42 protein-coding genes and 1 pseudogene (1 of these 43 running past the window's edge) are annotated in these 57,671 nt (G+C 73.3%); 12 read left to right on the top strand and 31 right to left on the bottom strand.

Annotation, left to right across the window (positions count from 1 at the left end; genetic code table 11):
- Positions 1 to 149: 149 nt before the first annotated feature.
- On the bottom strand, positions 150 to 1,895 hold the full coding sequence (locus ACFV4P_RS03955) for an FAD-binding oxidoreductase (protein ID WP_380467081.1): 1,746 nt from the start codon (positions 1,893 to 1,895) through the stop codon (positions 150 to 152).
- 160 nt (positions 1,896 to 2,055) lie between these two features.
- Here ACFV4P_RS03955 and ACFV4P_RS03950 point away from each other — a divergent pair, with 160 nt between their 5' ends.
- The gene (locus tag ACFV4P_RS03950) at positions 2,056 to 2,736 is read left to right on the top strand and encodes a YoaK family protein (protein WP_380467078.1); all 681 of its coding nucleotides are present in this window, start codon (positions 2,056 to 2,058) and stop codon (positions 2,734 to 2,736) included.
- Between the two features lie 306 nt (positions 2,737 to 3,042).
- Here ACFV4P_RS03950 and ACFV4P_RS03945 read toward each other — a convergent pair.
- Positions 3,043 to 3,465, bottom strand: a pseudogene (locus ACFV4P_RS03945) (class I SAM-dependent methyltransferase); the annotation flags it as partial.
- A 35-nt stretch (positions 3,466 to 3,500) separates the two neighbouring features.
- Positions 3,501 to 4,379 carry a class I SAM-dependent methyltransferase gene (locus ACFV4P_RS03940; protein ID WP_380467121.1) on the bottom strand — a complete coding sequence of 293 codons (879 nt, stop codon included), beginning with the start codon at positions 4,377 to 4,379 and terminating at the stop codon, positions 3,501 to 3,503.
- A gap of 175 nt (positions 4,380 to 4,554) precedes the next feature.
- On the opposite strand from ACFV4P_RS03940, the gene ACFV4P_RS03935 reads away from it, so the two are divergent.
- Together ACFV4P_RS03935 and ACFV4P_RS03930 are read left to right on the top strand one after the other, a co-directional pair.
- Positions 4,555 to 4,836: a hypothetical protein gene (locus ACFV4P_RS03935; RefSeq protein WP_073810243.1), complete on the top strand. Its 282-nt coding sequence runs from the start codon at positions 4,555 to 4,557 to the stop codon at positions 4,834 to 4,836.
- A 232-nt stretch (positions 4,837 to 5,068) separates the two neighbouring features.
- On the top strand, positions 5,069 to 5,710 hold the full coding sequence (locus ACFV4P_RS03930) for a carbonic anhydrase (RefSeq protein ID WP_380467076.1): 642 nt from the start codon (positions 5,069 to 5,071) through the stop codon (positions 5,708 to 5,710).
- A 68-nt stretch (positions 5,711 to 5,778) separates the two neighbouring features.
- On the opposite strand, the gene ACFV4P_RS03925 is transcribed toward ACFV4P_RS03930, so the two are convergent.
- Positions 5,779 to 6,132 carry a hypothetical protein gene (locus ACFV4P_RS03925; RefSeq protein WP_380467073.1) on the bottom strand — a complete coding sequence of 118 codons (354 nt, stop codon included), beginning with the start codon at positions 6,130 to 6,132 and terminating at the stop codon, positions 5,779 to 5,781.
- 146 nt (positions 6,133 to 6,278) lie between these two features.
- Between ACFV4P_RS03925 and ACFV4P_RS03920 the strand changes: the two genes are divergently transcribed.
- A complete protein-coding gene (locus tag ACFV4P_RS03920; RefSeq protein ID WP_380467070.1) occupies positions 6,279 to 7,823 on the top strand; it encodes an SMI1/KNR4 family protein in 1,545 nt (514 codons plus the stop codon).
- 260 nt (positions 7,824 to 8,083) lie between these two features.
- On the opposite strand, the gene ACFV4P_RS03915 is transcribed toward ACFV4P_RS03920, so the two are convergent.
- Positions 8,084 to 8,962 carry an alpha/beta fold hydrolase gene (locus ACFV4P_RS03915; protein WP_380467068.1) on the bottom strand — a complete coding sequence of 293 codons (879 nt, stop codon included), beginning with the start codon at positions 8,960 to 8,962 and terminating at the stop codon, positions 8,084 to 8,086.
- Positions 8,963 to 9,073: 111 nt separating this feature from the next.
- Here ACFV4P_RS03915 and ACFV4P_RS03910 point away from each other — a divergent pair, with 111 nt between their 5' ends.
- Complete coding sequence (locus ACFV4P_RS03910; protein ID WP_380467066.1) at positions 9,074 to 11,011, top strand: BTAD domain-containing putative transcriptional regulator; 1,938 nt, start codon at positions 9,074 to 9,076, stop codon at positions 11,009 to 11,011.
- A 599-nt stretch (positions 11,012 to 11,610) separates the two neighbouring features.
- Here ACFV4P_RS03910 and ACFV4P_RS03905 read toward each other — a convergent pair.
- A complete protein-coding gene (locus ACFV4P_RS03905) occupies positions 11,611 to 12,882 on the bottom strand; it encodes an amidohydrolase (RefSeq protein ID WP_380467064.1) in 1,272 nt (423 codons plus the stop codon).
- Between the two features lie 256 nt (positions 12,883 to 13,138).
- On the opposite strand from ACFV4P_RS03905, the gene ACFV4P_RS03900 reads away from it, so the two are divergent.
- Complete coding sequence (locus tag ACFV4P_RS03900) at positions 13,139 to 13,312, top strand: thiazolylpeptide-type bacteriocin (protein WP_073810233.1); 174 nt, start codon at positions 13,139 to 13,141, stop codon at positions 13,310 to 13,312.
- A gap of 149 nt (positions 13,313 to 13,461) precedes the next feature.
- Here ACFV4P_RS03900 and ACFV4P_RS03895 read toward each other — a convergent pair whose 3' ends face one another.
- The 10 genes from ACFV4P_RS03895 to ACFV4P_RS03850 form a co-directional block, all read right to left on the bottom strand.
- Positions 13,462 to 15,378 (bottom strand): TOMM precursor leader peptide-binding protein, encoded by a 1,917-nt coding sequence (locus ACFV4P_RS03895; protein WP_380467061.1) that lies wholly within the window; start codon positions 15,376 to 15,378, stop codon positions 13,462 to 13,464.
- A 106-nt stretch (positions 15,379 to 15,484) separates the two neighbouring features.
- Positions 15,485 to 16,234: an ABC transporter permease gene (locus ACFV4P_RS03890; RefSeq protein ID WP_380467059.1), complete on the bottom strand. Its 750-nt coding sequence runs from the start codon at positions 16,232 to 16,234 to the stop codon at positions 15,485 to 15,487.
- On the bottom strand, positions 16,231 to 17,154 hold the full coding sequence (locus ACFV4P_RS03885) for an ABC transporter ATP-binding protein (protein ID WP_380467057.1): 924 nt from the start codon (positions 17,152 to 17,154) through the stop codon (positions 16,231 to 16,233). Before ACFV4P_RS03885 ends, ACFV4P_RS03890 begins: the two co-directional genes overlap by 4 nt.
- A 69-nt stretch (positions 17,155 to 17,223) precedes the next feature.
- Entirely contained in the window at positions 17,224 to 18,435 is a 1,212-nt protein-coding gene (locus ACFV4P_RS03880) for a peptidase M50 (RefSeq protein WP_380467055.1), read from the bottom strand.
- Positions 18,432 to 19,481, bottom strand: coding sequence for a lantibiotic dehydratase C-terminal domain-containing protein (locus tag ACFV4P_RS03875; protein ID WP_380467052.1), 1,050 nt, complete (start codon positions 19,479 to 19,481; stop codon positions 18,432 to 18,434). Before ACFV4P_RS03875 ends, ACFV4P_RS03880 begins: the two co-directional genes overlap by 4 nt.
- A complete protein-coding gene (locus tag ACFV4P_RS03870; protein ID WP_380467050.1) occupies positions 19,474 to 22,305 on the bottom strand; it encodes a lantibiotic dehydratase in 2,832 nt (943 codons plus the stop codon). The genes ACFV4P_RS03875 and ACFV4P_RS03870 overlap by 8 nt, the downstream gene beginning before the upstream one ends.
- Positions 22,306 to 22,319: 14 nt before the next feature.
- Positions 22,320 to 23,978, bottom strand: coding sequence for a nitroreductase family protein (locus ACFV4P_RS03865; RefSeq protein WP_380467048.1), 1,659 nt, complete (start codon positions 23,976 to 23,978; stop codon positions 22,320 to 22,322).
- Positions 23,979 to 24,040: 62 nt separating this feature from the next.
- Positions 24,041 to 26,044: a TOMM precursor leader peptide-binding protein gene (locus tag ACFV4P_RS03860; RefSeq protein ID WP_380467046.1), complete on the bottom strand. Its 2,004-nt coding sequence runs from the start codon at positions 26,042 to 26,044 to the stop codon at positions 24,041 to 24,043.
- Positions 26,037 to 28,271 carry a TOMM precursor leader peptide-binding protein gene (locus ACFV4P_RS03855; RefSeq protein WP_380467044.1) on the bottom strand — a complete coding sequence of 745 codons (2,235 nt, stop codon included), beginning with the start codon at positions 28,269 to 28,271 and terminating at the stop codon, positions 26,037 to 26,039. The genes ACFV4P_RS03860 and ACFV4P_RS03855 overlap by 8 nt, the downstream gene beginning before the upstream one ends.
- Before the next feature lie 61 nt (positions 28,272 to 28,332).
- Positions 28,333 to 29,376 (bottom strand): BTAD domain-containing putative transcriptional regulator, encoded by a 1,044-nt coding sequence (locus ACFV4P_RS03850; RefSeq protein ID WP_380467042.1) that lies wholly within the window; start codon positions 29,374 to 29,376, stop codon positions 28,333 to 28,335.
- A gap of 818 nt (positions 29,377 to 30,194) precedes the next feature.
- Between ACFV4P_RS03850 and ACFV4P_RS03845 the strand changes: the two genes are divergently transcribed.
- The 3 genes from ACFV4P_RS03845 (at position 30,195) to ACFV4P_RS03835 (ending at position 35,017) form a co-directional block, all read left to right on the top strand.
- Positions 30,195 to 31,367 carry an alpha/beta hydrolase family protein gene (locus ACFV4P_RS03845; RefSeq protein WP_380467039.1) on the top strand — a complete coding sequence of 391 codons (1,173 nt, stop codon included), beginning with the start codon at positions 30,195 to 30,197 and terminating at the stop codon, positions 31,365 to 31,367.
- A 286-nt stretch (positions 31,368 to 31,653) separates the two neighbouring features.
- Positions 31,654 to 33,144, top strand: coding sequence for a Dyp-type peroxidase (locus tag ACFV4P_RS03840; protein ID WP_380467036.1), 1,491 nt, complete (start codon positions 31,654 to 31,656; stop codon positions 33,142 to 33,144).
- Between the two features lie 40 nt (positions 33,145 to 33,184).
- Entirely contained in the window at positions 33,185 to 35,017 is a 1,833-nt protein-coding gene (locus ACFV4P_RS03835; RefSeq protein WP_380467034.1) for an alpha-keto acid decarboxylase family protein, read from the top strand.
- Positions 35,018 to 35,086: 69 nt separating this feature from the next.
- Here ACFV4P_RS03835 and ACFV4P_RS03830 read toward each other — a convergent pair whose 3' ends face one another.
- The 7 genes from ACFV4P_RS03830 to ACFV4P_RS03800 form a co-directional block, all read right to left on the bottom strand.
- Entirely contained in the window at positions 35,087 to 36,316 is a 1,230-nt protein-coding gene (locus tag ACFV4P_RS03830; RefSeq protein ID WP_380467032.1) for a C40 family peptidase, read from the bottom strand.
- Between the two features lie 257 nt (positions 36,317 to 36,573).
- Positions 36,574 to 37,815, bottom strand: coding sequence for a TIGR02679 family protein (locus tag ACFV4P_RS03825; protein ID WP_380467030.1), 1,242 nt, complete (start codon positions 37,813 to 37,815; stop codon positions 36,574 to 36,576).
- A complete protein-coding gene (locus ACFV4P_RS03820) occupies positions 37,812 to 41,885 on the bottom strand; it encodes a TIGR02680 family protein (RefSeq protein ID WP_380467027.1) in 4,074 nt (1,357 codons plus the stop codon). Before ACFV4P_RS03820 ends, ACFV4P_RS03825 begins: the two co-directional genes overlap by 4 nt.
- A 17-nt stretch (positions 41,886 to 41,902) precedes the next feature.
- The gene (locus ACFV4P_RS03815) at positions 41,903 to 43,117 is read right to left on the bottom strand and encodes a TIGR02678 family protein (protein WP_380467025.1); all 1,215 of its coding nucleotides are present in this window, start codon (positions 43,115 to 43,117) and stop codon (positions 41,903 to 41,905) included.
- Positions 43,114 to 44,625, bottom strand: coding sequence for a TIGR02677 family protein (locus tag ACFV4P_RS03810; protein ID WP_380467022.1), 1,512 nt, complete (start codon positions 44,623 to 44,625; stop codon positions 43,114 to 43,116). Before ACFV4P_RS03810 ends, ACFV4P_RS03815 begins: the two co-directional genes overlap by 4 nt.
- Before the next feature lie 121 nt (positions 44,626 to 44,746).
- Positions 44,747 to 46,102, bottom strand: a complete 1,356-nt coding sequence (locus ACFV4P_RS03805; protein ID WP_380467019.1) for a GH1 family beta-glucosidase — start codon at positions 46,100 to 46,102, stop codon at positions 44,747 to 44,749.
- Positions 46,103 to 46,418: 316 nt separating this feature from the next.
- A complete protein-coding gene (locus ACFV4P_RS03800; RefSeq protein WP_380467016.1) occupies positions 46,419 to 46,850 on the bottom strand; it encodes a hypothetical protein in 432 nt (143 codons plus the stop codon).
- 427 nt (positions 46,851 to 47,277) lie between these two features.
- Between ACFV4P_RS03800 and ACFV4P_RS03795 the strand changes: the two genes are divergently transcribed.
- Positions 47,278 to 48,240 (top strand): phosphatidylinositol-specific phospholipase C, encoded by a 963-nt coding sequence (locus ACFV4P_RS03795; protein ID WP_380467014.1) that lies wholly within the window; start codon positions 47,278 to 47,280, stop codon positions 48,238 to 48,240.
- A gap of 67 nt (positions 48,241 to 48,307) precedes the next feature.
- Here the strand turns inward: ACFV4P_RS03795 and ACFV4P_RS03790 are convergent, their stop codons facing one another.
- The 4 genes from ACFV4P_RS03790 to ACFV4P_RS03775 form a co-directional block, all read right to left on the bottom strand.
- Positions 48,308 to 49,396, bottom strand: coding sequence for an arylcarboxylate reductase (locus ACFV4P_RS03790; RefSeq protein WP_380467011.1), 1,089 nt, complete (start codon positions 49,394 to 49,396; stop codon positions 48,308 to 48,310).
- Positions 49,393 to 50,373: an ACP S-malonyltransferase gene (locus ACFV4P_RS03785; RefSeq protein WP_380467008.1), complete on the bottom strand. Its 981-nt coding sequence runs from the start codon at positions 50,371 to 50,373 to the stop codon at positions 49,393 to 49,395. Before ACFV4P_RS03785 ends, ACFV4P_RS03790 begins: the two co-directional genes overlap by 4 nt.
- A 251-nt stretch (positions 50,374 to 50,624) precedes the next feature.
- Entirely contained in the window at positions 50,625 to 50,972 is a 348-nt protein-coding gene (locus ACFV4P_RS03780; protein ID WP_380467006.1) for a helix-turn-helix transcriptional regulator, read from the bottom strand.
- Positions 50,973 to 51,004: 32 nt separating this feature from the next.
- Entirely contained in the window at positions 51,005 to 51,763 is a 759-nt protein-coding gene (locus tag ACFV4P_RS03775; protein WP_380467003.1) for a thioesterase II family protein, read from the bottom strand.
- 438 nt (positions 51,764 to 52,201) lie between these two features.
- Between ACFV4P_RS03775 and ACFV4P_RS03770 the strand changes: the two genes are divergently transcribed.
- Positions 52,202 to 54,082, top strand: a complete 1,881-nt coding sequence (locus ACFV4P_RS03770) for a BTAD domain-containing putative transcriptional regulator (protein ID WP_380467000.1) — start codon at positions 52,202 to 52,204, stop codon at positions 54,080 to 54,082.
- A gap of 83 nt (positions 54,083 to 54,165) precedes the next feature.
- Entirely contained in the window at positions 54,166 to 54,828 is a 663-nt protein-coding gene (locus ACFV4P_RS03765) for a class I SAM-dependent methyltransferase (RefSeq protein ID WP_073810200.1), read from the top strand.
- 41 nt (positions 54,829 to 54,869) lie between these two features.
- Here the strand turns inward: ACFV4P_RS03765 and ACFV4P_RS03760 are convergent, their stop codons facing one another.
- The 4 genes in view from ACFV4P_RS03760 to ACFV4P_RS03745 are tightly spaced (at most 60 nt apart) and all read right to left on the bottom strand, a layout consistent with a single transcriptional unit that may run on beyond the window.
- Positions 54,870 to 55,970, bottom strand: coding sequence for an HAD-IIIC family phosphatase (locus ACFV4P_RS03760; protein WP_380466997.1), 1,101 nt, complete (start codon positions 55,968 to 55,970; stop codon positions 54,870 to 54,872).
- 35 nt (positions 55,971 to 56,005) lie between these two features.
- Positions 56,006 to 57,121 carry an acyl-CoA dehydrogenase family protein gene (locus tag ACFV4P_RS03755; RefSeq protein WP_380466995.1) on the bottom strand — a complete coding sequence of 372 codons (1,116 nt, stop codon included), beginning with the start codon at positions 57,119 to 57,121 and terminating at the stop codon, positions 56,006 to 56,008.
- Positions 57,114 to 57,395, bottom strand: coding sequence for an acyl carrier protein (locus tag ACFV4P_RS03750; RefSeq protein WP_380466992.1), 282 nt, complete (start codon positions 57,393 to 57,395; stop codon positions 57,114 to 57,116). The genes ACFV4P_RS03755 and ACFV4P_RS03750 overlap by 8 nt, the downstream gene beginning before the upstream one ends.
- 60 nt (positions 57,396 to 57,455) lie before the next feature.
- A protein-coding gene (locus tag ACFV4P_RS03745; protein WP_380466990.1) for a 3-hydroxyacyl-CoA dehydrogenase family protein crosses the window boundary here: on the bottom strand, positions 57,456 to 57,671 show its end. 669 nt of this gene lie beyond the right edge of the window; 216 of the gene's 885 nt are visible here — the last part of the coding sequence; its start codon lies beyond the right edge, outside the window; it ends in the stop codon at positions 57,456 to 57,458.

Genomic DNA, 57,671 nt, shown 5'->3' with positions numbered 1-57,671 from the left:
GGCACACCGCACACCGGGCTCCGTCGGCGCTTCAGGCAGGCACTGTTGCTTGCCCATTCCTTCACAGCACACCACACACCCCTTCATTTGCCCCCTTCATCCCGATATGATCCCCCTACCGGATGTTCGACCTGGGCCTGCCCGACAGGTCAGTGCGGCAGTTCGATCGCGAGGGCGTGGCGGAACACGTTGCGCGGGTCCCAGTGGGACTTGACGCGTTGGAGGCGGGGGTAGTTGTCCTTGTAGTAGAGGGTGTGCCAGGGGGTGCCGGAGGTGTTCCAGGCCGGGTCCGCGAGGTCGGTGTCGGGGTAATTGATGTAGGAGCCGTCGCTGACCTCGCCGGGGACGGGGACGCCGCCGGTGTCGCGGTAGACGTCGCGGTACAGCTCGCGGACCCAGGACAGGCGGGCGGCGTCGTCGCTCTCGTCGGCCCAGATGCTGTGGTAGACGGCCTTCATCACGACGTCGCGCTGGGCGACGGCGGTGGCGTCGGGGCGGACGGCGCGGACCCGGCCGCCGTAGCCGACGATCAGCATGCCGCACTCGGCGCTGCCGGTGGCGTTGGTCAAGTGGCGGTGGATGGTGGCGAGTTGGGTGTCGGTGAAGGAGCGCTTCAGGTAGCCGGCCTTGCCCTTGTAGCGGCGGGTGATGATGGTGCCGGACTCGCCGTTGCCCGGCCAGGTCATGACGTACAGCCAGGGGGCGGTGGCGCTGCCGCCGTCGGGGGTGAGGCCGGTGCCGGCGTTGACGTGGGCGACGAACTCGTCGACCAGGTCGGCCGCGTGGGGGACGCCGGCGTCGATCTGCACGACCATGGAGAAGGTTCCGGCGTCCTGGTGGGCGAGTTGGAGGATCGCGTAGAGGGCGTCGTAGGGCGGGCCGGGGTCGCTGTGCTGCTCGTGCCAGGTGCAGAAGTTGCGGATCAGGGTGGTGACGGCCTGCTCGGTGGTCCTCTCCGGGTCCCAGGTCCATTCGATCAGCGCTTCGAGGATCTCGGCCGGGGCGGGCGGCAGCAGGCGGCGGGGGTCGGGCGCGACAGCCGCCCGGGCGGCGGCACCGGCACCGGCATCGGCATCGGCGTCGGCGTCGGCGTCGGGCGAGCGCAGCCAGTAGCGGGTGACCACGCCGAAGTTGCCGCCGCCGCCCCCGGTGTGCGCCCACCACAGGTCCCGGTTCGGGTCGTCGGGTTCGCGGGTGGCGACGACCGCCCGGGCGGTGCCGTCCCGGTCGACGACCACCACCTCGACGCCGTACAGGTGGTCCACCACCGAGCCGTACCGCCGTGAGAGCGGGCCGTAGCCGCCGCCGACCAGGTGCCCGCCCGCGCCGACCTCCGGGCAGCCGCCGGCCGGGATCGTCACGCCCCAGCCCTTGAACAGCGTCCGGTACACCCGGCCCAGGGTGGCGCCCGGCTGCACCTCGAAGGCCCGTCGCGACGGGTCGTAGCCGACGGCGTCCAGCTGCGAGAGGTCCAGCAGCAGCCGGATCTCCGGGTCCGTGGTGAAGTTCTCGAAGCAGTGGCCTCCGCTCCGCACCCCGATCCGCTTCCCGGCGCGGACGGCGTCTTGCACGGCCTGCACGACCTGCGCGGTGCTGCCGACCACCCGCACTTCGTCGGGATGCCCGACGAACCGGTGGTTGTCGCCGCGCAACAGGCTCTCGTACCGCGGGTCGCCCGGCCGCACCTGCGCGGGCCCGAAGGTCTCCGGGTCCCGGCCTCCCGGCGGCGGGCCGGCCACAGCGGCGCTCCCCGGGCCGGCCACAGCGGCGCTCCCCGGGCCCGCCGCGGCGGCGCTCCCCGGGCCGGCCGCTCCTGCGGCCAGGCCGACCGCGGCAGCGGCGGTCAGCAGGCCTCGGCGGTTCAGGTGCGGTCCGGGCGGGTTCTGCCGATGCATCGTCAATCTCCGAACGCCGAAGCCTCGTTGTGCCACCAGGATGCCCGGTCACGCGGGCCTCGGGAGGCGTCCGGCGGAACGTGTCGGCGGGTTCCGCCGCTGCGCAGCCCCGCTCTGGCACGCTACTGACTGTCCGTCACCTCACAGCCCGGGAGGCACCGTGCCCTCGACCGCCGCCGCCGAGCCACCGGCGCGGCCGGTCGGGGCGACGACGGAGGACGGCGATCCGCTGGCGCTCGCACTGTTCGGGCTGACGGCGGTGAGCGGGCTGATCGACGCGGTCAGCTACCTCGGGCTCGCCCACGTGTTCGCCGCCAACATGACCGGCAACGTGGTGGTCATCGGCTTCGCACTGGCGGGCGCGCCCGGGTTCTCCGTCCTCGGCTCGCTCACCTCGCTCGCCGCGTTCCTGCTCGGCGCGGCCCTCGGCGGACGCCACACCACCGGCCGGCTGCGGCCCGCGCTGGCCGCCGAGACCGTGCTGCACCTCGCGGCCGCCGCCGTGGCCTTCGCGTTCGGCACCGGCGGCGCCCTCCAGTACGGCGTGATCGCGCTGCTCGCCGTCGCCATGGGTCTGCGCAACGCCACCGTCCGCAGCCTGGGCGTCCCCGACCTCACCACCACCGTCCTGACCATGACCCTCACCGGCCTCGCCGCCGACACCCGTCTGGCGCGCCGCCGATCGCCCCGTCAGCGCCGCCGCATCCTCGCCGCCCTCACCATGACCGCCGGCACCGTCCCGGGCGCCGTCCTCGTCCTGCACCACCACCTCCCCTGGGCCCTCGTCCTCGCCGCCGCCGTCACCGCCGCGACGGCCGCCCTCTACCGCGACACCGCCTGACCGCCCCCGGCTACGCGCCGCGCCGCGCCGGGCCCGGACGGCCAGGAACGGGGGCAGTGCGGCCCGTTCCGGCCGGGCGGCTGCGAGCCGGGCGGTGGGGGGCGGTTCGGCGACGGCCTCCAGGACGAAGCCGTGCCGCAGCAGGGCGGTCAGGACGGTGGCGAGGGTGCGGTGCTGGTTGCCGACCCGGCGGACGCTCCCGGGGTCGGCGGAGCGCCAGAAGCCCTCGTCGAGGTACTGGCCGACGACGCGGCGGACGGTTCCGTCGGCGTCCGCCGTCCAGGCGGCGTGCGGGGCTTCGAAGCACGGGTGCGGGATCGTCAGGACGAGCGAGCCGTGCGGCACCAGGACCCGTCGCACGGCGGCGAGTGCGGCGTCGAGGTCCGGCACGTTGTTCAGCGACAACCCGGCGGTGACCCGGTCGACGGAGCAGTCGGAGACGGTGCTCAGCACGCAGCCGTCGTCCACCGCGTAGTCCACGCCGCTCCCCTGCGCCCGCGCGTGGGCGATCATGGCGGGCGACGGGTCGATGCCCACCACGGACGCGCCCCGGGCGGCCACCGCGCGGGCGATGATGCCTTCGCCGCAGCCGAGGTCGAGCACCCGTTGCCCGTCGAGGCGTTCGGGGAGGTGGGCGAGCAGGGCGTCGCGGTTGAACTCGTGCAGCGCGGAGCCGTCCCGCAGCCGGGCCGCGTACCCGTCGGCGATGGAGTCCCAGGATTCTGTCATCAACCGACCTACGGTACACGGAGGTTGACGGTGTGTCAGTCGCGCCGCCAGATCACCGCCTCGGTGCTCGGCAGGCGTACGGCGAAGCGGCCCGACGGGGACGCCTCGCGGAGGAGGTGGCGCAGGTCGGTCTCGAAGGCGGGGAGTCGGGGGCCGAACAGGTGCGGGGCGGAGGAGGAGAGCGAGAGAACGGCGGCGACGGCGTCGTCCTCGGTGCGGTGCAGGATCGCGCCGCCGGGGACGATCAGGCGTTCGGGGCCGGCGAAGCCGGCGCGGGCGAAGATCCCGGACTCCCCGCCCGGGGTGCCGTGCGGCAGCAGTCCGCGGCCGGCCCGACGAACGGGGCCCAGGTGGGCGCGGACCAGGGCGTCGATCGCGGCGTGCGGCAGTGGCGGATACGGCAGGGCGGCGGTGGCCGGCGGCTCGGCCTTCCAGTCGGAGAGGTGGACGGCCGCGCCGCCGGGGCGCAGCAGGCCGCGGACGGTGGCGGCGACCTGCTCGCGGTCCATCCAGTGGAAGGAGTTGCCGAACGTGGCGACGGTGAACGTGCCGAGCCCGGGCGGCAGTTGTTCGGCGCGGGCGCGCACCCATCGCACCCTGCCGGCCGGTCCGGCGGCACGGTCGGCGCCAGCAGCGCGGGTAGCACGGGCCGCACGGGCCGCACGGGCTGCCTCGGCGAGCATCTCGGGGTCCGGGTCGACGCCGACCGCCTCGGCGAAGAGTTCGGCGAGGCCGAGGGTGAGCGTTCCGGGGCCGCAGCCGAGGTCCAGCAGCCGTCCGGTGCCGTCGAGTTGCAGTGCCCGGGCGAGCGCGTCCGGCAGGCCGGGGGCGTACGGGAGCCGGCCGCGCGTGTAGTACCGGGCGGTGCCCGCGAACAGCGTCTCGTCCCACTCCCAGCCGTCCGCGCCGTCCACGCCGTCCACCGCGTGCTCCCTCCGTCGCCGTTCCCGTGCGCCGGAACGCTACCGCGCGCCAAGCCGGATTCCGGCCAACCTCCGTCCCGATTGGTCCATACCATTGACGCGCTCAACTCAAACTGGGAAAGATCCTCTCCGCCACCACATCGGCCCACATCCCGAGGAGCCCCACATGGCCGTCCGCCGCACCGCCAAGGTCGTATCCGTCCTCGCCCTCGGCGGCGCCCTGACGCTCGGCCTGGCGGGAACCGCCTCCGCCGCGCCGATCGCCGACCTGACCGGCCTGGGCTGCCCCGACTCGTACACCAACTTCTACGGCAACGGCGGCTTCGTGCAGACCCTGTCGTACACGTACACCGGCGGCAACGGCTACCGCTACGGCCACTACAACGTGGTGTTCCGCAACAATTTCGGCAACACCAACGAGGGCTCCCGCGAGTACCGCTGCTACTGAGCGGCCGCGCCGGGCGTCAATGCCGGCGCGGAAACGGCCGGAGCAGTCGTCGCAGTCGTCTGCATCCGCACCAATGGCGCATCGCCTGCATAATTATCGCGGCCAGCACACCGATATCCGAACGATTCCGGCCGTTCCCGACCGATTTCTCCCGGTTCACGAACGGCTCGGAAGAGTCCAGGAGGTGGCCCGGACGAGCCTCCCGATAGCCGGGGGACGTAGTCTGCGAGGCATGACAGACGCCGCGCACCTCACTCCCACGGAAGCCTTCGAGATGCTGCTGGCGGGCAACGGCAGGTTCGTCGCCGGCAGCCCGGACCACCCCAACCAGGACGCCGCCCGCCGAGCCCAGACCGCACCGGCGCAGACCCCGTTCGCGGTGCTGTTCGGCTGCTCCGACTCCCGACTCGCCGCCGAGATCATCTTCGACCAGGGCCTCGGCGACCTCTTCGTGGTCCGCACCGCCGGCCACGTGCTCGGCCCGGAGGTGCTCGGCAGCATCGAGTACGGCGTGAGCCTGCTGGGCACCCCGCTGGTCATCGTCCTCGGCCACGACTCCTGCGGCGCCGTCGCCGCCACCCGCGAGGCGGTCGCCGCCGGCGCCACCGGCGAGGGCTTCGTCCGCGACGTGATCGAGCGGGTCACCCCGAGCGTGCTCGCCGCGAACGCCGCCGGGCACACCGACAACTCGCACTTCATCGACGAGCACATAAGGCACACCGTGGCCCTGCTGCTCGACCGCTCGCGCATCGTCTCCGACGCGGTCGCCGCCGGACGCACCGCCGTCGTCGGCCTCTCCTACCGCCTGGTGGACGGCACCGCCCACCTGGTCACCACCCGCGGCCTCGACCTCCCGGCCCCCGCCGCCGCCTGACCGCCCCCGTCTCCCCGACCCGCCCCGCCCCGCAGCCCCGGCCCTCCCCCGGCCGGGGCTGCGGCGTGTCAGACCGGCCGCAGCACCGCGCCGACCTGCACCGGCGCGAACAGCAGCAGCGTCGTGGCCGCCTCGATCCATCGGCACGTCGAGCGGATGATCGTACTGGTCCCGATCGGCGAGGCCGGCAACGCCCGCCCCGGATCACGGCCGGAGGCCTCGAACGCGCTGCTCAGCCGCTCGGCGCCGTCCTCCGCGGGAATGTGCTCGAAGTAGCCGGGCGCGCCGACCGCCCCCGACCGCCGCCCGCGCTGCCCGCGCCGTCCCAGCCGCCACAGCCGCCTCTGCCTCCCCTGCCTCCCCTGGCGACGGCGCGGGACGATCGCCGCGACAAAGCAGCCGACGGCCAGCAGCGCGCTCATCGCCGTCGTCCACCACAGCAGCTGCGAGCCGCCGCCCCGGCCGAGCGGCAGGAACGCCCCGAACGCCGCACCCGTGAAGCCCAGCCGGTCGCTCTGTCGCAGCCTGCTGACATGATCACCCGAACAGTGGACAAAAAGGGGCGGAAATGGACCTGACAGTGGAACAGGCGGCGCGGCAGATCACGACGGAGGTCGTCGCACAGGCGCCGGAGGGCTGGACGAAGTGCGTGCTGCGCGGGCACGCGAGCCGAGGGAGCGTCAGCCTGTCCGCCGGCGGGTACGTGGTGCCGAGCCGTCCGGGCTCCTTCTTCCGGACGCCGTTCCCACACCAGGACCTCGCCTCGCTGGCGTCCCGGTTCCGGGACAGCCATGGCTGGGCGGGCATCGCCCTGGAGTTGACCTGCCGCCCGTCGGGTGCCTTCGAACTGGTGGTGTTCCGGAATGAGCTGCTGCCCGGGGGCGGCCCCGAGGACGGCTGGACACTGACTCTCGACTCCGACTTCGAACCGTCCGAACCAGGCGCGGCCGACGGCGCAGAACCGTCCGGGCCGAGCCAGGCCGGGGACCCTGCGGAGGCGGTCGAGCGGCTGCGGGCCGTCCTCCGGAAGCACGCCGAACGCTCCGGCGCGGCCCCGGAGATGCCCGCGCCCGTCACCGAGGAGCAGCTCGCCGCCGCCGAGCGCCACCTCGGCCGGCCGCTGCCTGCGGACCTGCGGGCGCTCTACCTGGAAGCCGACGGAGACGACGCGAGCGAGGCACTGGCCGGGTACGGCTGGCTGCCGCTCGACGCAGCCGTGGCCCAGCGCGACGACTACATCGGCGTCCCGACCTGGTTCGGCTGGGAACTCGGCTGGAACCAGGTGATCTTCGACGCCGACCCACCGAACACCGTGCGCCGCTGCTCCGGGCATCCGGGCTGGCTCCCGTTCGCCACCTGCTTCGACGGCAACTACTTCGCCGTGGACCTCGCACCGGCCGCAGACGGCCGCCCCGGCCAGGTGATCGAAGTCGGCCGCGACTTCAACGACGGCCCCCGCTACGTCGCTTCCTCCGTCACCGCCTGGCTCGGCCAGGCCCTGGACCTGCGAGATCCGCACGCCCCGCAGCAGTCCGCGGACGACCCGCGCCAGCTGGTGGTCTCGGCCCTGGACGAGCGACTCGCGCCGGGCGTCCAGGCGATCCACCTCAACGACGCCCCGTCACCCGTCGACCTCGTCCCGCTCTCCGCCACCCCGAACCTGCGGCGCCTGCACCTCAACCGCTGCGCCACCACCGACCTGTCCCCCCTGGCAGCACTCCCCATCGAGGACCTGGCCATCGACCTCGCCCTTGGGGCCGACCTCATCCCGCTCGCCGGCCACCCGCACCTCGCCGCACTCGCCGTCGGTTCGGAGACCCCGATCGACCTCGCCCCGCTGCGCACTCTCCCCGCGCTGCGCTCCCTCGACCTGTCCCGTTGCCCCACCACGGACTTGGTGGTGCTGGCCGATCTCCCCGGCCTGCGCTACCTTGCCCTCTCCGCCACCCAGTGGGCAGCCCTGAGCGCCGCCGGCCGCCTCCCCGCCGACCTTGCCGCCGCTCGCCTGGCCGGAGCCCCGTCCCTCACCACCGCCCTCGACCTGCTCGCTGCCCTCGGCGTCGACACCTCCACCGCCTACCGCCTCTCCGACACCGTCGTGGACGCCTCCTGACGCTGTACCCGCACAGGTCCACCGGGTTGGCGCCGGCGCGACCTCGCGTTCAGCCGGAGGCCTTCGCGGCCGAGGACGACGAGGACGACGAGGACGAGAACCGACCGCCGGCGCACCCAAGACGTCGGGCCGTTCGTTGTACCCCGGGTAGGCCGGGCGGCACCGCCTGGGGACCCAGCGCAAGAAAAGAAGGCTGATCGCCGAGAACCTGGCGCTCGCCGACCGGCCGTGGCCCGGCCGACGAGTCGAGAGCAGGAGGCTCAGCGGGCCAGCAGGCCCCGGATCACGGCTGCGATCTCGTCGGGTGCCTCTTCAGCCATGAAGTGCCCGGCGCGGGTCAGCCGGTGGTCCAGGTCCGGCGCCCACGCCTTCCACACCCCGGCAGCGTCGTAGCCGAGCTGCGCGCCCCAGTCCTGCTGGACGACCGTCACGGGCATGGCCAGCTGCGACCCGGCGTCCAGGTCCGCTTGGTCGTGCATGACGTCGATGTCCGCCGAGGCCCGGTAGTCCGCGACGATCGACGTCACTGCCGCGGCGCTCGCGCGCAGGTATTCGGCACGTACATCCTCGGGCATGGTGGTCGGGTCGTTGGCCCAGGCGTCGAGGAACGAGCCGAAGAACGCGTCCGCGCTGGCTGCGATCATCGTCTCCGGCAGGCCCGGCGGCTGCGCCATCAGGAAGAGGTGGTAGCCGATCGCCGCCGAGGCGCCATGCAGGACGTTCCACATGTCGAGCGTCGGCACGACGTCGAGGATGCCCAGGTGCGTGATGGTCTCGGGGTGGTCCAACCCCGCCCGGAAGGCGACCAGGGCGCCTCGGTCGTGGCCGACGAGGGCAAAGCGCTCGTGGCCGAGCGCCGCCGCCAGGGTCACGACGTCGGCGGCCATGGTGCGCTTGGCGTACACATCGGGGTCGGTGGCGGTCGGCTTGTCGCTGGCGCCGTAGCCCCGCAGGTCAGGACAGATCACCGTGTGCTCGTCGGCGAGCCGCTCGGCGACGTGTCGCCACATCAGGTGGGTCTGGGGAAAACCGTGCAACAGCACGACCGGGCTACCGCTGCCGCCGACAGCGGCAGCCAGCTCGACACCGTCCGCACCGGGCAGGCGGACGTGATCGAAGCCGGGAATGGTGAGCGCCATGAGGGACCACCCTTTCGGGTCGGGGACTTGACCGGATCAGCCTGCGCGACGGCGATCAGCAGCCGATCAGTACGGTTGGGAGCAGTCGGCCCCTGCACGGAGGATGGGGGCATGCGAATCGACGTGCTCGGTGTGGTGCGGGCCCTCCGCGACGACGGCAGCCCGGTTGACCTGGGCGGACCCCGCCATCGTGAGGTACTCGCCCGGCTCGTCGCCGCCGAGGGACGGATGGTCACCACCGACACCCTCGTCGATGACCTGTGGACCGATCCGCCGGCCCGCGCCGTTGGCGCTTTGCGCACCTTCGTCGCCGCGCTGCGACGCGCCCTCGAACCCGACCGGCCGCCCCGCAATCCGCCGCGCGTCATCGTCACCGAAGGTCCCGGCTACGCGCTGCGCCTGCCGCGCGAGGACGTGGACGTCCACCGGTTCCAGGACACCCTGGCCCGAGCCCGCCGCAACCCCGCCGCGGTGACCGACCTCGGCGCGGCACTCGCGGCCTGGCGAGGACCCGCCTACGCCGATGTGACCGGCTCCGCATGGGCGCAGCGCGAGCGGAACCGGCTGGAGGAATTGAGGTTGGAGGGGGTGGAACTGCGCGCCCGGATCCTTCTCGACTCCGGGGAAGGGGCCGATCTCGTCGCCGAACTGGGTGCCCATGTCGCCGAACACCCGTGGCGCGAGCCGGCCTGGGAGCTGCTTGCCCGCGCGCTGTACCGCGCGGGCCGCCGGGCCGACGCGCTGGCCACGCTCCGCCGTGCCCGCGCGATGCTCGTCGACCAACTCGGACTCGACCCCGGTGGCGACCTTCAGCGTCTGGAGACGGACATCCTCAACGGGTCCGCGCCCCCCGAAGCAGCACGTACCGCGTGGACCGGCCCTGGTGTCCGGCTCGGCCCGCGCACCACCGTGGACCTGGCCCGCACCCTCGCACTGGCGGGTGGCGACGCCCTCGTCCGCTCGCGGCGCGACCGCCTCGCCGCCATCCAGGCGGCGGAACGCACGGGAGACCTCTCCCTGACCGCCCGGATCATCGGCGCCTACGACGTGCCCGCCATCTGGAGCCGGGCCGACGACCCCGAGCAGTCCCGCGCCGTCGTCGCGGCTGCCGAGCGCACGCTCACCGGGCTGGGCCCGGACGGCCCCGCCGACCTGCGCGCCCGCCTCCTGGCCACGGTCGCCGTCGAGAGCCGCAGCGCCGATCTGTCCGGGACCGAGCTGAAGCACGCGCAGCAGGCGGCGCGTCAGGCCGAGGAACTGGCACGGGACTTGGCCGATCCCGCCCTGCTGACCTTCGCCCTCAACGGGGTGTTCCTACAGTCCTTCAGCCGTCCCGGGCTCGCGGCCGCACGGGACAGGACCGGCGCCGAGATCCTCGACCTGGCCACCCGGCACGAGCTGCCGAACTTCGCCGTGCTCGGCCGACTCGTCCGCCTGCAATCCGCCTCGGCCCTCGGCGACCTCGACGCCGCGACCTCGCACGCCGATGCAGCCGACCGGCTCGCCGCCACCACCGAGGCGCCCCTCGTCCCCGTCCTCACCGGGTGGTTCAGGGCCCGGGCCACGGCCGCCCGCAGCGCCGAACCCGGCGGACCGACCGCCGCCACGGCAGCAGCGCACTACCGCGCTGCCGAGGACGCCCTCCGGACGGCCGGGATGCCGGGGCTGCACCGCGGCCTGTTCCCGCTCGCCCTCCTGGGACTGCGTCTGCTGCACGACCGTCCCGCGCCCACCGACCCGCACCTCGACTGGGGCCCGTACCGGCCCTGGGCCCGCCCCCTCGTGCTGCTCGCCCAGGACCGGGGCGAGCAGGCCCGTACCGCCCTCGCTGCGGTGCCCGAACCACCGCGTGACCACATGCAGGAGGCCATGTGGTGCCTGACCGCCCGCGCCGCCGTACGCCTCGGCGAGCGCGGAATCGCCGCGCGCGCTGCGGCTGCCCTGCGTGATGCCTGTGCAGATCACGCCGGCGCCGCCAGCGGAATGCTGACCCTGGGCCCGGTGGCGCGGTACCTGGCAGAGGCGGAGGCATGCGCCGGAGCGGGGTGAGCGACCGCAACCCGCGAACGCCGGGCCCGTCCGCGCTCACCCCACGGCCCCGGCGGAATCAGGTCGCATGACGTTCAACTGCTCGGTGACAAGCGTGACGCTCGGCGATTCGCATGAATGACCAGTTGCGAGAGTTCTGCGAACACCCCGGAGCCCCTCGCGAATCCGCAGGTCGCCGTTGGCAGAACCCCTCTCACTCGGTCCAAGTCGCTGCCCGGCCCGGGAGTTGACCCAGTTGCGGAACCAGCGGTGGCGGACGGTGAAGGCGAACCGGCCGAAGAGCAGGAAGCCGCCACCGGCTCGCCCATCAGCTGACGGAGCGTCCGGCCCTGCGCCTCGTGCGGGAAGGGAACCTCGATCGCGGCACGACCTTACGGCCTGCCGCACACCCGCCGTGGACGTTCAATCACGATCAGTGCCGAGCGGGCGGGCTCAGTCGAGGTCGAAAGCGATGCTCACGGAGCCGCCCCAGTCCGGGGCTTCGCCGAGCGTGAGGGTTCCGTCCTCCGCCGCCTGCGCTCGCGGCTCGGCCGCCCCTGACTGCGGGCGCCGTCGGGTGAGCCCGCCGGTCGCGGCGCCGTCGTCGAACAGGGCCCCAGCTACGGCCGGGCGAGGGCGGTGAGGGCGGCCGTGTGCAGGGCGGCGATGCCGGTGCGCAGGGTGGCGCCGACCTGAGGGCGGAACTCGGGCGAGTGGTTGGCGGGCAGGGCGGCGAGTTTCTGTGCGGCACCGGTGCCCGGGGCGGCCGCCCACTGCTCGGGGCCGACCATGCCGAGCATCCAGTACGCGGTGCGGATGCCAGGAACGCCGTGCAGGCTCTCGCCGGCCGGTCCGAACAGCGGGAAGTCCTCGGTGGCGAGCGCGGGCGGCCACTCGGCGACCCGGGCCGCGCCGAACAACTCCTGGTGCGCGGTGCGCAGTTGTGCGGCGAGTCCCGGGTCGGGGGTGTTGACGCCGGAGCGGGAGAGTTCCTCGAACTCGGGCTCGCGCGGGCAGCCCGACGCCGCGGCCTCGCCTCGGACGATCCGCCGCACCGCGGCACAGGCCCGCTCCAGCGACTCCTCGCCGAAACCCCGCACGGTCACCGTCAGAGCGGCCCGGTCGGGGACGACGTTGCCCTGGCCGCCGGCTTCCAGGGAGCCGACGGTGACCACCAACTGCTCGGCGGGCGACGTCTCCTGGGCCACGATCGACTGGAGCCGCAGCACCACGGCCGCCGCGGCCACCACCGGGTCCAGCGCCAGTTGGGGTGCTCCGGCGTGCCCGCCGCGGCCGTGGATGACCACCCGCAGGGTGCGGCTGCCGGCCGTGATCGGGCCCCGGCCGTGGGCGACCATGCCGGCGGGCAGCGGTGCGGTGTGCTGGGCGAGCACCGCCGACGGCGGCTCGAAGCGCCGGTACAGGCCGTCCTCCAGCATCGCCCGGGCGCCCGACAGGGTCTCCTCGGCGGGCTGGCCGACCATCAGCACGGTGCCGCGCCAGTGCGCGCGCGTCGCGGCGAGGGCGTCGGCGGCCCCGACGGCGCAGGCGAGGTGGACGTCGTGGCCGCAGGCGTGCATCACCGGCACCTCGCGGCCGTCGGGGGTGCGGCCGGTGGCGGTGGAGGCGTACGGCAGGCCGGTGCGTTCGGCGACCGGCAGCGCGTCGAGTTCGGCGCGCAGCAGCACCACCGGCCCGGGGCCGTTGCGCAGCACGCCGGCGACGCCGTGGCCGCCGATGCCGCGCGTCACCCGGTACCCGGCGTCGGCCAGGTGGTCGCCGAAGCGGGCGGCGGTGCGTTCCTCGGCGCCGGAGAGTTCGGGGTGCCGGTGCAGGTCGAGGTAGAGCTCGGCGGCGCGGGCGAGGTCGTCGGCGGAGGGGGCGGTGGCCATCGGGGCGGACTCCTGGTGCGTCGGTGGGCTGCTTCGGCGGGCTTCGTCGGTGGGCTGCTTCGGCGGGCTGCTTCGGCGGGCTGCTTCGGCGGGCGTGTCAGTGACTTGTCAGTAGGGTTCGCCCGGTGCCGCCAGCGGCTGTCGATAGAACTGATGTGTGCACGGCGGTGGTTCGCGAGAACCGCAGCCGGCTCCTTCCGTCCCGGTCCGGCCGTTCTCTGCCGGGCCGCCCCCCTGCACCGAAAGGAGAAGTGCCATGGCTGACACTTCGCTCGCGTCGCTGGCCCAGGAGATCCTGAACCTCGAGTCGGAGACCTTCGAGATCAGCGACTACTCGGACACCTCCGAGGTCATGCTGGGCTCCTCGACCTCCTGCTCCAGCACCAGCACCTGCTCCAGCACCACCAGCACCACCTCCTGCACCGCCTGAGCCTGCGGCGCAGCAGTCCGGTGGCCCTCCGCCCTCACGGGACGGGGGGCCATCGGCCGTTTCCGGGCGACGGGAAGCGACCGGAAGCAACGAGGAGCGACGAGAAGCGACGGACCCCGCCCGCGCGGTGCGGACGGGGCCGGCGCCGGTTACGGGAACGGGTGCGGGACGAGCCGCAGTTCGTCCTCGGCGAGGTCGCTGTCGCGCAGCCCGCCGCGCCTCAACGCGGTGCGCAGGCGCGGCAGTCGGAGGGCGCGCTGGCGGGTCCAGCCGAAGTCGATGGGGAGCAGTCCGGGCACCAGGGTGCAGACGGTGTGCAGGCCGAGGCGGCGCTGTTCGGGCGAGGTCTGGTCGACGACGATGACGTCGTGGCCGGCGTCGGTGAACCGGTCGCGGCAGAACAGCAGGTCGTCGAGGAGGTCGGTGCCGCGCGGGCAGGTCTCGGCCCAGTCGGCGTACAGTTCGGCGGCGGGCCGGGCGGGCCCGGCGGGTTCCAGGTAGCTGCGGGCGTGCTCGGCCATCTGCGGCAGGCCGAACAGGGCGGCGTGGTCGGGCAGGCGGCGCACCAGGTCGAAGTTCTCGGCCATCGCGGCGAGTTCGGCGGGGCGTTCGCGGACCTGGCCGGGCAGGTGCGGGATGTAGGTGAGGATCTCGGAGACGGCGGATTCGACGGTGTCCTCGGGGTCGAAGCCGGCGGAGGCGGCGAAGGCGAGGGTGCCGGGGCCGCCGTCGCGGCGGACGGCGAGCGCGGTGACGACGGGGACGGCGAGGTCGATCCGGTTGTCGAAGGCGTGCACGTCGTAGCCGAGCAGCGCGGCCCGGTCGAGCATGGCGCGCAGCGCGGGGCCGGTGGCGGCGGTGAGGTCGATCTCGGGCAGCGGGGCGTTGCCGTACCAGCCGAGCAGGAAGGCGTCGCGTTCGATCAGTTCGAGCAGGCCGTGGAGGATGGCCTCTTCCAGGCAGCTGCCGATGGCGCAGCCGTTGGAGCATTCGAAGACGAAGTTGTCGGCGGCGATGCCGGCGCTGTAGTAGCAGAGCCGGGCGGGGACGAGGACGGGTTTCTGGTCGCGCAGGGACCAGCCCTGGACCCAGGGGATCGGCCGGTCGGGGTCGAACGGGCCGAGCATCGGGTCGTCGCGGTAGGTCTGTTCGCTGTACAGGCCGACCTCGCGCGGGTCGAGCGCGGCGGCCCCGAGGTTGTGGTAACTGTCGGTCAGCATGGGGGCGTTGCCGCGTCGGTGGGTGCCGGCGTAGCGCTCCAGGCCTTCCAGGAAGGCGAGCGAGCGGCTGGCCCGGAAGGAGTTGGCCTGGCCGCTCCAGGTGACGTCGGTGAGTCCGGCGTAGCCGCGCATGAAGACGGAGCCGGCGACGGGCGCGGTGGTGGGCGAGACGACGTCGGACCAGGTGCCGGCGCCGAGGACGCCGCAGACGGGGTTGGCGAGTGCGGCTTCGGGCAGTTCGTAGCCGTCGACGGGGTGCAGTCGGCGGCGGTCGGGGGCGGGCTTGGTGCGGGAGAGCAGCGGCAGCACGGGCTGTTCGGGGTCCGAGGCGCGGTCGGTGGCGCAGGTCGGGCAGAGCGGTTCGGCGAGCAGCGGGACGGTCTGGACGCGCAGGGTCTCCAGGTCGAGTCGGGAGACCTGCGGCAGTCCCGTGGCGGTGGCGGTGGCGTCGGCGGTGAGGCGGTGCAGGGCCCAGACGGCGTCGACGGCGTGGTCGGGCAGGGCGGGCAGGCCGGGGCCGGCCAGGGTGCTGGTGCGGCCGGTCTCCAGGGCGTCGCGTTCGGTGCGGCTGCGCAGCCGCTGCCAGCGCATGGCGAGGCAGGTGCCGCAGGCCTGCGCCTCGTCGTCGCCGCCCCAGGGCCCGACCAGGACGGTCTGGGCGGTGAGGTGGACGGTGGCGCGGGCGCGTCGGCGGGCGGCGTCGGCGGCCTCGGGGCGGAGCAGGTCGGTGCCGCCGAGCACGGCGACGGCGGGCGCGGGGTGCCCGTCGGCGGCGGCGCGTTCGGCGAGTCGGCGTTCCATCCGGTCCCTGGCGGCTTCGAACGAGGCCTCGGCGGGGGTGGTCATCGGGTGCCTCCGGGAGACCCCGGCCGGGCGGGGCCGGGGTGGGAGCGGACGTGGGGTCGGGGCCGCCGCGCGAACGGGCGTCCCTGAAAGGCGGGTTGACGGTCCGTCAGTTGCGGTTGCTCCAGCGGAAGGTCTTGGCGGCGATCAGCGCGAAGACCAGGGTGAAGCCGGTGAGGGCGGCGCAGTCGAGGAACGGCAGGGCGACGCCGCCGCGGCCGCCGACGGCGTCGGTGACGCCTTCGTCGAAGTAGCGCAGCGGCAGGGCGCGGGAGAGGCCCTGGAGCCAGCCGGGCATCAGGTCGATCGGGTAGAACGCGCCGGACAGGAACGCCATCGGGACCATCACGCAGTTGGCGATCGCGGCGACCGCCTCGGGGGTGTTGGCGAGGGTGCCGACGACCAGGCCGAGCGCGGCGAAGGCGGTGATGCCGAAGACCAGCACGGGCAGGGCGAGCGGCCAGGACCCGGACAGGTGCAGGCCGAACGCGCCGAGGGCGACGGCGGTGAACAGCACGGCCTGGACGAGTCCGGTGCCGAGGGCGACGGCGTAGCGGGCGCCGAGCACGGTGGGCAGCGGGGTGGGGGTGCGCCAGATCAGCCGCAGCAGGTCGTCGCGGCGCCAGTGCATCAGGGTGAAGGCGACGCCGAACAGGGCGGCGTTGCCGATGCCCCAGGAGAGCACGCCGGGCGCGATGTAGTTGATGTAGGACAGGCCGCCGTCCACCGACTGCCCCTGGAAGATCATCCCGAAGACGATCAGGAAGACCAGCGGGAACGCGAAGGTGAAGATCACCGAGGTGCGGTCGCGCAGGTAGGCGAGGTAGCTGGCCCTGGTCACTGCGGTGTAGGCGTTCATGATCGGCGCTCCGTTGCGGTCAGTTCCAGGTAGGCGTCTTCCAGGGTCGCGGTGCGGGTGGTGATCTCCTCCAGGTCGACGAGTTCGCCGAGGGCGAGCAGCAGCTGGTTCGGCGTGCGGGTGGAGATGACCAGGTCGCCGCCTTCGATGCCGACGGTGTCGACGCCGGCGAGGCCCTGGACGTCGTCGACGCCGAGCCGGTAGGCGGGGACGCGCAGCCGGGTGGGCGCGGCAAGGGACTTGATCAGGTGCCGGGGGCTGTCGACGGCGAGTACGGCGCCGCGGGCGACGATCGCGACCCGGTCGCACAGCGCCTCGGCCTCGTCGAGGTGGTGGGTGGTGTAGACGATGGTGCGGCCGTCGCCCTTGAGGGCGCGCAGCACCTCCCACAGGGAGCGCCGGGCGGCCGGGTCGAGGGCGGCGGTCGGCTCGTCGAGGAAGATCAGCTCGGGGTCGTGGATGAGCGCGGTGGCGAGGGCGAGGCGTTGGCGCTGGCCGCCGGAGAGCTGGTCGACGCGGCGGTCGGCCTGTTCGCCGAGGTCGACGAGGTCGAGGGCGCGGATCGCGGCGGGGCGGTCCAGGCGGTAGAGCGCGGCGACGGTCTCCAGGTGTTCCCGGGCGGTGAGCCGGGTGAAGAACGCGGAGCTCTGGGTCTGGATGCCGAGGCGGCGCAGCAGTGGGGTGTTGCGCGGCCAGGGGCTTTCGCCGAGCACGCTGACGGTGCCGGAGTCGGGGGTGCGCAGGCCCTCGACGATCTCCACCAGGGTGGTCTTGCCGGCGCCGTTGGGGCCGAGGATGCCGAAGAACTCGCCGCGTTCCACGGTCAGCGACACTCCGTCGAGTGCCTGGACGGTCCCGTAGCGCTTGCGGACGCCGTCCAGCGCCACGGCCGCGTCCGGGCGCTTGTCACCTGTGCTCATCAGTGCTCTCTCCTTGCCGACATGCCGACATCACGTCACCCACCCTGTTGCGCAGCCCTGTTGGGCCGCTCATCCGGTCCTTGCCTCCCGCAGTGCCCGCAGGGCGCGGCCGGCCGCCCACAGCGCCAGTGCGGCCGCCACCGCGAACGCGGGCAGCCACCCGGCGAGCGGGCCGTACCAGGCCGCCAGCAGGGCGCTCGCGGCGGCGAGCAGGGCGGCGGCCAGGACGGCGCAGCCGAGCGCGTAGCCGCCGTACGCGAGTCGCAGCCGCGCGGGGTAGCGGCGCAGTTCGGCGCCGTCGCGGCGGATCGCGGCGCGGGCCGCGACGGTGGCGAACGTGCGGCTCTCGGTGGCGAGTTGGAGGGTGTCCAGGGCGTAGCCGAGGGCCTTGTAGCCGTCCAGCGGGGGCAGCGGCAGCAGGTTGCCGAGGGCGACGGCGGTGCCGAGCAGCAGCAGTCCGCCGAGGAACGGCCGGGCCTGGGCGTGGGCGGGCAGCAGCGCCCAGGCGGGGTAGAACGGCAGCAGGAACACCAGGTTGGCGATCGCGCCGGCCCCGGCGGTGGCGATCTGTTCGCGGCGACGGGCGAAGAACCGGACGTCCTCGACCTCGCAGTACAGGTACGTCATGGGCAGTCGCCAGCGCAGGCCGATCTCGCCGACGCGTCCGCCGTAGGCGTGGCCGACCAGGCCGTGGGCGAGTTCGTGCAGGGCGAGGCTGGTCCACAGCAGGGTGCCGACGGCGAACAGCGCGACGGGGTTCTCGGCGAGCTGCCGGGTCTCGTCGATCAGCGTGGGCAGCTGGACGGCGACGGCGACCAGCAGCGCCGCGACCAGCGCCAGCAGCGGCGCCAGGACGGCGCGGCGGCGGGCGAAGGCGGTGGCCCGGTGCAGGGTCTCCAGCAGCGCGGGCGCGTCGGAGACCAGCTTGGCCCGGCCGCTCAGGACGCCGGAGCGGGGCGGCGCGGCGGGCTTGGGCGGCACCGGGACGGGGGCGTCGGCGAGCAGCCCGCGGGTGTACAGCAGGCCCATCATCTGCTGCCACTGCGGTTCGCCCAGGCGGGCCCGGAAGTGCTGCGCGTACGCGTCGCCGACCTCGGCGAGGGTCCGGGTGCCGTCGAGCCGGGCGATGATGAAGTGTTCCTTCGGCCCGAGCTCCAACTGCCGTCCGCCGACCGGGTCCTGCACCAGGTGGACGACGGCGGCGCCGCGCCGCAGCGGCCGGGCGGTCCGCAGTTCGGGGCGGATCCTCGGCCGCTGCTCCAGGAGCTGGTGGCGGCTCACGAGACCACCGCGGGTTCGCGCAGGGCGCGGGCCAGGATGTACGACAGGAACGCCTCGTCGCGGACGGTCACCGACAGCCGGTTGTTGGTCATGTGGGCGTACGGGAACAGCAGCATCGGCAGCGCCTCGGCGGGGTCGGTGACGGTCAGGTCGCGTTCGCCGTCCCAGGAGCGGAAGACCAGTTCGCCGCGGCGCGCCGCCGCGGCGGCGCGCTCGCGCAGGTCGAGGCAGTGCTCGGCCCAGCCGCGGAGCACGGCGGGCAGCCGCTCGGGCGCGCCGTCGACGACGGCGGCGCGGATCGCCCGGAACCTGGCCGGCAGGGCGTCGCCCATGCTGGTGTAGGCGCGGTCGTAGCCCTGCTGCGCGGTGTAGTTGGTGCCTTCGAACGAGCGGTTCCAGAAGGCGTGGTAGCGGTCGAGGAAGGTCAGCAGGGCGTCCTCGTCGGGGAGGAAGCACGCCGTCATGGTCATCATCAGCTGCGCGGCCAGGCCCAGCACCACGGTGCGCAGGTGCAGGTTCATGGTGCGGGTGGCTTCGATCACCAGGTCGCTGGAGTGCTGGAAGTGCCACTCGGCGAGGTCGATGCCGGCCGGGCCGCCGTACTTGCCGTACTCGGGCTCGTAGCGTTCGCGGCTGAAGGTGTTGTTCTCCCGCAGCCTCATCCTCCCGTCGGCGTCGACGAGTTCGGCGCGTTCCTCGGGGGTGAACTCCAGCTCGAACATGGTGTTGTAGAGCTCCGCGAAGAAGCTGTCCTCGACCTGGTAGAGCGCGGGGCGGCGGCGCAGGAACTCGGTGACGGCGCTCTCGGCGCGGTCGCGGACCTGCTCGGCCGCCTCGGGGGTGGCGGGCCGCAGGCGCAGGCGCAGGTGCGGGCCCTCCACCCAGTAGTTGATGAAGAAGTGCCCGGCGAGCAGGCCCTCTTCGGTGAGTTCGGCGACCAGTGGGCGCACGCACTGCAGCAGCAGCGGGCGCGGGCTGGCCGCGTAGAAGACGTGCAGCGCGAGCCAGTCGCCGGGGGCGCCCGGGGTGGTCGGCAGGTCAGTCATGGTTCGGCTCTCCTCGCCGGGGCTGGTTCGCGTCACGGTGCTGCGCCGACGGCCGGGACGGGTCCAACGGCAGGACTTCCAGGGCCAGTTCGGCGACGTGGCGGCCGCGCGCGGAGCGCACGTGCAGCGCGTCCTCGCCGGGCAGCATCTCCTCCAGCACCAGCCGTCCGGCGCCGCCGGCGAGCAGGGCGTCCAGCGCGGTCAGGGACAGCGGGCTGGCGAAGTCCACGTACTGGGGTTTGGCGCCCCCGAGGGGGACGCCGGGCCCCTCGGGGTACGCCCGGGCGAACACCCGGACGGGCAGCCGGTGCCGGCGACGCCAGCGCTGCCATTCCAGGTATCGCTCCGACTCGGTTGCTCCCGGCGGGAGTTGCGGCAGCGCCGCGGCGTCGGCGGTCCAGTTGCGGCGGTGCAGCACCAGGCTGCCGTACCGGACCCGGGGGCGGCGGGCGACCCCGTCGGGGGCCGGGCCGGCGGGCACGCCCCGCCACAGCTCGGGTGTCACCCGGGAGGTCGGCGAGAACAGCAGCAGGCTGCGCGGGATCTCCGGCAGCACCATCGGCACCAGGTAGCCGAGGTAGACCGGGACGACCTCGACGCCGAGGCGGCGCGAGCGCAGCACCAGCCGGTCGGCGTCCGCGTCGTGCTCGACGTACAGGTCGTCCAGGTGGATCTGCGCGTCCTCGGGGGCGGTGCTGGTCTCGCCCGGGCACACCAACTCGTAGTCGGTGAGCCGCCCGTGGAGGTTCAGGTTGGTGGTGGCGGCGCCCGCGGTGACCTCGGCGAGCACCGCGCCCGCGGGCGCGACCTCGCGCAGCGTCCCGCGCAGGGCGGCGGGCAGGGCGGCGGGCAGGTCCGCGGGCAGGTCCGCGCCATCGGCGGCGGCGGCGTCCTCGAAGCAGTGCATGAAGCGGGTGAACGGGAAGCACAGGCCGCCGTACGAGTGGTTGAGCACCACCAGCGGCTCGTCGTCCCGGGCGGACAGCTGCACGAAGTGGCTGTGCGGCGCGAACCCGCCCGCGGGCGTGCCGAGTTGCTCCGCCACGGCGTCGAGGTCCGCGCCGTCGAGCGTCAACTCCTCGGCGTCGTCCGGCAGTTGTTCGAGTGATGAGCGCATTCGGCGGGCCAGTTCGGCGCGCGCCCGGTCGAGGGCGGTGATCTGCGGCTGGCCGAGCCAGTTCTCCTCGGCGGGGTAGCCGCCGTGTTCGGCGTCGCCGGACTTGGCGGCGGTGAACTGCAGGTACTGGTTGAAGATGTCCTCGTGGAAGTCGTGCACCAGTTGCAGCAGGTCGTCGCTGCGGCCGCCGCGGCCGTGCCGGGCGAGGAAGAAGCCCTTCAGGGTGAGCCGTTGGGCCAGGCCCAGGTCGAACACCGGGAGGATACGGGTGAGTTCGGCCAGCGGCTCGGCCGCCAGTGCGGCCCACCGCCGGGCGTCGGCCGCCGTCCCGCCCGCGTCCACGTCCTCGTACAGCAGGGTCTGCGGGACGGCCGCCTTCTCGTCGCCCAACTCCCGCTGGATCTCGGCGAGTTCGGCGCGCACCTCGGCGAGCAGCGCCCGTCGGGTGGGGACGTCGCCGGCCGGCCAGCGCTCCAGGGCGGCGATCGGCCCGGCGAGCCGGTCGGCGACGGCGTCCGCCCAGGGCCGTTCCAACGAGCGCAGCGCCTGCCGGAACGCGCGCACCGGGTCGCCGGTGTGCACATCCGTGGCGAGCAGCGGGAGTTGGAGGATGCCGACCTCCAGCAGCGCGTCCAGGTACCGCCGCGCGTCGCCCGCGTCGGCCGGGTCGCCGTCCGCGCCGAGCTGTGCGGCGAGTTCGGCCGCGAGTTCGCCGAAGCGGATCTCCGGGCGCTGCCGGAACACCTCCAGCAGCCGTTCCAGCACGCCGCTCAGCCGCAGGAAGAACAGCCGGTCGCGGGCCGCGTCGAAGCTCACCGCCGCGCCGGAGTCGCCGGCCGTCACCGAGCGCCGCACGTAGCGGACCCGGTCCTCGGTCAGTTCCATGCCGGAGGCGGGGGCCACCGGCAGGTCGGCGCGACGCTGCGGGTCGGCGGCGACCAGTTCGGCGAGCCGGGCCAGCACCACCACGTTCAGCCTGGGGTGGCTGCCGCGCGCCTCGCCGAGCGCCACCTCGAACCCGTCGTGGGAGTCGTCGAAGGCGCCGACGGCGACGGGCGTGAAGGTGCTGAACGGGCTGGTCTTGCACGCCGTCCGGTACAGGTACGACAGCAGCGAGCGTTCCATCTTGCGGGTCCGCTTGTCCGGCGCGACGCTCGGCGCGCCGATGCCGTCGAGCCGGGCCTCCAGCGACGGCGAGGCCAGCAGCAGGCCGAGCCGCAGCTCGTCCAGCCCGGCCAGGCGGCGCAACTCGGCCCGGGTGCGGACGAGTTCACGCTCGAACGCGGGCCCGCCGGCCTCCCGCAGCTGCGTCAGGCGCTGCCGGGCGGGCAGCCACTGGGCGAGCAACTCGGCGGTTTCCCCGTCGAGTTGGCGCACCATGGCGAGCGCCTCGGCGGGATCGGCGGGCATCCGGTTGTTGAACACCCTGCGCCGCAGGTCCAGCACCCGCCGTCGGCCCTCGGCGTCCGGCGCGAGCTTGACGAGCGCCGAGAGCGGGTCGCCGAGCCGGGCCCCGAGGGCGGACAGGCGCTCCTCCTCGGCCGCCAACTCATCGGCCCAGCCGAAGACTTCGTCCGAGCGCAGGCCGTGCACGGCCTCGACCGGCAGGCCGCCGGCGCGCAGCATGAAGCGGGGCCCGAGGCCCAGGGCCCGGCCGGTGGGCCGGCCGTGGCGTCCGGTGCTCCCCGCGGTCACAGTGGTGGTCAACGTTCCTCCGCCGTTCAGGCGATCGCGTGGTCGAAGTCGGCCGGGCTGCGGTGCTCCTGACCGACCATCATGATCAGCAGCGGCAGTTCCTCGCCGTCGACGAGGCCCAGGTGCTCGGTGTAGGAGACGGAGTCGAAGCCGAGCGCCACCCCGCAGGCCAGTCCGGCCGCCGGGGCGACCGTGTACAGCGCCTGCGAGCCGGCGCCGACGGCGGCGTTCACCAGGCGCAGGCCCCGGTCGCCGACGGCGTCCAGCACGGCCGGGGTGGGCGCGCTGACCAGGATCAGCGCCCCGGCCTGCTCCAGGTTGTAGTTGTCGAGGAAGTAGTTGCGCTGCAGGAACCAGCCCTGCGGGCCGGCCTTCACGGGCCGCAGCGTGCGCTCCTCGGCGTCGTACGCGTACGCGCCGGCGGGCACGCCCTCGACGTGGTTGACGAACACGTGCAGCCGCGTCAGCGAGGCCGTCGCGGGCCCCTCCTCGCAGCCCTCCAGCCGTCCGGCGGACGCGGCGGCGGCGAGCGCGGTGGACAGCTGCCCGGCGCTCATCGCGGGCCTGCCGGTGAACCGGCCGAAGCTGCTGCGCCGCGAACGCAGCGCCTCGCGCACGCCCATCGACGGCTGCTGCGGCTCGGGCAGCCGGACCGACTCGCCGACGGGCCCGGCCGGTTCGGCCGCCGCGCGCAGCCGGGCCCAGGCCTCCTCCAGCGCCGCGTCCAGCACCCCGGCGGCGGGCCGCTCGGCCGCGCCCTCCAGGGTGGCCTCGTGGATCCGCCGGACGGTCTCGAACCCGAGGACGATCCGCGACCGCTCCTGCTCCTTGGCCCGCACGACCGCGCCGGTGGGCGTCGCGGGCAGCGCGCCGGCGGGCGTCGTGGTCAGTGCACCGGTGGGCGTCGCGGGCAGCGCGCCGGCCGGCCCGCCGGCCCAGCGCAGCGGGACGACGGCGAACACGCCTTCCTCCTCGGTGCTCAGGCCGAGCAGCCGGCCGAGCCGCTCCTCGTCGAACCAGAGCGCCGCGCCCAGGTGCAGGCCCTGCGCGCCGGCCCAGATCCGCCAGGTCTCCAGCAGCGCGCCGGTGTCCATGGTGACCACGTGGTACGCGAAGCTGTTGTACTTGAAGGCGTTCTGCCAGAACTTGACGGTGAGGACCAGGAATTGGTCGCAGTCCTCGGCGAGGCCGCCGAGCGCCGCCCGCACGTCGGGCGTGACGTCGCCGGTCAGCAGCCGCCGCATCGAGTGGTGCGGCGTGGAGTAGTGGTGCACGCCGGGGGTGAGCGGTCCGCTCGGGCCGCTGACCCAGTGGATGCCGATCGGGTAGAGGCCGCCGCCGGACGCGGTGCCCCGGGAGAAGTTGGCGTGCGGGTAGCGGGGCAGCGTGCCGAGGTCGGAGTTGGCCTGCACGCCGAGCCGGCGGCCCGTCAGGCCGTAGGAGTCGCGGAGCATGCCGCCGAGCAGCGGCAGCGTGAAGCCGTCCTCGCCGCGCGGCCCGAACAGGCCGTGGGCGGCCGAGGCGGCCGGTCCGGGCGGGCAGTCGGGCAGCGGGAAGTGCGGCGCGTCGGGGAAGTACTTGTCCTTGCGCGGGCGGTCGGCCCAGTCGGGCACGAAGTCGGCGGGCTCCATCGGGACCCGGCCGCGCCACAGCACCGCGGACGCGTACGCGCGGGCGTAGCCCATGTTCGTTCCTCTCTCGTGCCGCCCGGCGCCGTGCGAGGGCGCGGCGCCGGGCGTGGCGGGGCTCAGGGGAAGGGGTGCGGTGCGGGGTTGAGCTGGTCCGTCCGCAGGTCGTGCGGGCGCAGTCCGGCCTCACGGGGCGCGGTCCGCAACCGGGGCATGGTGAGGGCCCGTTGGCGCTGCCAGCCGAAGTCGATCGGCAGCAGTCCGGGCACCAGCACCGAGGCGGTGTGCAGGCCGGAGGCCCGCTGTTCGGGCATGGTCTGGTCGACGACCACCACGTCGAACCCGGCCGCGGCGACCGCGTCGACGCAGTGCCGCAGGTCCTCGCGGAGGTCGTCGGACGGGGCGATCGAGCCGTCCCGCAGCGTCGACACCGGCCGCGGCACCTCTTGGCGCTTCAGCAGGAAGTCGGCGTACTTCGCCATCTCGGGCAGGCCGTAGACCAACGGGTGGTCGTGCAGGACCCGCACCTGGTCGAAGTCCTCCGCCATGGCGCGCAGTCGCCGCTCCTCGCGGGCGGTGCGGCTGCGCAGGTTGACGGCGTCGGTGGCGATCTCGCACAGACCGGCCCAGAGCGCCGCCTCCGGGTCGAGGCTCGCGCCCGCGCCGAAGCAGAGCCGTCCGGGACCGCCGTCGACGCGTTCGGCGACGGCGGTCACCACCGAAACCGGGAAGGTGATCCGGGTGTCGAAGAACCGGGCGCGGTAGCCGTACATCTCCAGCCGGTCGACCATCGCCCTGGTCTGCGGGCGGCTGCTGCTGCGGCCGTCGAGCTCGGGCAGGTCGAGTTGCCCGTACCAGGCGAGCAGGAAGGCGTCGCGTTCGACGGCCTCCATCAGCCCGAAATAGATCGCCTCCTCCAGGCTGCCGCCGGACGCGCAGCCGTTCGAACTCTCCTGCACGAAGCGGTTGGTGAGCCCGCCGGGCGCGTGGTAGTACGGCAGGATCTCCGGCACCAGCAGCGGCCGTTCGTCGCGCAGCGACCAGCCCCACACCCACGGGATCGGGGTGCTGGGCGAGAACGGCCGGACGCCGGTGGTCCGGTGGAACTCGTCGGTGTACAGGCCGCAGGTGCGCGGGTCGAGCGCCTGCTCGCCGAGGTCGTCCAGGGCGGCGACGACGTTGGTCCGCCTGCCGCGCGCCCGCATCCCGGCGAACCGCTCCAGCCCTTCCAGCAGGCCGACCTCGGTGCTGGCCCGGTAGCCGGCGGTGTGGCCGCCCCAGAAGCACTCGCGCAGGTAGTCGCCGGAGCGCATGGTGAAGCAGCCCACCGTGGAGGAGGTGGAGGCGGACACCAGGTCCGGCACCACCGACGGCCCGAGCATCCCCGCGACGGGGTTGACGAACGCGGGCAGCGACAGCCCGTAGTCCTCCACCGGCCGTAGCCGGAAGTCGTCGCGGGCCCGCTTGGGGCGGCTCGCCAGGTCGATCCGGGCGGCCTCCGCGCTGTCCTCGACGCGGTGCTCGCAGCGCGGGCACTCGGCGTCCGTGAGCAGCGGGAAACCGCTGACCCGCAGCGTCTCCAAGTCCAGCAGGTGCACCACGGGCAGGCCGTCGAGCTCCCGCGGGCCGCGCTCGGCGCGCGCCGCGAGCAGCGCGGCCAGCGCGTCGGTCAGGAACGGCACCGCGAACGGCGGGCGGCCCGCCGCCCGGGTGCCGGACCCGAGCTCCAGCGCGTCGCGCAGCTGCCCGGAGCGCACCGCCTGCCAGCGCCGCGCGAGGCAGCGCGGGCACGGCGAGGCCTGGCCGCCGGCCGCGGACGAACCGTCCGCACGCTCCCGGCTGTCCGGACGCTCCGGGCTGTCCGGTCCGACGGTGGCGTGGTGGCCGTACAGGTGCACCGGCACCGGCCATCCGCCGCGCCGCTCCGGCGCGCCGACCGTCAGCTCGTCCCGCGCGCCGAGCAGCGCCAGTTCGACCCGGTGGTCCGCCAAGCCGCCCGCCAGGTCGGCGAAGAACTCACCCCACGGCCCGGCGAACGCCACCGTCGCAGCCGCCGCCACCGCCGCCACCGCCGCCTCCGCCGCCTCCGCGCCGGACGGACGGTCGAGGACGTCCTCAGGCATCCGAAGTCCCGTCCGTGAGCAGCACCTTGACCACCTCGATCCGACCGGCCCGCAGGTCGGCCGGGCCGCACGGGACCAGCAGGACGTCGCGGCCGGCGGCGCGCAGCCGCTCCAGCACCTGCGTCCACTCCAGGGTCTCGCCGAGCTGCGCCCCGGCCGTCCCGGCGGGCGTCAGCACGGCCGGGTCGAGTTCGCCGTACAGCGGGTCGCCGGTGTCTGTCCCCCCGTGGGCGGCGGCGGCCGGGTCGCGGTCGAGCTGGACGGCGGCGAGCAGGTCGCGGAGAGCCTCCAGCACGGCGTCGCGCAGGCCGAGGCCGCTGCCGAGCGTCCAGCGGGAGGCGCCGGTGGCGGCGTCGGCGGCGCGGGCCAGCACCACCGGCAGCGGCTCGTCGGGGCCGCCGAGCAGCAGCAACTCCGGTTCCAGGCCGTGGTTGTGCGCCGAGCGGGCCAGGAAGGCGAGCTGCGCGTCCTGCTGGAGGATCTCCGCCGGGAGGGCCAGCGGCGCGAGGCGCCCGCGCAGGGCGCGGCGCAGCGCGTCGTGGCCGAGGGCGGTGCGCAGGCCGCGGGCGGTGGCCTCGGCGAGGGTGCCGCCCGCGCCGGTGCCGGCCGAGGTGGCCTCGAAGGCGCGGTCGCGGTTGTGCGGGCCGAAGGTGTGCAGCGCGGCGACGGGGACGAGTGCCCGCGCGCCGGTGAGCAGCGAGGTGGCCTCGCTCCAGTCGCGGACGGTGCCGGCCGGCAGGCCGCTGGCGGTGCTCAGCAACTCCGGTCGTACTCGGGCGAGTTCGGCGCCTTCGGCGGCCGGGGTGGCGGGCACGGCGTGCTCGACGTAGACCTCGGCGGCGCGGTAGAGGGCGCGCAGGCGGGCTCCGGCGACGTGGTGGATGTCGCCGGCGGAGACGGTGCGGGTGACGCCGGGGGCGAGGTTCAGGGTGACGGTGCCGGCCTTCAGCGGAGTCTGCCGCCAGTCGTCGTCGGCGTACCGGGCGAACACCCCGGCGTGCGGGCCGACCAGCACGGCGCGGTCGTCGATCTCGGCGAGCGCGGCTTCGGAGGCGCCCTCCTCGGCGGAGAAGTCCTCCTCGCGTCCGGCTCCGGCGAGGTCGAGGCCGGCCAGGTCGAGGCCGGCGAGGTCGGCGTCGTGCGGGGCGGCGCAGCGCGGGCAGCGCGGGTGCGGGTGCAGGGGTTCGCCGACGACGTCGAGCGAGTCGAGGTCCTGGACGAGCAGCCGTCCGTCGGTCTCGGCGGGCAGGGCGCCGGTGGTGATCCGGAAGACCTCGTAGCCGAGCAGGTTGCCGAGCATCGCGGCGAGCGGGCCGTGCGGCTGCCGGCTGCCGGTGGTCAGCGGGGCGAGCGGGGAGAGGGCGGCCCACAGTTCGGCGGCGTCGCCGGCCTGCGCGCCGGCGCCGAGGCGCAGTGCGGCGCAGGTCCAGCAGCCGGTGCGGTCGGCGGACATCAGCGGGCCGATGACGGCGTTGCCGCCGATCGTCCAGGCGGGGAGCAGCATCCGGCCGTCGGGGATGCCGGCCTCCAGCAGGTCGGCGGTCTGCCGGTGGCCGGCCGGTCCGGTGACCAACACCAGGTCGTGGCCGTCGAGTTCGGCCCAGCCGAGCCCGCTGCCGGGCCTGTCGCCGGGGGCTGCGGGGGCTGCGAGGGTGGCCAGGTGGACGGGGCAGCCGGCCTTGGCGAGGGCGGCGGCCTCGGACTCGATCTCGGCCCAGCCGGCGAGTTCGGTCAGTGCGGGGAGCACGCCGACGGCGGCGCAGCCGTTGCGGATCAGGCTGAGCACGGCCCAGCGGGCGAGTTCGTCGTCGCCGAGGACGGCGACCCGGGTGTCGCGGAAGCGGTGGAAGCGCTTCTCGGCGTCGCCGGTGTAGTGGTCGATGTACTCGATCTGCGGGCCGAAGCGGGCGGCGGCCTCGGGGGTGAGCGGCGAGGGGCCCTCGGGGGCGGGGCCGGCATCGCGGGCGAAGCCGCGGGTGTAGAGGGTGCGGACCAGTTCGGCGAACATGGTGCGGTGGTGCTCGCCGAAGCCCTGGCTGATCTCGGCGACGGTGTGCTGCCCGTTGAGGTGCGGCACGATCAGCGAGGCGAAGCGGTAGGCGTCCTTGGCGGTGACGCCGAAGCCGCCGTGGGCGTTGTGGAAGAGCACCCCCTCGGGCGTCTGGGTGTACAGCACGTCGCGCCGGATCCGTGGACGGCTGTCGGCGATCTCCTCGAACGGGGGCATGTCCCTCACACCTCAGTGGTACGCAAGCGGAGCGGCTCGGGGCCGCACGGACGGGAAGCGGTCAGGCGCAGGATGCGGGCGGCGCCGGGTCCTGCTCCCCCGGGGCGCGGGCCCAACTGCCCGCCGCGGCAAGGGTGAAGGCCCGCAGCAGCTCGTGCACGTGGTAGTGCCCGCAGGGGCCTTCGGCGAGCAGCCCGGCCTGCACCAGTCCGGCCAGGACGGCTTCGCCGGGGGCGGGGACGGTCGTCCCGTCCGGTTCGCGGGCGGGCTCGGCCGCTGCGCGGAGTCGGACGGCGCCGGGTTCCCGGCCGGCCGGCGGGGTGTCGGGGGTCAGTGATTCGCCGCGCAGGACGGCGAGTTCGAGGCGTTGCAGGGACGGTCCGGGTTCGACGCCGAGTTCCTCGCGCAGGTGGTCGCGGACCCACCGGTACTCGGCAAGCGCGTCGGCGCGCCGGCCGGTGCGGTGCAGGGCCTCGATCAGCTGTTCCCAGAATCGTTCGTGGGAGGGGTGCGATCTGGCGAGCGGCCACAGTTCGGACAGCACGTCGCGACATCGTCCGAGCGCGAGCTCGATGTCGTAGACCCGTTCGACGGTGCGCAGCCACTCCTCGGAGAGCCGCGGCACCTCCTCGCGGTGCAGCACGTCGGAGTGCACGTTGCCCAGCACGGGCGACTGCCACAGGGCCAACGCGGCGCGCAGCAGGGCGAGTTCGGCGGACGGGTCGGCGGTCCGTCCGGCCCGGGCGAGCAGCTCGCGGAACTCCAGCAGGTCCAGGGTGCGGGCGTCGACGGCCATCCGGTAGCCGCCGGGGAGCGCCTCGATGGTGGAGCCGGAGATGCCGTACTTGGCGAACAGCCGTCTCAGCCGCAGCACGCAGGAGTGCAGGGCGGCCTTGGCGGTCGCCGGTATCTCCTCGCCCCAGATCGCCCGTTGCAGCGACTCCACCGGCACGACCGCGTTCGGTCTGGTCAACAGCGCCGCCAACAGCGAGGCGGGCTTGGAGGGTTGGAGGACCGCGGTCTCCCGGCGGTCGGCGATCGCCAACAGGCCGAGCACGGTGAATCTGGCGCCGCTGCCGGCTCCGGCTTCCGCTGCCACGTCCACCCCGCCCTCCTTCCGACTCTCTCTGTGACCGTCCGTAGGCATGCCGAAGACACTCGGCGACCATCGATGGAGCACGACCCACACGGTTTCCACGGCGACTCGGCGCAGCTTTCGGCAGGCCCATTCACTCGGCCACTACCGCCCAGTACGACAAGGCCAGACCGTACGAGCTGACATTGAGTCACGTCAATGGCCAGGAGCGGCCTTTCAGCGAATTTCCGCAAACACTTTCATGACCGTCCGGCAACCTTTCCCCGGACGCCCGACCCTGAGCATGGGCCTAGGTCACGGGGCTGCCCGACCGGGCGATACGTGTACGGATGATGAACGCACGCCTCACCCGTCCCCCACCGCTCCACCGATCACCGCGCACACCCGGACGGCAACGCGAACGAGCAATGCGAAGACAACGGGAGTATCAACTCCGGTAAAGGCCGCCGGAATTTCCGTCGACGGCCCGCGCCCACCCCGGAGGCGCGGCACCCATTCGATCCGGCATACGGCATCGTCCTTCCGCTCGGGGACACGGGCATGACCGACCGTCACCGCATGCCACGGCGCGCGGCAGGGCCGCTCGTCCGATCTATGCGCGTCAACAGGTGACCACCATGATTGCGCACTGTCAACCGTGACGCCAGAGTGGTGCGTCCCCGATCAAGCCTCCTCCCGCCGACGCACCCTCCCCTAGGGGGCCGTCCCTCCGCCCCGGCCCGCCCTCCCCTAGGGGGCTGCCCCTCCGCCCCGGCCCGCCCTCGGTGGAATCCCTTACATCTCTGACGTGACGTCAACTCCCTTACTGGCAACCTACGGTGATCGCCATGACCGCACTCCGTCGCACCGCCGCCGCGGCAGCCCTGCTGCTCGCCCTCCCGCTGTCCGTCGTCGCCGCCGCACCCGCACTGGCCGCGCCCGCCCCGACCACCGCCACCGCCACTGTCACGGAGGGGGTGCACGTCGAACTCCCGCGCCCCACCGGGCCGTACGCGGTCGGACGGCAGATCCTGCACCTGGTGGACCGGAACCGCACCGACCCGTGGGTGCCGTCCGCGGGCCCGCGCCAGCTGATGGTGTCGATGTACTACCCCGCCGAGCGGGGCACCGGCGGGCCGGCCCCGTACATGACGCCCGAGGCGGCCCGGCTGTTGCTCGACCTGAAGCTGCCCGGCAACACCGTCCCCACCGAGACGATCACCGACACCCGGACCTGGTCCCGGACCGACGCGCTCCCGAAGCACGGCCGCTTCCCGCTGGTGGTGCTCTCCCCCGGCTTCACCATGCCGCGCACCGAACTGACCGGTCTGGCAGAGGACTTGACCAGCCGCGGATACGTCGTCGCCCTGGTCGACCACACCTATGAGAACTCCGGCGAGACCTTCCCCGACGGCCACACCACCACCTGCTTCATGTGCGGCAAGCTGACCCCGGACGACTCGGCCCGGCTGGACGAGAGCCGGGCCAAGGACATCTCCTTCCTCGTCGACGAGCTCACCGCCCGCCCGCACCCGGCCTGGCAGTACGCGCACCTGATCGACCGCGACCGGATCGGCACCGGCGGCCACTCGGCGGGCGGCGCGGCAGCCGTGCCCGCCCTGGCCGCCGACCCCCGGATCCGCGCCGGCGTGAACCTCGACGGCAGCATGAACTACCCCGTCCCCGTCACCGGCCTGCACGGCAAGGCGTTCATGATGATCGGCCACCGGCTGGACGGCCCCGAGGACCCCAGCTGGACGGAAGCCTGGGAGCGTCTCGACGGCTGGAAGCGCTGGCTGACGATGGCCGGCTCCAACCACGGCACCTTCACCGACAACCCGCTCTTCTCCGAGGCGGTGGGCCTCCCGCAGCCTCCCGGCACCACCGTCACCGGCGCCCGCGGCCTCCAGCTGACCCGTCAGTACGTGGCGGCGTTCTTCGACCTCCAGCTCAAGGGCAGGCCGCAGCCGCTCCTCGACGGGCCGACCGCCGCCAACCCGGAGATGATCTTCCACCCGTAACCCCGGCCCGTAACCCCCACACCCGACCCCCGCCCGTTCCCGACCCGAGGCCGCCGGCACACCGCCGGCGGCCTCACCCGTTCCCGGCCCGTTCCCGGCCCCGGCCCCTGATCCGCTCGATTCGGTTCGGTGACGCACCATCGGCCCGCCCGAAGGCCCCTGCGGCTCCCGGTGGCGTTCGGAAGGCCGATGTCCGGTTGGCGGCGCGCGCGACCGCCCGGCAACGTGGAGTGTCGAGCCGACCGCGCCATGTGATCAGCCGTGCCTGCGACCGAGGAGCCCGCGCGTGACCACCACCTCCGCCCGTCCCACCGCCGTCCCGTCCGTCGAACAGCTCCCCCGACCGAAGCTCCGCACCGACACCGACATCCAGGGCAACATCCTGGCGGCGTTCAACAAGGACTTCACCGACTTCCGCTACCTGCACTTCCCGGACGCCGCCACGGGCCGCGGCTGGCTCTCCGCGATCCTCAACACCGTCGCGACGACCGCCGAGACCGAGGACTTCAACGAGCAGTTCTCGCTGGCCCGCCGCGCCTTCGGCCGCGACCCGCTGATGACCACCGTCCGCTGCGGCGTGTCCCTCACCTTCGACGGCCTGATCACCGTCGCCGGCAAGCCCGACCAGGTCAGGAAGGACCTCGCCGCCTTCCCCGCGTTCACCGCGGGCGCGGCCGCCCGGGCCGCCGACCTCGGCGACACCGGCGACAGCGACCCGAAGACCTGGCTGTTCGGCGCGGGCACCGGCGAGCAGGTCGTGCACGCCGTCCTGATCGTCGCCGCGGACACCGAGGAACTGCTGACCGAGAAGCTGAAGAACCTCGACGCCGTCGAACACGCCCACCGGATCGGCCGCGTCCACGTCGACCGCGGCCGCACCCTGACCGGCGCGCTCCGCGGACACGAGCACTTCGGCTACAAGGACGGCATCTCGCAGCCCGGCGTCAAGGACTTCCACCGCGAGGCCCCCGACCGCAAGGGCATCCGCGACAACCGCGCCGGCACCGCGATGATCGAACCCGGCGAGTTCGTCTTCGGCCACAGGAGCGAAGCGGGCGACCGCACGGCGCCCGCCTGGATGAGGAACGGCTCGCTCCAGGTGGTGCGCCGCCTGCGCCAGGACGTCGCGGGCTGGAACCGCGCGGTGAGCGACGGCGTCAAGGAGTTCACCGGGACGATGGACGCCACCCGCCTCGGCTCCTGCCTGGTCGGCCGGCTCAAGGACGGCACCCCGCTCGCCCCGGCCCGCGACACCGTCACCGGCCTCGGCTCCGACCGCAACGACTTCGACTACCTCAACGACCCCGCCGGCCGGCACACCCCGTGGGTCGCGCACATCCGCCGCACCCACCCCCGCGCCTTCGCCGGCGTCAACGACCACAAGCCCCGCAGCCACCGCCTGATGCGCCGCGGCATCCCGTACGGCCCCGTGTTCAAGGGCGGCGCGGACGACCGCAAGGACCGCGGGCTGATGTTCGTCTGCTACGGCACCTCGCTGGAGCAGCAGTTCGAGCTGCTCCAACAGCACTGGGCCGGCAACCCCGACTTCACCCCTGGCGACCCGAAGGCCGGGAAGACCACGCCCAACGGCCTCGACAAGGTCGTCGGCCTCGCCGGGCCCGCCTCGATCGGCCTGGAGGACGGCACCCACGGCACCGTCGACATGAAGCGCTTCGTCCGCACCACCGGCGCGCTCTACGCCTTCACCCCGTCGATCAGCACCCTGCGCCTGCTGGCCGAGGGCCGGGACCTGCCCAACAAGCCCGTCGATGCCTGACAGGCCGTCAACTCAACTGTTCCGGAGAGGAATTGATCACATGAGCAGCGAAGGCGAGTGGACGGTCGGCCGCTACCTGGCCACCAGGCTCGAACAACTGGGCATCCGGCACCTGTTCGGCGTGCCGGGCGACTTTCTCGGCCCGTTCCTGTCGATCATGCAGGACACCACCGCGGTGCGCTGGGTCGGCACCCCGACCGAGATCGGCAGCGGCTACGCGGCGGACGCCTACGCCCGGGTGCGCTCCGCGGACTGCCCCCCGGACCGGCCCGACCAGGGCGCGGCGGCCGTCGCGGTGACGTACAGCGTGGGTGCGTTCAGCCTGCTCAACACCGTCGGCGGCGCGTACGTCGAGGACATCCCGCTGATCGCGATCAACGCCGGCCCGACGTACGAGCAGTGGCTCAACTTCCAGGCGGTGGGCCTGCTCACCTCGCACATGAGCCCGCGCCGGGAGAGCAACCTCGACGTGTACCGGCAGGTCACCGTCGACGCGCAGGTCCTCTCCAACCCGGGGCTCGCGCCGTCCCAGATCGACAGTGCGATCACCGCGTGCCTGACCGAGCGCAAGCCGGTCTACCTGGAGGTCATGGAGGACCTCTGGCACGCGCCGTGCGAACCGCCGCAGGGCGAACTCCGGGCGCACACACGGCCGTTCACCACCCGCAACCAGCAGATCCTGGACAAGGCCGTCGCGGCGGCGGTCGAGCTGATCCACTCCTTCGGGACGCCGATCGTCTGGGCCGGCGAGGAACTCGTCCGCCAGCGGCTGGAAGCCGAGCTGCTGCAGTTCGTCGAGTCCACCGAGATCCAGTTCTGCACCACCGTCGGCGCGAAGTCGGTGGTCTCCGAGCGGCACCCGAAGTTCGCCGGCGTCTACAACGGCAAGGCGAGCCTGCCGGAGATCTACCGGACGTTCCAGCACGCGGGCTGCCGGATCGGCCTCGGCACCTGGTCCACCTCCAAGAACCTCAACGGCGAACAGTCCATCGGCGACGACTGGATCGTCGCGGCCCGGGGCGGCGTCAGCGTCGGCGCCATGTACTTCCCCGACGTCCAACTCGGCCGCTTCGTCCCCGCGTTGAGCGCCGCCCTCGCGGGCCGCACGTTCGCCGACGACCATTTCGCGCTCGCCCGCGCGGCCGGCCTGGACGTCCCCGCCACCACCGCCGCGTTCCTCGACTCGCTGACCGGCGGCGACTACCCGACGGAACTCACCTACGACAGCTTCTTCCAGCACATCAACGAGTTCCTCGAACGCCGGGCGACCGGCGGCGACCCCGACGCCCCCTCCCCGTTCACCGTGGTCTCCGACGCGGCGTTCGCCCTGCTCGGCTCGATGAACCTGCGCATCACCGAGCGCTCCGGTTTCCTCGCCCAGAACAGCTGGCTGTCCATCGGCTACTCCGTCGGCGCCGCCACCGGCGTCGCCCTCGGCCGGCAGCAGCCGCTCAAGCGGCCCATGGTCTTCGTCGGCGACGGCTCGTTCCAGGAGATCTGCCAGGAACTCTCCACCCAGGTCCGCCAGCACCTGCGCTCGGTGATCTTCGTCCTCGACAACGAGGGCTTCTACGGCATCGAGCAAATGCTGGTCGCCCCCTGCTACTTCAAGGGTCCGGCCTCCGACGGCGCCGACTTCTACAACGTCCTGCACCCGTGGCGCTACGAGAAGCTCGCCGAGGTCTTCGGCTCCGAGAAGGACCGCATGCACGGCTTCGACGTCAGCACCCACGCCGAACTCGACGCCCTCCTCACCGACCTCGCCGACCCCACCAACGACCTCAACCACGCCCCCGTCCTGGCCCGCATCCGCCTGGGCCGGCACGACTACCCGCGGGCCCTCCAGTACAAGATCGACGAGAACTGCCCGTAGAACTCCCCCTTTGCGCGCGCCTCGGCCCCCGTCCATGACCGAAGGACGGGGGCCGACGCACATCCGGTCCTAGCAGTTCGGGATGGTCGTGCCGTTGTTGTCCTTGGCCACGTCGTTGCCCCAGCGCGACAGGTAGAACGCCGACACCCACTGACCCGACGGGCCGACATCCGGGTCCGTCTTCAACCACCAGTGGTTGTAGCTTCCGCCGCTCGACACCTCACGGCCCCACACCTTGCAGTACACGTAGTTGGTGCCCTGGTACAGCGTCCCCGTGGCGGTGGCACTGCCGGAGGTCGCGGACGCGTACACCGGCACATTGGCGTAAGTGTCCACCCAGTACTTGCCGGTGGGCGCCGGGGTGCTGCTGCCGGAGCAGTCCGGGACGGTCGCGCCGTTGTTGTCCTTGGCCACGTCGTTGCCCCAGCGCGACAGGTAGAACGCCGACACCCACTGACCCGACGGGCCGACGTCCGGGTCGGTCTTGAACCACCAGTGGTTGTAGCTTCCGCCGCTCGACACCTCGCGGCCCCATGCCTTGCAGTACACGTAGTTGGTGCCCTGGTAGAGCGTCCCCGTGCTGCTGGTGGAGGTCGGCGAGGCGTACACCGGCGCGTTGGCGAAGGTGTCCACCCAGTACTGGCCGCCGCCCGCCGGCGGCGGGGTCGGCGTGGGAGCGGTGTTGCCGGAGCCGTACAGCCGGATCGCGCCGTAGTAGTCGCCGTGCGAGGAGAGCGCCGCCACCTGCACGTAGCCACCGGAGTACGGGGCCTCGACGATCCAGCCCTGCCCCAGGTACATCGCCACGTGATGGATCGTCGAAGCGGTGCCGCCGAAGTACACCAGGTCGCCCGGAAGCAGCGGCGCCGTCCCGTCCCCCCGGTAGTACCGGGCCACCGCCCGCGAGGTCGGCCACTGCGTCCGCGTGGTGCCGTTGATCACGTCGGCGCCCACCGCGAGCGAGTAGGCGTACCGCACCATCCCGGAACAGTCCAGGCCGCGGACGTTGCAGTCGTTCGGGGCGCCGTTGGACGAGTCGCAGATCCCGTACGTCGGACCGGGCTGCGAGCCGTGCCCGCCGCCCCACGAGTACGGAGTCCCGATCAGCCCGCAGGCCGAACGGACCGCCGAAGCCGCCTGCGGAGCCGCCCCACCGGACAGCACCCCACAGGCGGGCGCGGCCTCGGCCGCCTGCACCCCGACGAAGAACACCCCGACCGACACCAACACCGACACCAGAGCCGCCCACCGCAACGGGGCCACCAGCCACCGCCGGAGAACGTTTACGCGCGTAGTCATAGCCGCGGATCCTTCCGGCGACCCCCGCCCCACCACTATGGGTGCCCGCCACAGAAGATCTGACGCCTTGTTGGTCCGCGCCACATTGCGCGCTCCACGTCACTTGAGCAGGCCCGTACGCTGCACCAACGCTATCAACGAAGCCCCGGCGAACGCAGCGGAAACCCGAACTTGCCGCCCCATGACCGGCCGTGACGACGATTCGTCAACTACCGTCCGTGACAGTTGACATGACGATCAATCAGATCAAGGCACCCTCAGTCCCTCGGACACCCAGTCGTGGCATGCGCCCCCAAGTCGTCGAGCAGCACGTCCGCCACCACTTCCTCGACCACAGCGGTGCCCAGCTCGGCCATCGCAGCGGTGAGCGCGGGAGACCAGGGCGCGGGGGTGAGGCGCCCGGGGTCGGGGCCGGCGGGGATCTGCGCAGCGGCGGAGCGGTAGTCCTCGGCCGACATGCGCCAGGGCACGGCACCCGTTCTGGCCAGGACGTGGGCGGCGATGCGGATGCCCTCGCCGTCGAAGTCGCCGTGGTGGTGCAGGGTGGCGCCGGAGGTCGAGAGTCGACGCAGGAGGTGGATCACTGCGGTGTTGGGCCAGCCGGAGGTGCAGACGAGTGGCGGGCAGTGGCGGCCGAAGCGGCGCAGGGCGAGCGCGAGCAGGCTGGGGTTCTCGGTGATGTGCACCGGGCCGGTGGGCCCGGTGAAGTCCCCGGGTGAGCGAAGTTGGGCGAGGGTCAGGCTGACGGGGTGCCCGGCTTCGGCGCTGATGCGGGAGATCCGGGCGACCGGGCCGTCGCCGTCGGGGCGGAGTCCGACGGCGAGCACGGTGCTCGACAGGTCGTCGTCGGCCACACCGGCCCTGTTCCAGAGCGATCGCCGTTCCTGGGCGCCGTCCGGCATCTCGACGCCGTGCAGCACGGCCAGCGCGCGCAGGACCGTGGAGGAGAGTCGCGTTCCGTCGTCGAGGGCGTGGGAGTCACCGTCGATGAGGCGTGCGGCGAGGACGGGGAGCGGCTCTCCGTCGAACGGGAGCGCGGCGAGGACGCCGAGCGCGGCGGTCAGCAGGCTGCGGGTGCGGTCGAGCGAGCCGTCGACCAGGCCGTTGGCCCGCAGGTGGGTGACCCAGTCGGCGAGCGCGGGCTCGGCGGTGACCACCTCGTGGCGGGCCAGCCACTCCCACAGCGCCGCACGTCGGGTCGACTCCTGTTCCCGCTCGGCGGCCCGGTCGCGGATCGGGCCGAGGACGGCGGCCGCCACCTCCCGCACGGACTGGCCGCAGGCGTCCGCCACGGCGACTTCGAGCCGGGCGAGTGGGACGGTGGGTTCGACGCCGGGCAGGCGGTCGAGGCCGAGGAGGTCGGCGAGGGCTTCCCGGCCCGCGTCGCCCAGCGGCCCGACGCGGACGCGGCTGACCGGCCTGCCGGTGGACAGCCGGTCGTGCACGGCGCACCAGAGCGGCCGGAGCGCCGGGACGTCCAGTGCATGACGGCCCGTCATATCGGTTCCCCTGAGCCCGAGTCGTCCGACAGCAGCTCGGCGCCGGTCCAGACGAAGCGGGCGCTGGTGACGGCGTCGTCGCCGTCCGCGCCGGTGATCAGCTGGTGGACGGCGATGCCCGGGAGATCGCGGTAGGTGCACCACTCGTGGTCGGAGGTGAGCACCAGGTCGAGGTCGAGCGCGGCGAGGAGCCCGAAGACCTGGCCGCGGTTGACGGTGTCGACACCGACGAAGACCTCGTCGAGGAGGATCAGCCTGGGCGATGCCGGCACCGCCTCGTAGTGGGCGGCCACGGCGGCGAACAGCGGGAGGTGCAGGGCGATGGCCTTCTCGCCGCCGGAGAGCGCGCCGTGGAGTTTCTTGGTGAGCAGTTGCCAGCCGGAGCCGTTGGCGCGGTCCAGCTTGACGACGAACTGGTGCCAGGCCGTGTAGTCGAGGACTTCGGCCAGCTGTTCCTCCCACGTGGCGGCGGTGTTACGGGTCTTGGCCTCCTCGATGCGGCCGCGGAAGAAGGCGTGCAGGGCCTCGCGGTCGGCCTCGGTGATCCTGGCCGGGTCCTTGAGCAGGAGTTCGCGGGCCGTCCTGGTGCCTGCGGGCAGGTCGGGGTGGATCTGCCAGACCAGGCGGACGGCCACCTTGGACGCGGTGCGGACCCGTTCGAGGTGGCCGTTCATCCGTTCCACGAGGTCCCCGGCCTGGCGGATCCGGGAGGCCAGGTGGCGGCGGGTGTCGCCGGTGAGGGTCTGGTCGAAGAGGTTCCGTTCGGCGGCGGTGATGTCGTTCCGGCTGCGGTCGCGCTCGGCGGTGAGGGTGGCGAGCAGGCCGGCCGCGCCGGTCCGGGCGCCGTCGATCGAGGCGACGAAGACGTGGATGTCCTCGTCGGCTTCGAGTTCGAGGTCGGCGCGGGTGCTGAGGCTCTGGCGCGCCCGGTGGACGGCTTCCGAGAGGCGGTTGAGCGAGTCGCCGAGGTTCCTGGTGCTGTGGGGCAGGTTCGGCCACCTGGCGGCGGTGTCGCGGGCCGCCTCCAGGGTGGCGCGGGTGCCGTCGTCGTGGCCGAGGGTGAGGGTGCTGCCGGAGTCCTCGGGGAATCCGAGGTCGCACAGGCGCCGGAAGCGCTGCGCGGCCCGGTTGCGGGCGGCGACGGCGCCGTCCCGGCGGCTCGCGTCCTGGGCCATGGTCGCGGACAGCGAGCCGATCCGGCCTTCGAGCGTGATGAGCGCCTTGGTGCCGTCCTCGATCTCGCGTCGGGTCCGACCGGACGACTGCCGCAGACCGCTGAGCCGGGCGGCCACCTGGCGGTAGTCCTCGCCGATGGTGCTCTCGACCGCTTCGAGTGTGGAGCGCAGGCCCCGGGCGGCGGCCTCGGCCTGTTCGGCGTCGGCGGCGCTCTCCTCGGCGTCGGCCTGCGACGTCTCGGCGTGCGTGCGGGCGGTGTCCCAGGCCTGTCGGAGGGCCGCCCAGTCCAGGTGGGAGTCCAGCCAGACGTCGGCCTGGTCACGCAGCGCGTCGACGGCGTCGGCGGTGGCGTCCAGGGCGGCGCGTTCGGCGGGCAGGGCGTGCTCGGCGGCGACGACGGCGAGTGCGCGCCGTGCGGCCGTGGCCGCGTCCTCGCAGTGCGTGAGCCGCGCGACTGCCTCCCGGACGGCGTCGTCCCGGGCGCCCACCTCGGATTCCGAGCGCTCCCAGGCGCGCTTGGCCTGGCTGACGTCCCGGTGCGCGGGCCTGGACCGGAGGTCGGCGCCGAGCCGTGACCGACGGTCCGCGAGGGCGCGCAGCGCGGCGTCGAGCGCCCCGACGCTGTCGTTGGTCGCGTCCAGTTCGGCGGTGAGTTCGGCGACCCGGCGTCTCCTGGTCCGTTCCCGGGCCGCGGCGCCGATGTGGCTGGACTCCTCCTTGGCCCAGGTGCCGGTGGCCGGCGCGAGGCGCCAGCTGCCGTCGGCCGCGACGGCGGCCGGGTGCCCGGCGGGGAGGGTGCGGCCGTAGGCGATGCCGGCGAGCAGCCGCCGGACCTGCTCGGCCGGCACCCGGGCATCGGGTTCGGGGCGCAGGACGGCGAGCAGCGAGGGTCCGGGTGCGGGGGCGGCCGACGCCGGGTCGGCCAGGGTGTCGTGTCCCGGGACCGCCAGGTCGCCGCCGGGGGTCAGCCAGGCGTCCAGCAGGCCGGCTGCCTCCAGGGCGGCCTCGATGCCGGCCTGGTCGCCGGTCGGCACGTCCGGCTGGAAGGCCAGCAGGCTCCACAGGGGCGCTCCGGCCATGGCCGCACGGTCGGCCGTCCGGGTGTGCGGCGGTGCGGGCGGCAGCTCGGTCGCGGCGGCGGTGCGGTCCAGTTCCCGTCCGATCCGTTCGCGCCGGCCATGGGCGCTGTCCCGGGCGGCCCGGGTGGTGGTCTCGTCCGCGGTGAGGGTGCTCTCGGCGGCGCGGGCGGCGGCGTCGACCAGGGCCAGCACGTCGGTCTCGACGGCGGCCCGGGAGACGAGTTCCTCGATGTCGTCGAGGCGCAGTTCGGTGCAGGCCTCCGTGGCCCACCGGCGCAGCCGGTCGGCCTGGGCGTCGACGGCGGTCTCGTAGTCGCGGGCGTGGCCGTCGCGCCGCTCGGCCGCGTCGGCCAGCCGCGCGCGGGCCGCGTCGAGTTGTTCCTCCGCCGCGGTGCGTCCGGCCGCGGATCGCTCGTGCTGTTCGGCGGCCGCGCGGACCTCGGCGATCTGGCCGTGCCGTGAGGTGACGGCGCCGCGCAGCAGTCGGCGTGCGCCGCGCCCGTGGTCGGTGACGTCGTCCGACGGGCCCGGGGCGGTGTCGAGCATGGTCTGCACCTCGGTGCAGAGGGACTCCATGGCCGCCCGTCGGGCCGCGCTGCGGGTGTCCGCCGCGGCGGCCCTGGTCTGCGCGGCGCGCCGATCCGCGCGCAGCCGTGCCTGGTCGGCCTGTCCGGCGTCCTCGGTTGCGGTGCGGATCTTGCGGGCGGCGGCGTCCCGCGCCCGCGCGGCGGCCTGGGTGGCCTTCTCGGTGCGGCGGCGGAGCTGGTCGAGCTCCTGGCCCTGCCGGTAGACCTCCGAGTCGAGCAGGCCCTCGATGGCGCCGTCGATCTCCTGCGCCGTGTGTTCGAGTTCGGCCTTCGCCCGGTTGGTCCGCTCGCGCTCGCGCACGGCCTCGGCGTGCGCCTCCTCGCTGGCGCGGGCGTCGCGGGCGTAGTTGTCCATGTCTGTGGTGGCGGAGATGAGCGCGGCCGCGCCGGCGCGCAGGACGCGCTGGGCGTAGCCGCGCTGCTGGGTCGCGACGGCGGTGGCGGCGGTGACTTCTTCGTCCAGGGTCTTCAGGTGTTCGCGCTGCCGGTCGAGTCGTTCGAAGCCTTCGGCGAGTTCGGTGATCTCGCCCTGGCCGAGGGGTGGCAGTGCCCGGGAGAGCAGGGAGGACAGCAGCGACGGGTCCAGGCGCTCGGAGAGCTTCGGGGTGCGGAGCTGGAGCATGGCAGTGATCAGGGCGTCGTAGCGCTGCTCGCCGAGGCCGGGGAAGAGCATGCTGCGGACGGCGCCGCGGTAGTCGTCCGCCGACGCGTGCAGGTCGCCCCGGCCGTTCAGGGCCTCGGCCAGCGCGGCCCGGGTGAGCGGCTGTCCGGCGTCGTTGACGAGGGCGAGGCCGCCGGGCCGGTCGATCCGTGCGGTGGTGGTGAAGAAGTCGACGGTGACACCGCTGGTGTGCACGCCGGCCTGGAGCCTGGCGCCGCAGGTGAACCAGGCGGGGCCGCCTTCGCCGGGGTGGCGGAACTCCAGCCAGACGTAGCCGACTCGGGTCTTGCCCGACGCGCCCTCACCCATCAGGTTCCAGTGCATGGTGCGCTCGGAACCGCCGAAGGTGGACAGCCGGTTGGGGCGCAGGCTGGCGTCGAACAGGAACGGCATCAGCACTTCCAGCGCCTTGGACTTGCCGGTGCCGTTCTGGCCCCTCAGCAGCAGGCGGCCCTGGTGGAAGGTGAAGATCTCGTCGTAGTAGCGCCAGACGTTGAGGATGCCGGCCCTGGACGGCTGCCAGCGCACCCCGCCGGCCGCTGCGGACGGGAGTTCCGGGATGGTCAAGAGGTGGTTCTCCCTGGTCACGAGAGTGGGCCGGTGGCGGTGACGGCCCGGTACCGGAACGCGGCGGGCCTGGCGACCGTGCGGTCGCCGCCGGAACGGGCCAGGCCGAAGTCGGTCAGGATGCCGACCGCGTCAATGGCCAGACGTTGGGCGCCGTCCTCGGAGTGGTAGCTCTTCGCCCACTGCGGGAAGCGGCGCAGCAGGCCGTGCGCCTCGGCGGTGAGCTGTTCCGGTGTCAGCCCGCCCGGAGCGGCCGTCAGCGGCTCCAGCAGGAGCAGTGCGGCGACCCGGGCCGATGCGGAGTCGTCGGGGAACCGGCTGTCGGTGGCGATCGCGTCCGGGTCGACGAGCAGCAGGCCGTCGGCGCGTTCTTCGAGAACGAAGCCGCCCTGCTCGGCGGCGCGCCGGACGACCTGTCGGCCGGTCGGAGAGGTGAGGTAGGCGAGTTCGTCCGCGGCGAGCTCGTCGTGGTGGAGCACCGGGTCGTCGAAGAGCCGGCGCAGCACCGAGTGCCGCAGCCGGAGGTTGCGCTGGGCGTCGGACGCGTCGGCGCCGCCGTAGCGGTTCTCGCGCACCGTCTCCCGCAGGAGTTCCGCGAACCGCAGCGGTATCTCCTCGGTCGGCGCGGCCAGTCGGGACGGTCCGACGGGGGCGACGAGCAGGCGCATCAGGACGGAGGCGTCCACCCGGTAGAGCACCTTCGCGTCCGCCGACTCGGCGAAGCTGTCCGTGGCGCCGTCCATCGTGAGCAGCGCGCCGGAGGACTCCAGCAGTTTGAGGACGTCCACGAACGCCATGCGTTCGGGCTTGCTCGCGGTGTCGAACGGCGGCAGCGCCTCGTCGGTGGCGCAGGCCTGGACGACGCGGTCGGCGAGCAGCCCGACGGTCGTGACGGAGACCGCCAGCAGCTCGGCCGCGGCGACACAGAGCAGCGTGTACCGGCGGCGGTCGAACGGCGCTCTGCCCGACCGCAGTCGGCGGGCGGGGCGGGACGCGTCGGGGACGGTCCGGATCTTCAGCAGCCGCGCGTATCCCAGGCGGGGCTCCACCACGAGCTGCCAACCGCAGTGGTAGTCGAACCACTTCGTCAACGGGTCCTGCCGGCGTCGGATCAGCGCGAAGGCGGACGGGTCACCGCGCTCGGTGATCAACGGCCGGCCGAGGAGCAGTCTGATTCCTCGGGCGACGTCCTCCCGCTCGGCCAGGACCAGCTGGTTGGCGAGGGTGCTCATGCGTCTTCCTCCGGAACGCGCGTCCGCCTGTCTCCCGGGCTGCGGATCTCCACCAGGTAGTCGGGGCCCTCCAACTGTCCGCGCGAGGTCCGCAGCACGGCCGTTCCGCCGTCGCCGGGGCTCAGGACGATCTCGACGCGCCCGTCGGAGGTGACGGTCCGGCGTGTCCCGCTGCTGTCCGGGCGGACTGCCAGCGCCCTGCCGAGCAGGTCGAGCAGCCGCTCGAAGACGGCGTCGTCCAGCCTGCCGAAGGCGGACAGCCGCACGGGGCCGTCGGTGCTCAGAACATCCCGGGCGGCGTCGAGTTCGGCGCGCTCCTTCCGGGCGAGTTCGGCCCGGGCCGCCTTGACGGCGCCGATGTCACGGACCCTGCCGGTGCGGGTGAACCGTTCGGTACGTCCGCTGGTGCGCAGCAGCGCGGACACCTGGACCGGCGGGGCCTCCGCCCAGCGGTGCGCCGAAGGCACCAACTCGGGGTCGGGGTGGGCGAGATGGGCGTGCCGGGCCGGGCCGAGCCCGAAGGCTGTCGACCACAGCCGGTGCAGGTCGTCCTCGGTGGGCGCGGCCGCGAACCAGCGGGCCAGCACCCGGAAGTCCTGAGCCGCGCTGGAGGATCGCCGACGCGACTCGGTGATCCGGTCCAGCACCTGAAGGAGCGTCACGATGGCCCGCCGCGCGACGTCGTGCAGTTGCTCCACGCGCGGTCGTGAACCGTCGGCCGGCAGGAACCACGCCCGCAGTCCCTCCCAGCGCGCGCGGCGGCGCTCCAGCCAGGCCTGCGCGGGATCGCTGTCCGCGCCCGGCGGCAATTCGGCGCCCCGCAACGCCCGTTCGTGCAACCGGCCCACCCCGCGCTGCTCGACCCGCTGCACCGCCGAGGCCACCGCCTGCCCGCGTTGGTCGAGGTTGCGCAGGAACTCCTGAAGGTACGCCACTGTCGCTGCCTTGACCTCGCGGAACGTCGCCAGGTCCGCGCCCTCGGCGCGCAGCAGGCGCTGCAACTCGCCGTTGAACGCCTTGGTGTTGGCCAGGAGCGCTTCCAGGTGGCCTTCCAGTGCCTGCAGGGTGGTGAAGACCCTGCGATCCGACGATTCCGGCTCACCGAGCAGCACGTACAGCTCGTCGAGCCGGTCGGCGACGGCTTCCAGCACGGCGGTCTGCAGCGCGCCCGTCGACGCGAGCACGGAGAGGGCGTGCTCCACTCCGGCGAGTGCGGCCTCGCCGCGCCGGGTCAGGGAGTACTGCAGGTTCCGGCGCTCGTACTCCTCGGCCGTACGGTAGTTCTCCGCGTGGTTCTGGACGACGTCGAGCAACTCCCAGGCGCGCAGCCGGCGCAGGGCGTCCTGCAGGTCCTCGTCGTCGACGGCATCGAGCCACCCCGCCGCGCGCAGCCGGACACGGACCTCGTCCAGCCCGAGAGCCGTCTCCAGCCGCTCGTTGGCCGCACCGAACGCCTGCAGAATCGCCCCGTAGAGCTCGGCCCGGTCCCCCGTCGTGAACCGGAACATCTCCGCCGGCACCCTGCGCAACGACTCCCCTCCCCTTCAGCAAGCCCCCGCTCCTGGCCGACACCACAGTACGCGGGCGGCGGACACCAGGTCCGCCGGTCGATGCCGTCGGCGGCGGCCCCTACTCCCGGCCGCGGCCCGCCCGGTGGTCGACGATCAGGTCCCGGTACCAGGCGTACGACGCCCTCGGGGTGCGCACCTGGGTGTCGAAGTCGACGTGCACCAGGCCGAAGCGCTGACTGAAGCCCTCCGCCCACTCGAAGTTGTCGAGCAGCGACCAGGTGTAGTAGCCGCGGACGTCGATGCCGTCGGCGGCGGCGCGGGCCAGGGCGTCGAGGTGGCCGGCCAGGTACGCGATGCGGTCGCTGTCGTCGAGGGGGTCGGTGTCGGCCGCGTCGTCGGTGGAGCAGCCGTTCTCGGTGATCGTGATCGGCGGCAGCGCGTCGCCGTAGCGCTCGCGCAGACCCACGAGCAGCTCGTGCAGCCCGTCCGGGACGACGGGCCACCCGAAGTGGGTGTGCGGCACGCCTTCGATCGGGGCCTGCGTGAACGGCAGCCCCGGGTCGGTGGGGGCGGCGATCCGGGTGGGGTTGTAGTAGTTCACCCCGAGCCCGTCGAGCCCCGGCCCCGCGATCAGCTCCAGGTCGCCGTCCCGCACCGCGCCGTGCAGGTCCTCCCCCACCCCGTACGCGGACAGGTCCGGGTAGCGGCCCAGCAGCAGCGGGTCCATGAACAGCCGGTTGTGCAGCGCGTCGTAGGCGTCGGCGGCGGCCCGGTCCTCCGCGGCCTCGCTCGCGGCCCGAACGGGCGTCAGGTTGTTGGCGATCAGGACGTCGAGGCCGCGCGAGCGCAGGTCGGCGGCGGCCAGCCCGTGGCCGAGGAGCTGGTGGTGGGCGACGGGCAGTGCGTCCAGCATCAGCCCGTGGCCCGGCGCGTGGATCCCCAGCGCGTACCCGAACACCATGTGCACGAACGGCTCGTTCAACGTGATCCAGGCCGGCACCCGGTCCCCGAGCCGGTCCGCCACCAGCGCCGCGTACTCGGCGAACCGGAAAGCGGTTTCCCGTTGCATCCAGCCGCCCTCGTCCTCCAACGCCTGCGGCAGGTCCCAGTGGAACAACGTCGGCAGCGGCGCGATCCCGGCCTCCAACAGCCCGTCCACCAACCGCTCGTAGAAGTCCAGCCCGGCCGCGTTCGCCTTCCCCCGCCCCTCCGGCTGCACCCGCGACCACGCCACCGAGAACCGGTACCCGTCCAGCCCGAGACCCTTCATGAGCGCGACGTCCTCGGGCCAGCGACGGTAGTGGTCGCAGGCCACCCGCCCACTGTCCCCGTTCTTCACCGCCCCCGGCCGCTCACAGAAGGCGTCCCAGATCGACGGACCCCGGCCGTCCTCCTCCACCGCGCCCTCGATCTGGTACGCGGCGGTGGAAACGCCCCACCGGAAGCCGGCGGGAAGGTCGTAACGGTCCGTCATGAGGGTCCTTCCACACAGCACGAGTCACATAATGCGAGCAGTGCTCATGTTAGGAACCCGGACCGTGCGGGTCCAGAGGCGGGCACAGCCCGATCCACCGACCCGCCGACCACTCACGCGCCGCCACCGCCTCGCACGGATCCGCGCCGGCGGCCATGGGTTTCGATCGGAGCACGGGGCCACAGGCCCCCGGCAGTTCGATCACCGACACGGCAGACGTTGAACAGGACGTGGACCTGGTGCCCGACGAGCCGGCGGGCGCTCCACACGCCCTCCGGCGACGGGCCGCCACGGACCCACCGCGGCGCCTGCGAACTCAGCCGAGCCCGAAGTGGATTCCCTCCCCGGGCTCCCGCATGGAGATCTGGTCGGGGACGGCCTCGAACAGGACGAGCAGCACGTCGGGGTCGGCGTGCGGCGATCGGGGCGACTGCGCCGGGTCGGGCGCGTGGAGCTGCGCCACGCCGTTCGACCAGGCGAATCGGGCCGCGCACGCCACCCCGGCACTGTTCACAACGGGCAGCTCGGACGGAACGTACTTCCCGCCGCTCACGACGACCACGGGCCGGCCGTCCCGGTACTCGATCGACAGGGTCGCGATGTCCTCGGGCTCGACCTGGTCCGCCGGGATCAACGTCGGCTCGGGCGCAGCCGCCCCGGGGGGCGCAGACATCCCGAGGTTCGCCATCTGCTCGGGTGACATCTGCACCTTGGCGGGGCCCTTGGCGTTGGGCTCGGTCTCGGACACGGCGTCTCCTCACTGAGCGGCCCGCTGCCGCTACGCCGACATCGTCCCATGACGGAGCGTCAGTATTCCGTCACCGACGACCGACGCCCTCTGCCGGAGCTGGAGCCGAACGGCTCGGAGGACCCGCCGGTCCGCCCACTCCTCGACGTCGTCCCGACGTTGACGGCGCAATTGGCCTCCGGCCGCAAGGAGCACGGACTCACCGCGCCCACCTTCCACGTACGCGCCGCACACCGGCCGACCACCGGTCAACCGGCCGCCGTCGACATGTCGAAGAGGGAGCGCCGAGCGGGGCGTTCGCAGCGCTCGGCCGGAAGGTCGGCCGCAGCCGGGGAATGCCGCGGGCCTTGGCCGCCGCATACCCCCGGAACGGACTGGGCATGAACGGGACAACATTCGGGCAGGGTCGACGAACCGGGGGACTCCCATGGCCATCGCACGCCGCACGCTGCTGACCCGCGGCGCCCTCGCCGCCGTCGCCACCGCGTTCGGCGGCGTCCTCCCGACGCCCACCGCCCGCGCGGCGGCCGGCTCGGCCGGCACGCCCGGCGGGAAACCCACCGCCGACTGGATGTCGTACCTCGCGCCGGAGCGGTCCCTTCTCGGCCTGACCGTTCCCGGCACCCACGACTCCTGCTGCACCGACCCCGCCCACGGCACCGAGTGGTCCCACACCCAGAACTGGGGCGTCCCCGAGCAACTCGCCCAGGGTGTCCGGTTCCTCGACATCCGGTGCAACGGCCTGCAGGGAACGGCCGACGAACTCGGCATCTACCACTCCGACGCCTACCAGTACGTCCGCCTCCAGGACGTCCTGGACCAGTGCCGCGCCTTCCTGGCGTCCCATCAGGGCGAGACGCTCGTCATGCGACTCAAGAACGAGAACGCGGGCGGCCAGGCCCTGGACGCCGCCGAGTTCCGCCGCCGGGTCAACCACTACCTCGACGACCTCGGGTACCGCGGCCTCTTCCACCTCTACGGCTGGCCCACCCTCGGCGCCGCCCGCGGGCGGATCGTGCTGCTCGCCGACTTCGCCAACGACTGGGGCCTGATCCAGTGGTCCAGCGGCACGAACCAGTACGTCCGCACCCAGGACCTCTGGCAGACCGACCAGTTGTTCCCGCTGCGGGTCAAGGGCCGGGCGATCACCCAGCAGTTCGACGCCGCGACCGCCGACCCCGACTCCCCGCAGATGTACGTCAACTTCCTCAGCTACGCCGGCGGCCTGTGGCCCAGGACCGCCGAACAGACGCTGATGGACCAGTCCGTCCGCCCGTACCTGGCCGCCCGCACCGGCCGAGCCGCCCGCTACGGCATCGTCCCGATGGACTTCGCCGACGTCCACGTCGACGTCCTGCAGATGCTCATCGACAAGAACTTCGTCGCCTGATCGCGGTTGCCGACCGGATCGGCCGCCGCCCGACCATCGCGCCGGTCGTCCGCCCGGGAGTGGCGGTTCAGTAGAGGCCCTCCGGGGACGAGTTGGCGATCTGGAGGGGGCGGACGTTGGCGACGCCGTCGGTGGGCCAGTGGTCGGTCGGGTGACGGAGGGCCTGGTCGCGTTCCAGGATGTTGGGGAGGAAGAGGTCCTCGTGGAGGACGGTGAGCCGGACCTGGCCGACCGTGCCGGGGGCGACCAGGGTCGAGGGGTCGCCCTTGTCGACCACCGCCATGGTGACCTGCGGGTAGTTCGGGACGTAGCTGATCAGTTCGCCGTCCCGCTCGATGTCCAGGAGGGCCGCGTTGCCGAAGGTGTTGCCGTAGGTCAGTCCGCAGATCCCGCCCTGCAGGGCGGTGGTGAAGGTCCGGTACATGTCGGCGCTGATCTGGGTGCCGCTCAGGCGTACGCCGTCGAGGGCGGCGACCAGTTCGGGCCGGTGTCGGCGGAGGGCCTGGAACAGGGCCGGGGTGGTGTTGACGTAGTGGACCCGGCCCTGCTTGAGGACGTCGGTGATCTGCTCCAGCAGGTGGGTGGTGTAGTCGTCGACCTCGGCCATGCGTCCGGCCCGGATGAGGCGCTTCACCCACCGGGGGTCCATGTCCACGGCGTACACCTGACCGGCGTGGAGTTCGGAGACCTCGTGGACGCCGTTCCCGATCAGGTGCGGTCCGGTGGGGGTGGCCTGCAGCCAGGTGCGGCCCGGCACGAAGCCTTCCCTGACGAAGGACCAGCGGCGCCAGAGCGCCCGGTGCAGCAGCATGTCGGGGGTGTAGAAAGCCCGACAGGGGGTGCCGGTGGTGCCGCCGCTGTCCCAGACCCGTCCGGCGAGCGGCCTGGACACCGACAGCGGGACGAGGTCCGCGGGGTCCTCCACGCGCAGCCGGTCGAGCGGGAACGGGCCGAAGGCTCCGAGCTGGTCGTAACGGGTGATGTCGCGGGGGTCGAAGTCCAGCCGGGCGGCCTGCCCGAGCCAGTAGGGGCTTCCGGTCACCGGGTCGAAGTGCCGCCGGACCACCCCCCGGGTCCACTCGTCGAGGTCGGTGTCCAGCCATCGCGCGATCTGGGCGTCCGGGTCGGCGCGGGTGGCGGCGGTCGCGGCGGTCACGACAGGGCCGGGGTGCCGGAGAGGTCGATGCCGAGGTCGTACGCGGTGGTCAGGGCCTGCTCGATGTGCTCGGGCCGTTCGATGTGCACCACCGGGAAGGGGAACGCGAGGATGCCCTCGGGGATCGAGGGGCCCATCACCAGCCCGAGTTGGACGCCCTGCTCCTTCATCCCGGTGTAGACGTCGACCAGGCTGATCGGGTCCGTGGAGTTGCGCTGGAAGAGGTCCCTGACGTCGGCCGCGGTGCGCAGGACCTTGGGCTCCAGGCAGGACAGCAGGGGGATCTCGGGGTCGGCGAAGGGGATCGCGTCGATGCGCGGGGCCATGAAGTCCCGGTAGGGCCGGCGCAGCGGGGTGTGGACGGCGATGGTGCGTCCGGGGAGCGGGACGACCGTTCCCGGCGGGACCTCGGCGGCGAGCGCGCCGAGTGCTTCGGCGTGGCCGGCGAGCATCATGATGCGCTTGGTGCCGTCGGCCGTGGGGCCGAAGTCGCCCGCCAGGTGGACGCCGGGGACGTTCTCGCCGGGGTAGGAGGGGGCGCCGTCGCCGGGGTGGGAGCCGTCGGCGAGCGAGGAGAAGGCGATGGCTATCCCCTGCTGCGGGTCGTCGGCGGACGGCTCCGGGGTGTCGCGGGAGGAGGCCAGCATCTCGAACAGTTCCCGGCGTCCCAGCGATCCGGCGAGGCAGCTGGCGGTCATCGCGCCGAGGCTGAGGCCGCCGATGGCCGCGGGGCGCAGGTTGAACGAGGCGAGGACGTCGTGCACGCCGATCGCGAGGGCGGCTTCGCGGACCGTGCCGACGCTCTGGCGCTCCTCCTGGGCGGTCGGGAGGTCCTCCTCCAGGATCTGTCCGACCGTCAGCCCGGTCCACGCGGAGACCTGTTCGTACCAGCTCTGCACGACCTCGTAGGTCCGGTAGAGCTCCAGGCCGTGCGGCTCGGTCCCGACGCCGCCGCCGAACAGGTACCCCAGACTCATGACTACTCCTGTGAATCAGTGTGATCAGTGTGAAAGGAGGGGACAGTGGTGCGGCCCGGACGTGGTGCAGCAGATGTGGGCCCGACAGCACAATGCCGCAGAATCCGGCGTTCGACCAGACGCTCGGGAACCCGTCGCGCGGCGCGATATCCAGACGATATCCGGGTCTGGGAAAATGTCTGCAAGCATACCGGCGGAGTGCATTCACCACCCCGGGAATAGAATTTTTCGCCCCGTTCTCTTCCGGAACTCTAGGAGTCGAGGAATTCCGGGAGAACGCGAGGTGGCCACGTCCCGACGCTCAGCACACCGAGGGAATGCGCCCGGGAGACCAGAGCGGGCCGGTTCGCGGCCTGAAAACGGCGCATCATCAGCCCTATGCGGTACTCGATGCCCTGCGGGCTCAGATAGAGCGACGCCGCCAGCCGGGCGGTCGAGGTGCCGACCGCGACGCCTTCCAGGATGCGGACGTCCACGGCGGTCAGCCGCAGGACGCCCGCGCCGCCGGCCGGGCCCCCACCGGCCGGACGGGCGGCGGACCCTGGCCGCGGCGGCCGCCGTACGGGCTTGATCTGCTCAGTGGTCGCTGACGGTGTCACTTCTCGGTCCCCCCTCCTTGTCGTCCGTGTTCTCAGGTCCGCAGCGTGCCGGCGAGGTGGTCGCGGAGCATGCCGGTCACCTCGTCCGCCCGGCTGCTGAGGTAGAAGTGCCCGCCGGGGAAGACCTTGAGGTCGAAGGCACCCGTCGTGCGGTCGCGCCAGTGCCCGGCCTCGGGGACCGGCGTCCAGGGGTCCTGGTCCCCCACCACGGCGGTGACCGGGCAGCCGACCGCGGCGTCGCGGTCGGCCCGGTAGGCCCCCAGGGCCCGGTAGTCGCCGCGCAGCGCGGGCAGCACCATCCCCAGCAGTTCCTCGTCCTCCAGGAACCGGGCGTCGGTGCCGCCCATCGCCTTGGCCTCGGCCACGATGCCCTCGTCGTCGAGGGGGGCGTGCTCGGGCCGGTCCGCGGACGGCCCTCTGCGGCCGGAGACGAAGAGGTGGTCGATCCGGCCGCCCGCGCGCTCGATCCGCCGGGCCACCTCGAAAGCGACGAGCGCGCCCATGCTGTGCCCGAAGAGCGTCAGCGGGAGGTCGTCCCAGCGGCGCAGCGCCTCGGCCACGTCGTCGGCCATCCGGTGCAGGTCCTGGACCCCGGCTTCCTTCCGGCGGTCCTGCCTGCCGGGGTACTGCACGGCCAGGAGGTCGACCGGGCCGCACAGTGCGGCGGACACCGGGAAGTAGAAACTCGCCGAGCCGCCGGCGTGCGGAAAGCAGACCAGCCGGCGCGTGGCCGTGGGCGAGGGATGGAAGCGACGGCACCAGAGGTCGCTGTCCAAAGAGAGGGAGTTCATATCGGACTTTCAATCCCTTCGAAATCCGCGCGGTGCCGACGGGCGGGGTGCGGTGATCACGTGGGACGTCATCCGCACCGGCAAGCCGTCTGATGCGCGCTAATACGGGGAGCCCCGGTCGACGGCGATCGGCGAACGCGTCATGGACACCGCATATGACAGACTGCCATACCGCCCGGAATGTCAGCAAGTACGCACCGGATCGCATCCGTCCGCTCATGTCCGGGTTCAATTCCGGCCAATCTCTTCGGCGAATGGTGAGAACTGGCCCGGCCCTGACGGCCGCGATGGTACTGCGCAGCGTAAACGCGGCATGAGCGCAAGACCTGCACTCTAGGAATACATCTAGACCCGACAGGACCGCGTTGACCCGTACACGGCCACCCAAGACGCTGTAGGCAATCTTGCCCACCGGTCGTGTGATGAAGAGGTCTCCCGTTGAACTTCCTGTTGCTGGGCCCGCTGTCCGTCCGGTTGAACGCGCGTGAGGTGCACGTGTCGGCGCCGAGGCAGCGCGTGGTCCTGGCAGCGCTCCTCCTCAACGCCAACCGGGTCATCTCGGTCGACCGGATCGCCGAGTACGTCTGGGACGGCGCCCCGCCGCCGAGTGCCGCCGCGACCGTCCGCACCTATGTGATGCGCCTGCGGCGGTCGTTGGGCAAGGCCTCCGCCCGGATCCTCACCCGGGCGCCCGGCTACCTCCTCGAACTCGACGAGCACGAGAGCGATCTCGGGCAGTTCACGGCCCACCGCCGGCACGCGGCGGAGCTGGCCGAGCGCGGAGACCTGGAGGGCTCCGCCGCCAAGCTGGCCGAGGCGCTCGCCCTGTGGCGCGAGGAGCCGCTGGCGGACATCCCGTCGCAGACGCTGCGCGATGTGGAGGGCCGCTACCTCCAGGAGCTTCGCCTGCAGACCATGGAGCTGCGGTTCGACACGGAGCTGGCGCTGCTGCGGCACGCCGAGGTCGTGCCGGAGCTGGTGCGGCTGGTGCGGAAGCACCCCTTGCGGGAGGCCCTGGTGGGCAAGCTGATGCTGGCGCTGTTCCGCTCGGGACGGCAGTCGGAGGCCCTGGACCTCTACCGGCGCACCCGGGTGCTGCTCGTCGAGCAGCTCGGCGCCGAACCGGGCGCCGAGCTGCACGAGGTCCACCGGCGCATCCTCTCGGCCCACGACCGGCCCCGTACGCCCGACCCGCTGGAGCAGCCCGCGACGGCCCCGGCGTCGGCCGTCGCGGCGGTGCCGGCCGCGGCCTGGGAAAGGTCCTGCTGGCCGAGTCCGGCGCAGCTTCCCTCGGTGCCGCTGCCGCTGTCGGCCCGCTCCGGTGCGCTGGCGCGGCTGCAGCACTTCCTCACGATCGGCACGATGCCCGCGGGCATGGTCGCGACGACGGTGGTGACCGGCCGGGGCGGTGTCGGCAAGAGCGCGCTGGCCCTGCACGCGGCGCACGCCGTACGCGGTTCCTCGGTGCACGGCCAGCTCTACGCGGATCTCGGCGGAGCCGCGCGGCCGCTGACCGCCCGGGCGGTGCTGCCGCGGTTCCTCGCGGACCTCGGTGTGCCCCGGGACGAGATACCCGAGGAGGAGTCGGAACGGGAGAGCCTCTACCGCTCGCTCACCGCGGACCGCCGTCTGCTGGTGGTGCTCGACAACGCCTCCAGCACCGCACAGGTGCGGCCGCTGATACCGGGCAGCGGGGGCAGCAGGCTCCTGGTGACCAGCCGACGTCGACTGGCCGATCTGGAGGGGGCGCGCACCCTCCGGATCGGCCCGCTGGACGAGGCCGGGTCGCTGGAGCTGCTGGGCAGCATCGTCGGCCCGGCCAGGCTCGGCGCCGAACCGCGGGCGGCCCGTTCGGTGCTGACGGTCTGCGCGGGCCTGCCGCTGGCGATCCGGATCGCCGGGACCCGGCTGCTGGAGCGCCCGCACTGGAGCATCGGGCGCTTCGCCCAGCGGCTCACCGAGGCCCCGCGGCTGCTGGACGAACTGTGCGCGGGCGACGTCGGGGTCCGGCCCTGCCTCGACGCCGACCACGCCGGGCTCCGGCGGACGGCGCCGGCCGGGGTCGACCCGGCCGAGGTGTTCACCGCACTGGGGGCCGCCGGGGCGTGCTCGGTCTCCAGCAGCAGGGTCGCCGTGATGGTCGGCTGCTCCGAGGACCAGGCCGAAGAGGCCCTGGACGCGCTGGTCGAGGCGAACCTGCTGGGCGCGCCGACGGAAGGCCGCTACCGGCTGGACGCACTGCTGCGGGCCTACGCCCACGAGCGGGCGCAGGCGGTCGCCGTGCGGCAGCACGATCACGCGTACATGCGCGCCGGGTGACCGTCCCGGCAACTCGATCCTTTTCGATCCGTTCTCCTCCTGCCCCGACTGCCCCGATCTCCCTCCGAGAGGACCTTTTCGCCATGGCCGACCAGACAGCAGCCACCCGCGACCTGCTCGCCTACGTCCGGGAGGTCTCCCTCCGTGACGACGATCTGCTCAGGGAGCTGCGGGAGACCACCGCGGGCCTGCCGGGCGGGACCGCCATGCAGGTGATGGCCGAGGAGGGCCAACTGCTGGCTCTGCTGGTCGGGTTGACGGGAGCGCGTACGGTGCTGGAGATCGGCACCTTCACCGGCTACAGCACCCTGTGCATGGCCCGCGCCCTCCCGGCCGACGGGGTGCTGGTGTCCTGCGACATCGAGGAGCGGTGGCCGGCCATCGGCGCCGACTTCTGGAAGCGGGACGGGGTCGACTCCCGGGTCGACCTGCGGATCGGCGACGCCGCCGCGACCCTGGACGCGCTGCTGGCGGAGCGCGGACCGGAGAGCTTCGACCTGGTGTTCATCGACGCGGACAAGACCAACTACGTCCGCTACTACGAGAGTTCGATGGCGCTGCTGCGCGCCGGCGGTCTGATCGTGGTCGACAACACGCTGTTCTTCGGCCGGGTCGCCGATCCGAACGCCGTGGACCCGGAGACCGCCGGGGTCCGGGCGCTGAACCGGGTGCTGCACGAGGACCCCCGGGTGGAGCTGTCGCTCCTGGTGATGGCCGACGGGATCACGCTCGTCCGCAAGCGCTGACGGCGGCCGCCGGGGCCCGGGAGCGCCGGGCCCCGCAGCGGTCACGACGTTCCCGGGCCTCCTTCCGGCACGTTCAGGTCGGGTGCGTCCACGCTCATGACGGTGGACACCACGCGCGGGCCGGGAACCAGGTGCAGGCGCTGGAGTCCGGTGTCCTCCGGGGCCGGTGCGAGGACGGCGGCGCACGGGCACGGGGCTTCGTCCAGGCCCTCGAAACCCGCGAACCGGTAGGCGATCTCCATCATCCGGTTGCGTTCGGTCGCCCGGAAGTCCGCGACCAGGTGGACCCCGGACCGGGCGGCGGCGTCGGCCAGCCAGTTCAGCAGGGTCGCGCCGGCGCCGTAGGCGACGACCCGGCAGGAGGTGGCGAGCAGCTTGAGGTGCCACAGGCCCGGGTGCCGCTCCAGCAGCAGGACGCCGACCGCGCCGTGCGGGCCGAACCGGTCGGTGAGGGTGACCACCAGGACCTCGTGCCGGGGGTCGGTGATCAGGCCGCGCAGCACCTCGTCCGGGTAGTGGACCCCGGTCGCGTTCATCTGGCTGGTGCGCAGGGTGAGTTCCTCGACCCGGGACAGTTCCTCGCCGGTGGCCCGGCCGATGCGCATCCGCAGGTCCAGGGAGCGCAGGAACTCCTCGTCGGGGCCGGGGGCGGCCGCCCGCTCGGCCTCCCGGAGGAAGCCCGCCTGGTACATCTGGCGGCGCCGCCGGGAGTCGACGGTGCTGGTCGCGGGGGTGAACTCGGCGAGTTCGGGGAGGTCGAGGACCTGCTCGGCCGGGTAGCACCGCACCTCGGGCAGGTGGAAGGCCACTTCGGCGCGTTCGGCGGGCCGGTCGTCGACGAAGGCCATGGCGGTGAGCGCGAAGTTCAGCCGGTCGGCGATCCGGCGCACCGACTCGGACTTGGCGCCCCACCCGATCTCCGGGAGGACGAAGTACTCGGCCAGGCCGAACGCCTCCAACCGGGCCCAGGCGTGCTCGTGGTCGTTGCGGCTGGCCACGGACTGGAGGATGCCGCGGGAGTCGAGCTCGATCACCACCTTGCGGATCTCCTCCGGCAGGTGCACCTCGCCGTCCTCCAGCAGGGTGCCCTGCCAGAGGGTGTCGTCCAGGTCCCAGACCAGGCACTTGACGGTGCCAGCCATGTCGTCCTTCCTCGTCTCGTCGGCCGCGGGCGCGCTCATGACGCCCCCGGGGCGGAGAGGGCGTGCTGCGCCAGCATCAGCCGGCACATCTCGTTGCTGCCCTCGATGATCTCCATCAGCTTGGTGTCCCGGTACGCCCGGGCCACCGCGTGCCCGTCCCGGGAGCCGGCCGAGGCCAGCACCTGGACGGCCGTCGCCGCGCCCCGGGCGGCCTGGGTCGCGCTGACGTGCTTGGCCAGCACGGTCGCCACCACCTGGTCCGGCGACCCTTCGTCCCAGCAGCGGCTGGCGTGCTCGCAGACCCGGGTGGCCACCTGCTCGGCCGTGTAGAGGTCGGCGAGGTGTCCGGCGACGAGCTGGTGCTCCGCGAGCGGCCTGCCGAACTGCTGCCGCCCGGCGGCGTGCGCGGTGGCCGCCGCCAGGCAGGCCCGCAGGATGCCCACGCACCCCCAGGCGACGGACATCCGCCCGTAGGCCAGCGCGGTCGTCACCAGCAGGGCGGGCGGCAGTGCGTGACCGCCCAGGACGCTGTCGGCCGGCAGCCGCACCCCGTCGAGGTGGACGTCGGCGTGCCCGGCGGCGCGGCAGCCGAGCGGGTCGGCGATCCGCTCGATCCGGACGCCGGGCGTGTCGGCGGGCACCACCACGGCCACCGCACCGTCCTCGTGGCGGCCGACGATCACCAGCAGGTCGGCGTAGTGGGCGGCGGTCACCCACTTCTTGTGGCCGTCGACGACGACCGTGTCGCCGTCGCGGCGGACGGTCGTCGTCATCGCCGAGAGGTCGCTGCCGGCACCGGGCTCGCTGAAGCCGACCGCCGCCAGTTCGCCGCCGGTCAGCCGGGGGAGGTGGGCGGCCGCCTGCTCGGCGGTGCCCAGGCGCTGGATGGTCCAGGCCGCCATGCCCTGGGAGGTCATCACGCTGCGCAGCGAGCTGCACAGGCTTCCCACGTGGGCGGTGTACGCGCCGCTGTGCATGCTGCCGAGCCCCCAGCCGCCGTACTGCTCCGGGACTTCGGCGCACAGCCGGCCCTCGGCGCCCAGTTCGCGGAGCAGGTCCCGCGGGATGAGGCCGGTCCGGTCCCACTCCCCCGCCAGGTCGCCGACCCGCAGGGTGACGGAGGTCATCGCGCTGCTCAGGTCGTCACCCATGCTGGCCCCCGGCGGCGGGCACCCGGAGCCGGCCCACCAGCTCGGCCATCCGCCGGACGGTGCGGAAGTTGTCCAGCCGCAGGTCCGCGCCGCGGACGGCGATGGCGTAGGTCTTCTCCAGGTGCACCACCACCTGCATGGCGAAGAGGGAGGACAGGCCGCCGGCGTCGAACAGGTCGGTGTCGGCGTCCCAGGCGGTCCCGGTGCGTCCTTCCAGGAATTCCAGCAGTTCCTTCTCCAGGGCGTGGGTGTCGGGTGTGTTCGCTGCGGTCATGGCTGTCTCCTCGTCGGGGTGATCGGTCGGGGTGATCGGTCGGGTGGTCGGTCGGGGTGGTCAGGCGTAGTCGTAGAAGCCGCGCCCGGACTTGCGGCCCAGCCGGCCCTCGCGGACGAGCCGGAGCAGCAGTTCGGCGGGGCGGCAGCCGTCGTCGCCGGTGCGTTCGTGGAGCACGGTGAGGGAGTCGACGAGGTTGTCGATGCCGATCAGGTCCGCGGTGCGCAGCGGGCCGGTGGGGTGTCCCAGGCAGCCCTGCATCAGGGCGTCGACGTC

Origin of the sequence: Kitasatospora sp. NPDC059795 (assembly GCF_042732175.1) — a bacterium.
Lineage (GTDB): Bacteria > Actinomycetota > Actinomycetes > Streptomycetales > Streptomycetaceae > Kitasatospora.
This window is presented reverse-complemented; position numbering and strand designations above follow the sequence as displayed.

Coding starts and splice junctions, on each gene's coding strand:
- ACFV4P_RS03855 (WP_380467044.1), bottom strand. CDS start 28,271: ATGCCCCCGTTCGAGGAGATCGCCGACAGCCGTCCACGGATCCGGCGC.
- ACFV4P_RS03775 (WP_380467003.1), bottom strand. CDS start 51,763: ATGAACTCCCTCTCTTTGGACAGCGACCTCTGGTGCCGTCGCTTCCAT.
- ACFV4P_RS03810 (WP_380467022.1), bottom strand. CDS start 44,625: ATGTTCCGGTTCACGACGGGGGACCGGGCCGAGCTCTACGGGGCGATT.
- ACFV4P_RS03765 (WP_073810200.1), top strand. CDS start 54,166: ATGGCCGACCAGACAGCAGCCACCCGCGACCTGCTCGCCTACGTCCGG.
- ACFV4P_RS03805 (WP_380467019.1), bottom strand. CDS start 46,102: ATGACGGACCGTTACGACCTTCCCGCCGGCTTCCGGTGGGGCGTTTCC.
- ACFV4P_RS03845 (WP_380467039.1), top strand. CDS start 30,195: ATGACCGCACTCCGTCGCACCGCCGCCGCGGCAGCCCTGCTGCTCGCC.
- ACFV4P_RS03890 (WP_380467059.1), bottom strand. CDS start 16,234: ATGAACGCCTACACCGCAGTGACCAGGGCCAGCTACCTCGCCTACCTG.
- ACFV4P_RS03935 (WP_073810243.1), top strand. CDS start 4,555: ATGGCCGTCCGCCGCACCGCCAAGGTCGTATCCGTCCTCGCCCTCGGC.
- ACFV4P_RS03750 (WP_380466992.1), bottom strand. CDS start 57,395: ATGACCGCAGCGAACACACCCGACACCCACGCCCTGGAGAAGGAACTG.
- ACFV4P_RS03930 (WP_380467076.1), top strand. CDS start 5,069: ATGACAGACGCCGCGCACCTCACTCCCACGGAAGCCTTCGAGATGCTG.
- ACFV4P_RS03900 (WP_073810233.1), top strand. CDS start 13,139: ATGGCTGACACTTCGCTCGCGTCGCTGGCCCAGGAGATCCTGAACCTC.
- ACFV4P_RS03875 (WP_380467052.1), bottom strand. CDS start 19,481: ATGACTGACCTGCCGACCACCCCGGGCGCCCCCGGCGACTGGCTCGCG.
- ACFV4P_RS03920 (WP_380467070.1), top strand. CDS start 6,279: ATGGACCTGACAGTGGAACAGGCGGCGCGGCAGATCACGACGGAGGTC.
- ACFV4P_RS03825 (WP_380467030.1), bottom strand. CDS start 37,815: ATGACGGGCCGTCATGCACTGGACGTCCCGGCGCTCCGGCCGCTCTGG.
- ACFV4P_RS03860 (WP_380467046.1), bottom strand. CDS start 26,044: ATGCCTGAGGACGTCCTCGACCGTCCGTCCGGCGCGGAGGCGGCGGAG.
- ACFV4P_RS03835 (WP_380467034.1), top strand. CDS start 33,185: ATGAGCAGCGAAGGCGAGTGGACGGTCGGCCGCTACCTGGCCACCAGG.
- ACFV4P_RS03895 (WP_380467061.1), bottom strand. CDS start 15,378: ATGACCACCCCCGCCGAGGCCTCGTTCGAAGCCGCCAGGGACCGGATG.
- ACFV4P_RS03925 (WP_380467073.1), bottom strand. CDS start 6,132: ATGAGCGCGCTGCTGGCCGTCGGCTGCTTTGTCGCGGCGATCGTCCCG.
- ACFV4P_RS03910 (WP_380467066.1), top strand. CDS start 9,074: ATGCGAATCGACGTGCTCGGTGTGGTGCGGGCCCTCCGCGACGACGGC.
- ACFV4P_RS03755 (WP_380466995.1), bottom strand. CDS start 57,121: ATGGGTGACGACCTGAGCAGCGCGATGACCTCCGTCACCCTGCGGGTC.
- ACFV4P_RS03760 (WP_380466997.1), bottom strand. CDS start 55,970: ATGGCTGGCACCGTCAAGTGCCTGGTCTGGGACCTGGACGACACCCTC.
- ACFV4P_RS03885 (WP_380467057.1), bottom strand. CDS start 17,154: ATGAGCACAGGTGACAAGCGCCCGGACGCGGCCGTGGCGCTGGACGGC.
- ACFV4P_RS03795 (WP_380467014.1), top strand. CDS start 47,278: ATGGCCATCGCACGCCGCACGCTGCTGACCCGCGGCGCCCTCGCCGCC.
- ACFV4P_RS03905 (WP_380467064.1), bottom strand. CDS start 12,882: ATGGCCACCGCCCCCTCCGCCGACGACCTCGCCCGCGCCGCCGAGCTC.
- ACFV4P_RS03915 (WP_380467068.1), bottom strand. CDS start 8,962: ATGGCGCTCACCATTCCCGGCTTCGATCACGTCCGCCTGCCCGGTGCG.
- ACFV4P_RS03785 (WP_380467008.1), bottom strand. CDS start 50,373: ATGAGTCTGGGGTACCTGTTCGGCGGCGGCGTCGGGACCGAGCCGCAC.
- ACFV4P_RS03830 (WP_380467032.1), bottom strand. CDS start 36,316: ATGACTACGCGCGTAAACGTTCTCCGGCGGTGGCTGGTGGCCCCGTTG.
- ACFV4P_RS03955 (WP_380467081.1), bottom strand. CDS start 1,895: ATGCATCGGCAGAACCCGCCCGGACCGCACCTGAACCGCCGAGGCCTG.
- ACFV4P_RS03865 (WP_380467048.1), bottom strand. CDS start 23,978: ATGGGCTACGCCCGCGCGTACGCGTCCGCGGTGCTGTGGCGCGGCCGG.
- ACFV4P_RS03815 (WP_380467025.1), bottom strand. CDS start 43,117: ATGAGCACCCTCGCCAACCAGCTGGTCCTGGCCGAGCGGGAGGACGTC.